Below are 54,577 nucleotides of genomic sequence, written 5' to 3' on the forward strand. Positions count from 1 at the left end.
GAGTTCTCAAGGAACGGACGCTTCCTTTGTACTCACCCTCTCGGGCTTTCCTCCGGTGCTTTTCCCTTCGGTCTTGCGTTTCCGACTCTATCAGATCCTTTCGGTCCTGATTCCCTGTCGGCGGGGCCTTTCGACATTCACTACGTTAGCCCATTCCCTCGGCAACTCATAATCGAGCTCCGCGAGTTCGAATTCGAGCATGCAGGCACGCCGAAATCGCCCCCGCTGAGGGGATGTTGTAGGTAGTGGTTTGGCCGCTCTCGGCTGCTGGCGATTGCCGTAACCGGGTCAAGCGGCTCGGGCCACGTTACGCATCTTCCAAGAGCGAGTCAACTTGAGCGCCGCCTCGGGACGTGGGCCCGATAGGGGCTCACTGTCGGGTCGTTGGCGACCCAGAACCGCCAGGGGTGCACGCCCCCGTCGCCGGCGACTCCGGTCCGGGGACCGTTGAGTACCTGGTCGGGGGCGACCGGGGTGCCCGTGAGCATCCTCAGTGGGGTCTCGCTCGACTCGCAGGCGTCCGTGCCGTCCAGGGCCCGGTCCACGTCCAGGGCCGTGGCCAGGCGGGCGGGCCCTTTGGCCAGTTCCTTGTCATTTCGGGCCGAGAGTCGACGTTTGCGCGCCAGATCTGCGCCTTCGAGGATCTCCCCGGCCCGCAGCAGGACCGCACTCGCGCTGCCCTCCGGTCCGCAGACCAGGTTCATGCAGAACCACATGCCGTAGGTGAAGTAGACGTACACATGCCCGGGAGGACCGAACATCACGCCGTTGCGGGCCGTGCGGCCGCGATAGGCGTGGGAGCCGGGGTCGTTCGGGCCGTCGTATGCCTCGACCTCCGTGAGGCGCAGCACGATCGGACCGTCCGGGGTCGTACGGACGAGAGTGCGGCCGAGAAGGTCGGGGGCGACTTCCAGTACGGGGCGGTCGAAGAACTCTCGGGGCAGTGGCGTACGGTCCGGGGGCGTGATCATGGCCTCCGAGCGTAGTCCAGACGGGTGGGTACCAAGGGGTGGTCAAGGGTTCGTCCGCTTGCCAGGGTGAAGGCGCGGAACCGACCACGGCCGGATCGCGTTTGTAGGGATCAGGAATCCGCGCGTTGTAGGGAGAGACATGGCGTTCAAGAAGCTGCTCGCGAGCCTGGGTGCCGGTGGGGCTTCGGTGGAGACGGTGCTGACCGAGGTCAACGTCGTTCCGGGTGGTGTCGTCCAGGGCGAGGTGCGGATCCAGGGCGGGTCCGTGGACCAGGAGATCGAGGGGCTGTCGGTCGGGCTCCAGGCCAAGGTCGAGGTCGAGAGCGGCGACCAGGAGTACAAGCAGGACGTCGAGTTCACGAAGGTCCCGCTCGGCGGTGCCTTCACGCTTCAGGCCAACGCGGTGCACGCGGTGCCGTTCGGTCTGGAGATCCCCTGGGAGACGCCGATCACGGTGATCGACGGCCAGGCGTTGCGCGGCATGAACGTCGGTGTGACGACGGAGCTGGCGATCGCGCGTGCCGTGGACTCCGGTGACCTGGACCCGGTCAAGGTGCACCCGCTGCCGGCGCAGAAGGCGATCCTGGACGCGTTCATGCAGCTGGGCTTCCGCTTCAAGAACGCGGACCTGGAGCGCGGTCACATCCGCGGGACGCGACAGCAGCTGCCGTTCTACCAGGAGATCGAGTTCTTCCCGCCGCAGCAGTACCGCGGGCTCAACCAGGTCGAGTTGAGCTTCGTCGCGGATGGCAACGCGATGGACGTCATCCTGGAGATGGACAAGAAGCCGGGGCTGTTCAGCGAGGGCAGTGACACCTTCCGGTCCTTCCAGGTGGGGCTGCACGACTACCAGAGCACCGACTGGGCCGGGTACATCAACCAGTGGCTGTCCGAGGTCGGCAGCAAGCGCAACTGGTTCTAGGCTCGGGAACTGCTGATTCCGGTAATCGATCAGGAGGTACCGAGGTGACCGAGCTCAAGCGGCGGCCGCTCCCCCATGACTTCCATCCGCCCGTCCCGTCGTTCACGGTGACGAGCGAGGACGTGCAGGAGGGCGGCACGCTCAAGGACGCTCAGGTCTACGCGGCCGGCAACACCTCTCCGCAGCTGCGCTGGGAGGGCTTCCCGCCGGAGACCAAGAGCTTCGCCGTGACCTGCTACGACCCCGACGCCCCGACGGGCAGTGGGTTCTGGCACTGGGTCGTGTTCGACATCCCTGCCTCGGTGACCGAGCTGCCGGTGGGTGCGGGCAGCGGGAAGTTCGAGGGGCTGCCGGAGGGTGCCGTACAGGCGCGGAACGACTACGGGTCGAAGGACTTCGGTGGGGCCGCTCCGCCGGCCGGGGACGGGCCGCATCGGTACGTCTTCACCGTGTACGCCGTGGACCAGGAGAAGCTCGGGCCGGATTCCGATGCCTCTCCCGCCTTTGTGGGCTTCAACCTGCGCTTCCACGCAATCGCGCGTGCTCGGTTGGTCGGTGAGTACGAGGTGCCCGCCGAAGACTGACGTTCATTGAGCGTTTGCCCGCCTCTGGTCTTGGAATTGATCAGAGGCGGGCACTTTTTATTGCGTTGTCCATCTCGGCGTGCCCGGCCAGAGTTGATCCAAGCCCAAGCCCGCCAGGGGGTGGGACGGTGCACATGGGAGGTGGGCTGAGATGCGGGACACGCTGGTACTGAACGCGAGCTTCGAGCCGCTGTCGACGGTGACGTTGAACCGGGCCGTCGTTCTGGTGCTGCAGGACAAGGCCGTCGTCGAGCAGTCCCACCCCGAACTGCGCATGCGCGGAGCCGCGGTCGACATACCGGCGCCCCGGGTGATCAGGTTGTGCAGGTATGTACGGGTGCCCTTCCGAAGACAAGCCCCGTGGTCTCGGCGGGGTGTTCTGGTGCGTGACCGGCACAGGTGCGCGTACTGCGGGCGGCGGGCGACGACCGTGGACCACGTGGTGCCGCGGTCGCAGGGTGGTCAGGACACCTGGCTGAACACGGTGGCGTCCTGCGCTGAGGACAACCACCGTAAGGCGAACCGGACTCCGGCGGAGGCGGGGATGCCGTTGCTGCGGGAGCCGTTCGAGCCGACTCCGGCGGACGCGATGTTGCTTTCCCTGGGCCACGAGGACTTCTCGGCTCTGCCGGACTGGCTGGCCGGAGAGGCCGCCTGAGCAGTAGCCGTAAGCAGAACTGGGGCTCACCTCCGACGAGGTGAGCCCCAGTGCCGTATGCACGTCAGTCGATCTTCGGGGTCTCCCGGCGTTCCGCACCCGCGTTGCCGCCGTTCGAGCCGCCGCCTACGCCGAAGTTGCCCATGGCTCCGGAGAGGCCCTTGAGGGCGTCGCCGATTTCGCTGGGGACGATCCAGAGCTTGTTGGCGTCGCCCTCGGCGATCTTGGGGAGCATCTGGAGGTACTGGTAGGAGAGGAGCTTCTGGTCGGGGTCGCCGGCGTGGATGGCCTCGAAGACCGTGCGGACCGCCTGGGCCTCGCCCTCCGCGCGCAGGGCGGCCGCCTTGGCCTCACCCTCGGCGCGCAGGATCTGGGACTGCTTCTCGCCCTCGGCGGTGAGGATCGCGGCCTGGCGGGTACCTTCGGCTGTCAGGATCGCGGCGCGCTTGTCACGGTCGGCGCGCATCTGCTTCTCCATCGAGTCCTGGATGGAGGTCGGAGGCTCGATCGCCTTCAGCTCGACGCGGTTGACACGGATGCCCCACTTGCCGGTGGCCTCGTCGAGGACTCCGCGCAGGGCCGCGTTGATCTCCTCGCGGGAGGTCAGGGTCCGCTCCAGGTCCATGCCACCGATGATGTTGCGGAGGGTGGTGACGGTGAGCTGCTCGATGGCCTGGATGTAGCTGGCGACCTCGTAGGTCGCGGCCCGCGCGTCGGTCACCTGGTAGTAGATGACCGTGTCGATGTTGACGACCAGGTTGTCCTGGGTGATCACTGGCTGCGGCGGGAACGGCACGACCTGTTCACGCAGGTCGATGCGGTTGCGGATGGTGTCTATGAACGGGACGACGATGTTGAGTCCCGCGTTGAGCGTCCGCGTGTAGCGGCCGAAGCGCTCCACGATGGCCGCACTGGCCTGTGGGATGACCTGGATCGTCTTGATCAGGGCGATGAAGACCAACACCACCAGGATGATCAAGACGATGATGACCGGTTCCATCGTGCTCCCCGTGCCCTTCTCCGCCTCGGCGTTTTCGGAAGATCTTATGCCTGTTGAAGATCTTGCTGGTCGAGTGTGACAGACCGTCGAGTAACTCGTGGTGCGTTCGGTTCAGTTGCATCCTGCGAGGTCACATGACGATCGCCGTGGCTCCCTCGATGTCCACGACGTCGACTTCCCGGCCTGGTTCGTAGACCTGTCCGGCGTCGAGAGAGCGTGCCGACCAGACCTCTCCGGCGAGCTTGATCCGGCCGCCCGCGCTGTCGACGCGCTCCAGGACGACGGCCTGTTTGCCCTTCAACGCGTCGACACCCGTGACGAGTTGGGGGCGCTGGACTCGATGCCGGGTCGCGATGGGCCGTACGACGGCGATGAGGGCCACCGAGACGACGACGAAGACGAGCACCTGGACGACGACGTCGCCGCCGAGTCCGGCAGCGGCCGCCGCGGCGACGGCGCCGACCGCGAGCATGCCGAACTCCGGCATCGCGGTCACCACGAGCGGGATTCCGAGAGCTGCCGCGCCGACGAGCCACCACACCCATGCGTCGATGTCGTTCACGGGCTCATGGTAGGTCCGGGGGTACCGCCTCCGACAGGGCGCGATGGGGCGGGCAGAGGCTTCTTACCCGTGTTTTTGCGGGTACTTCACTTGATCACGACAGCGGGAGGCCCTGCGCGGTCCAGCGTTCGCCGACCTGCTCGACGACGAGGGGCAGGCCGAAGCACATGGAGAGGTTGCGGGAGGTGAGTTCGAGCTCCAGGGGGCCCGCGGCGAGGACCTTGCCCTGGCGGATCATGAGGACGTGGGTGAAGCCGGGGGCGATCTCCTCGACATGGTGGGTGACCATGAGCATCGAGGGGGCGATCGGGTCGCGCGCGAGCCGACCGAGGCGGCGGACCAGGTCCTCACGGCCGCCGAGGTCGAGACCGGCGGCGGGCTCGTCGAGGAGGAGCAGCTCGGGGTCGGTCATCAGGGCGCGGGCGATGAGGGTGCGCTTGCGCTCGCCCTCGGAGAGGGTGCCGAACTTCCGCTCCAGGTAGTCGCTCATGCCGAGGCGGTCGAGGAAGGCACGCGCGCGCTGCTCGTCGATGTCCTCGTACTCCTCCTGCCAGCCCGCGGTCATGCCGTACGCCGCTGTCAGCACGGTTTCCAGGACGGTCTGGCGCTTGGGGAGCTTGTCGGCCATGGCGATGCCGGCCATGCCGATGCGCGGGCGCAGTTCGAAGACGTCGGTGCCGGGCTTGCCGAGGGTCTCGCCGAGGATGGTGGCGGTGCCCTTGCTGGGGTAGAGGTAGCTGGACGCGAGGTTCAGGAGCGTGGTCTTGCCGGCGCCGTTGGGGCCGAGGATGACCCAGCGCTCGCCCTCCTTGACCGACCAGGAGACCTGGTCCACCAGAGCCCGGTCCTCACGGACCACGGATACGTCCTGAAGCTCCAGAACATCGCTCATGAGCGCGTTGTCTCCCCTTGCAGTGTGACGGTGTCGACGTCTCGGCTGTCGCGTGCGCGCTTTTGGGCGCAGCCCTCGATGAAATCTACGCCACCGGTCGGCCGCTCCCATCCATCGGTCCGGTCCTTAGGGTGGGGGCATGCTCTCGGAACCGCGCTCTGGACGCCTTGCCGCTTGGGGAAACGGCCTTTTGGCCGGACTTGTCTCGCCGGACGACGCCGTGCTGGCGATCGTCGGTGACGATGCCGTGCACCGGGTCGAGGGGCTGCCGGGCGAGACGGCGGCCGTCGGTCTCACGCTGGCGCTCGGGCGGCTGCGCTCGCTCGGGGTCACCGGTCTTCGGGTCGCGCTGCCCGCCCCCGGGCATCCGCTCGGGCTGAGCGGACCGCCGGAGTTCAACGCGCGGGCGTTGGAGGCGGAGGAGGCGGTGATCTGTCACGGCGCCGCGCTGGGGCTGGTGCCGGAGGTGTACGAGGCGGGCCCCTCGGGTGATGTGCATGTCGAGGTGGTGTGGCACGTGCTCCCGGTGCGGGAGGCTCCGCCGGCGGATGTCCCTTCGCTGGGTGAGGCCGAGCGGGAACTCGCGGAGGCCCTGCGGGAGGCGACGGAGGTGTTGTCGCGGCTGGACGTGGCCGGGTCGGGGCCGGTGGCGGAGGCGGCGATCTCGGCGTACCGGGCTCGGGCGGAGCGCGGGCGGGAGGTTCTGGCGCCGGGGTATCCGCCGCGGGCGGTGCGGGTGCTGGAGCTGGCGCAGCGGGTGGGGTTCTTGGTGTCGCTGGCCTATGAGAACGGGCACGGGGCGGCCGTGACCGCCGGGGAGATGGGAGCGCGGTCCGAGGCGCTGAGGCCGGTGGAGCGGACGGCCCGTAGAGCCCTGGTGGCTGCGTACAACGCGTATGTGGAGGAGCGGGAGCGGGGGGTGCGGTGAGCTGTGCAGGTGCGGGTGCGTCGTGGCTGGTCGCGCAGTTCCCCGCGCCCCTGGGTGGATACAGCTGGGGCACGCACACCAAGGGCCCCTCAAGTCGCCGTTGACTTGAGAGGCCCCGTCCGCCTGGATCCGACGTCAGTCGTTCACGCCGGTGTTGCCGAAGGCCGGGTTCAGCACGCCGATGACGTTCACGCTGTTGCCCACGGCGTTCACCGGGACGTGCACCGGGACCTGGACGAGGTTGCCCGAGACGACGCCCGGCGACTTCACGGCCGCGCCGTCGGCACCCGCGCTGGCGGCAGCGGCACCGGCAGCGGCACCCGTGGCGATACCGGCGACGGTGATGGCCGCGGCGGCCTTCTTGGCAATGTTCATGAGAAGCGTTCCTCCTGCGATTGCGTATCCAACCCGGCCGCGGGTCGTGCGCTGATCAACGCGGGAGACACATCGAACGGTACGGAGATTCGACCAGGACCGACCGTTCGGATCATTCGGCCGACAAACGGACCGGCCTCCCGGGCGCGCGAGGCACCCGGGAGGCCGAAGTCACTGCCGGTTCGGCGAGGAAGGTCAGCGGTTGATGCCGAGGTTGCCGAAGGCCGGGTTCAGCACGCCGATGACGTTCACGCTGTTGCCCACGGCGTTCACCGGGACGTGCACCGGGGCCTGGACGAGGTTGCCCGAGACGACGCCGGGCGAGCCCACGGCCTTGCCGTCGGCGTGCGACCCGTCGGTTGCGGAGGCCATACCGGCACCGGCGGCGACCAGCCCGCCGGCCACCATCGTCACGGCCGCTACCTTCTTCAGGTTCTTCACTTCTAAGCCCTCCTAGCGATTGCTCCGGCAGTCGCCGCAGCACGCACTGGAGAACGGCGGAGATCCACGGAGGATGCGCCATCCGGGGGACATTCCCACGACAGTATGAAGTCCTATCCGGCCACACCATGACGAACCGCCCAGAGCGCCGCCTGTGTCCGGTCCGCCAGGTCGAGCTTCATCAGGATGTTCGAGACGTGTGTCTTGACAGTCTTCTCGGAGAGGACCAGCGCCCGGGCGATCTCCCGGTTGGAGCGGCCATCCGCGATCAGACCGAGCACCTCGCGCTCCCGCTCGGTGAGCGAACCACCTCTTCCCTGGCCGGAGTTGTTCTCCTCCTGGGACAACAGGACGCCCGCGACCTCGGGTTGGAGCAGGATGTGCCCGGCGTGGACGGAGCGGATGGCGCCGGCCAGGGCGTCGGGGTCGACGTCCTTGTAGACGTACCCGGCGGCGCCCGCGCGCAGCGCCGGGACCACGGTGCGCTGTTCGGTGAAGCTGGTGACGATCAGCACACGCGCGGGGTTGTCCAGTTCGCGGAGCCTGCGCAGGGCGTCGATGCCGTCCATGCCCGGCATCTTCACGTCCATGAGGACGATGTCGGGCTTCAGTTCCTCCGCGCGCTCGACGCCCTCGGCGCCGTCGGCGGCCTCGCCCACGACCTCGATGTCGTCCTGCACTTCTAGGAAGGTGCGCAGGCCCCGGCGGACCACCTGGTGGTCGTCGACGAGCAGGACCTTGATCGTGTCAGCCACCCGGGACCTCCATCTCGATGGTGGTGCCCTTGCCGGGCTCCGATTCCACGGTCAGTGTGCCGCCGACCCCGCTGGTGCGGTCCCGCATGGAGACCAGACCCAGGTGGCGTCCCGCCCGGCGTATCGACTTCGGGTCGAAGCCGGTGCCGTCGTCGGTGACGCGCAGGACGGCGCCGCCGGCGCGCCGGTCCAGGGTCACGTCGACGTGTTCGGCGCCCGAGTGCCGCAGCGCGTTGTGCAGGGCTTCCTGGGCGACGCGGAGCACGGCCTCCTCCTGGGCGGCGGGCAGCGCGCGGAAGCTGCGGGCGGCGAAGGTCACGCGCGCGGAGTGGGCGCGGTCCAGGACCTGGACGTGGGTGCGGAGGGTGGCGGTCAGGCCGTCCTCGTCCAGGGCCGCGGGGCGCAACTCGACCACTGCGGCGCGCAGTTCGTCGGCGGCCTCGGCGGCGAGCACGGCCACCTGCTGCAGTTCGCCCTTGGCGCGGGACGGGTCGCGGTCGACGAGGGCGGCAGCGGCCTGGGCGGTCAGCCGCAGGGAGAAGAGTTTCTGGCTGACCGCGTCGTGCAGTTCGTGGGCCAGGCGGGAGCGCTCCTCGGCGATGGTCAGCTCGCGGCTGCGTTCGTACAGGCGGGCGTTGGTGAGGGCGATCGCGGCGTGCTGGGCGAGGATCGAGAGCAGGTCCTCGTCCTCCTGGGTGAAGCCGCAACTGCCATCAGGCTTGGGGCAGTTCTTGTTCGCCAGGAAGAGCGCGCCGATCACCTCGTCGCCGTCGCGGATCGGCAGGCCCAGGAAGTCGACCAGGTCGGGGTGGGCGGAGGGCCAGCCCTCGAAGCGGGGGTCCTTGCGGACGTCGGCCAGGCGCTCGGGGGTTGCCTCGTGGAGCATCGCGGCGAGGATGCCGTGCTGGCGCGGGAGTGGGCCGATGGCCTTCCACTGCTCGTCGCTGACCCCGTCGACCACGAACTGGGCGAAGCCGCCGTGGTCGTCCGGGACGCCGAGGGCGGCGTACTGCGCGCCGAGCAGCTCGCGGGCCGAGGCGACGATCGTCTTGAGGACGTCGCGCACCTCGAGGTGCCTGCTCATGGCCAGCAGCGCGGAGCTCACCGCGGCGAGGCCGGACCGGGGGCCTTGACTCATGCCCTCAGGGTACGGGCGGGGTGTGACAGCGCGGATCGGACCTGTGACCGCCCTCGACTAGGGCAGGGGACCTAGGGCGAAGGGCCGCGTCGCTCTGCGGCCCGCGTCCGAGGCGGCCGGGGCGGTCCCGTTCCTAGGTTGGGAGTACGCCGATCAGGAGGCGGGGACGACGAAGGGGACGTGTGTCATGCCGGTAGCGATCATCACGGGGGCCTCGAAGGGGCTGGGACGGGCGCTCGCCGAGGCGCTGGCGGCGCGGAGCTGGGACCTGGTGCTGGACGCCAGAGGCGCCGAGGCCCTCCAGGAGACAGCGGCGTGGCTTCAGACGCACGGAACACGGGTGACGGCGCTGCCCGGAGACGTCACGGACCCGGCGCACCGCTCGGAGCTGGTCGCCGCGGCCTGGAGGCTCGGCGGCGTCGATCTGCTGGTGAACAACGCGAGCGCGCTGGGCGTCGAGCCGCTGGCGCGCCTTGAGGAGCTGCCACTGGACGGGCTGCGCCGCGCGCTGGAGGTGAACGTGGTGGCCGCGCTGGGGCTGGTCCAGGAGGCGCTGCCGCTGCTGCGGGCGTCCGGGGCCGGCACGGTGATCGCGATCAGTTCCGACGCCGCGGCCGAGGCCTACGAGACATGGGGCGGCTACGGGGCTTCAAAGGCCGCCCTGGACCACCTCACGGCGGTGCTGGGGGAAGAGGAGCCCGGGCTGCGGGTGTGGGCCGTCGATCCCGGAGACATGGCGACGGACCTGTATGCGGCGGCCGTACCGGACGACCCGGGTCCGCGGCCGAAGCCGGCCAGTGTGGTGCCGGCCTTTCTGCGGTTGCTGGAGGAGCGGCCGGCGAGTGGGCGGTACGGGGCTCCGTCGCTGCTGGAAGGGCAGCGATGACGCTGAGCGTGCGGGTGCCGCAGGAGCTGTCGGCGCGGGTGCCGGCGGAGCAGCGCGGGCCGGGGCTGGACCGGGATGCCGTACGGCTGCTGGTGTCGCGCGGGACCCAGGTGTCGCACCACGCGTTCCGGGAGCTGCCGTGTCTGCTGAGGGCCGGGGACCTGCTCGTCGTGAACACCTCCCCTGTGCTGGGCGCCGCCGTCGACGGGTGGGTGGGGCACGCGCGCGTGGTGGTGCACTTCTCGACGCTCGGGGACGACGGGCGGTGGGCCGTCGAGCTGCGGGAGCCGGACGGAAGGGGCACCACGCGCGCGCGTGCGGGTGGGCCCGCGGGGACAGAGGTGCGGTTGACCGGGGGTGTTCGGCTGGTCTTGGAGGAGGCGCTGGGCGGGGCGCGCGAGCGGTTGTGGTGGGCGCGGGTGGCGGGGGCCGGCTCGGGCGGCGGTGCGGGCGCTGTCGTCCACCGTCTGCTGCGGGAGCACGGGCGGCCGATTCGGTACTCCTACACGGAGCGGGATCAGCCGTTGTCCGTGTATCAGACGGTGTTCGCGCTGCCGTCGGCCGACGGGGCGGGTAGTGCGGAGATGCCCAGTGCGGCGCGGCCCTTCACCGCGCGGCTGGTGGCGGAGCTGGTGAGCCGGGGTGTGCAGTTCGCGCCGGTCACGCTGCACACGGGGGTGGCCTCGGCGGAGGTGCACGAGCCGCCGTATCCGGAGCGGTTCTCGGTGCCGGAGGCGTCGGCGCGGCTGATCAACGCGGTGAAGGCCGGGGACGGGCGGGTCGTGGCGGTCGGGACGACGGCTGTGCGGGCCGTGGAGTCGGCGGCCGGCGCCGACGGGGTCGTACGCGCGCGTGAAGGGTGGACGGATCTCGTCGTGACCCCGGAGCGCGGGGTGGGGGTGGTGGACGGGCTGCTGACCGGGCTGCACGAGCCGGAGGCCTCGCATCTGCTGATGCTGGAGGCGGTCGCGGGGCGGGCGGCGGTCGACCGCGGCTACGAGGAGGCGGTGCGCGGGCGCTATCTGTGGCACGAGTTCGGGGACGTGCATCTCCTCCTTCCGGCGGAGGAGCCTCACGCTGAGCATTGCGCCAGCAACTACCGGTGAGAACGCTGTGCGGGCGATGTGAGCCCGCACATAGGGCCCAGATCACGTACGAAGCGAAATAGGAGACAAAGGCTCCCCCGATGAACGGGACAGACGTTCCTGTCTGTCCCGTTTTGCCCTCCCCTGGTCCACTACCCAGCATCGTACGTCACACCTTTGCCCGGGTGTTTTGCGGCAGCTAAGAATGGCCAACGTCGCTCCGCGCCGCGGGTTCCCCCCGCGGCGTTTGTGCCGGAAGCACCCGTGTCCCCCGACGGACAGCGAGCGACCTCCGCGCTATCCGAAGAGGTCATTTCCGCATGCCCAAGAACCCTTTCACCCGTGGTCATAGTCGCGCGCTGACCAAGCGCCACAAGATCGCCGTCGCCGGTGTCGCCACGCTCGGCGCTGCCGCCGTAGTCCTCAGCGCGGTTCCAGGCAACGCGGAGACCACCACGTCCGAGGCGGCCAGCTACTCGGCCCCCGTGAAGTACCGCTCCGAAGAGCTCAAGGGCCTCCAGGCGGACGTCAAGGAGCAGCTCGCCGCCAAGGCCCTGCAGAGCAAGGCCGCCGAGGCGAAGGCCAAGGCGCAGGCCGAAGCGAAGGCCAAGGCCGCCGCCGCGAAGAAGAAGGCCGCCGCCGCGAAGAAGAAGGCCGCCGCGGCCGCCGCCGCCAAGAAGGCCGCGCAGGCGCGCAAGGCCAAGGAGGCCGCGAGCCGTGCCGCCCAGCGCGCCAAGCTCAAGGCCGCCGCGCCGAAGAAGAGCTACGCCAACAACCTGGACGGCTGGATCAAGGAGTCCCTGGCCATCATGAAGGCCAAGGGCATCCCGGGCAGCTACAACGGTCTGTACCGCAACATCATGCGGGAGTCCTCGGGCAACCCGAACGCGATCAACAACTGGGACATCAACGCCATCAACGGCATCCCGTCGAAGGGGCTGCTCCAGGTCATCCCGCCGACGTTCCAGGCGTACCACGTCGCGGGCACGTCCTGGAACATCTACGACCCGGTCGCCAACATCACCGCCGCCGCGAACTACGCGGCCGACAGGTACGGCTCGATGGACAACGTCAACGGCGCGTACTGAGGTCGCGCGGACCTCTCGTACGCGAAAGGGCGGCACCCTGTCGGGGTGCCGCCCTTCACCGTCGTACGACAGTGATCACTTGCGCATGACCTCGGGCTCGTGGCGGCGCAGGAAGCGGGCCACCAGGAAGCCGCAGACCACGCCGAGGGCTACCAGGGCGAGCATGTCGAGGCCCCAGGTGCTGACTGTGTGGTCCCACAGCGGGTCGGTCGAGTCGCCCGGTTTGACGGGCGGGTTGACCTTGTTGAAGTCCAGCGTGGCGCCCGCGGCGGCGACCGCCCAACGGGACGGCATCAGATACGAGAGCTCGTTGACGCCGATCGTGCCGTGCAGGGTGAACAGACAGCCGGTGAAGACGACCTGGACGATCGCGAACATGACCAGCAGCGGCATGGTCTTCTCGGAGGTCTTCACCAGTGCGGAGATGATCAGGCCGAACATCATCGAGGTGAACCCGAGGCCCATGATCGGCAGGCAGAGCTCCGCGAGGGTGGCGTTGCCGAGGACCAGGCCCTCCTGGGGGAGGGCTCGGCTGGCGAAGCCGATGAGGCCGACCATCAGTCCCTGCAGGATGGTGATCACACCGAGCACGAACACCTTGGACATCAGGTACGCCGAGCGGGACAGGCCGGTGGCACGCTCCCGCTCGTAGATGACCCGTTCCTTGATCAGCTCACGGACGGAGTTGGCGGCGCCGGCGAAGCAGGCGCCGACCGCCAGGATGAGCAGGACGGTGGTGGCCGTGCTGTTCGGCTCGGGGAGCTTGGTCCTGGGGTCGATCGGCTTGGGCAGCAGACCGTCGCCGAAGTCGATGAGCAGGCTGACCGCGCCGAGGACGAGCGGCAGGATCACCGTCAGCGCCAGGAAGCCCTTGTCGGACGCGATCACCGAGACATAGCGGCGCACCAGTGTCCCGAACTGGCCCAGCCAGCCCTGTGGCTTCGGCGGCTTCATGCCCTGCATCGGAGGCGTCTGTACGGACTGCGGGGCAACCGCGTCTATGTCCGCGGCGTACATCTGGTAGTGCTGCGAGCCCTTCCAGCGTCCGGCCCAGTCGTAGTCGCGGTAGTTCTCGAAGGCGGAGAAGACGTCGGCCCAGGTGTCGTAGCCGAAGAAGTTCAGTGCCTCCTCGGGCGGGCCGAAGTAGGCGACGGAGCCGCCGGGGGCCATCACCAGGAGCTTGTCGCACAGCGCCAGCTCGGCCACCGAGTGGGTGACGACGAGGACGGTGCGACCGTCGTCGGCGAGGCCGCGCAGCAGCTGCATGACATCGCGGTCCATGCCCGGGTCGAGGCCCGAGGTGGGCTCGTCCAGGAAGATCAGGGACGGCTTGGTGAGCAGTTCCAGGGCCACCGAGACGCGCTTGCGCTGGCCGCCGGAGAGGGCCGTGACCTTCTTCTCCTTGTGCACGTCGAGCTTCAGTTCGCGCAGCACCTCGTTTATGCGGTTCTCGCGCTCCTCGCCGGTGGTGTCGGCGGGGAAGCGGAGTTTGGCCGCGTACTTGAGGGCCTTCTTGACGGTCAGCTCCTTGTGCAGGATGTCGTCCTGCGGGACCAGGCCGATGCGCTGGCGCAGCTCGGCGAACTGCTTGTAGAGATTGCGGTTGTCGTAGAGGACGTCGCCCTGGTTGGCGGGCCGGTAGCCGGTCAGCGCCTTGAGCAGCGTCGACTTGCCGGAACCGGACGGTCCGATCACCGCGATGACGGACTTCTCCGGAACGCCGAAGGAGACGTCCTTGAGGATCTGCTTACCGCCGTCCACCGTGACGGTGAGATGGCGGGCGGAGAAGGAAACCTCACCGGTGTCGACGAACTCCTCGAGGCGGTCCCCGACGATCCGGAACGTGGAGTGGCCGACGCCGACGATGTCGCTCGGACCGAGCATCGTCGAGCCGCCCTTGGGAATGGGCTGGCCGTTGACGTACGTGCCGTTGTGCGAGCCCAGGTCGCGGATCTCCATCCGGCCGTTGGGCATCGAGTGGAACTCGGCGTGGTTGCGGGAGACCTGCAGGTCGGAGACGACCAGGTCGTTCTCCAGGGCACGGCCGATGCGCATGATGCGGCCGATGGTGAACTGGTGGAACGTGGTCGGGCTGCGGTCGCCGTAGACCGGCGGTGCGTCCGTGCCCGCGCCAGCGCCAGCGCCCGCGCCGGGTCCCTGCTGCTGGGGGATCTTCTGTGGCGGCTGGTGCGACTGTTGGGGCTGGTGTGCTTGCTGGGGCTGTTGAGGTTGCGGCCAGGCGGACTGCGGTGCCTGCGGCTGTGGTGCCTGCTGCGGTGTCTGCTGGCCCCAGCCGGGGTTCGCGCTCTGCGCTGCGTACGGCTGCTGCCTGGGCTGGGGCTGCGCGACCGGGGCCGCGGTGCCGGTGAGGCTCAGCAGCGGGCCGTCGCTCGCGTTGCCGAGGTGGACGGCCGAGCCGGGGCCGAGGTCCGACCGGTGGATCCGCTGCCCCTGCATGAACGTGCCGTTGGTGCTGCCGTGGTCCTCGATGACCCAACCGCGCCCGCTCCAGCTGATCGTGGCGTGACGCCAGGACACCCTGGCGTCGTCGAACACGATGTCCCCCTGCGGATCGCGTCCGAGGCTGTACGGCCTGGACGGATCGAGCGTCCAGGTACGTCCATTCGCTTCCAGTACGAGTTCCGGCACTCCAAGCCCCACTGAGTAGTCCCCCGAATTGCCCCCGTCACAGGGAGTGTAGGGATGTCGAACATCGTCGGGAACTATTTCAGGATCCGCCTCCTGACCGAAAGTTGAGCCCCCAGAACACCACGTTCGCGCGCTTCGGCCGGTTCCGTTGACGGGGTTGAAACCGACCCGGAGAGTGGGTAATCCACGCGAGGGGGACAAGCGCGGTCTCGGCCGCGCCGCGGATCGGGGGGTCTGCCATGAGTGCGTCCAGGAGTGTCGAGACCGCGGAGCGGGGCGGGCGGCTGCCGTGGGGAGACATCCTGCTGTCCTCGATCGCCGCCGTGAGCTGGGCGTTGATCGGGATGACGGGGACGGCCGCGCTCGGTCTGCATCTGCTGGAGGCCGATTCCGCCGCCTCGCTGGGCCCGATGACCGCGGCTGTGGTGGCCCTTGCGGCGGGTGGTTCGGTGACGCCTGCCGGTGATGTGTCCGCGTTCGGGTTGACGGGGGCGGAGGCGGCGACCGCCATCGAGATCACGCCATTGGGCGTCAGCCTGGTCGGCGCGCTGCTTTTGTCATGGTTCTTCCTAGGGTCCCTGCGGGCGGCCGGTGCGGTGATCGCGCCGTCCGAACTGCTCGCGCGCGCGGGCTCGGTGGTCGTGCTGTTCACGGCGATGATGGGCGGGCTGGCCTGGGCCGGGCACGACGTCATCACGATCGACGGGGGCGCGCTCGGGCTCGACGAAGTGCCCGGCGCGGGAGGGGGCGGCGGTCTCGACATCCCCGGCCTCGGTGACGTCGGGGACATCGGCGGGCTGCTGCCCGACCAGATCGGCGACCTCATCGACGCGAAGGCCGCGGTCGGCTTCACGGTGGACACCGCGCCGACCCTGCTCGGCGGGCTCGGCTGGTCGGCCGGGATCCTGCTGGTCGCGCTGCTGGCGTCCCGCCGTACGCCGCTGCCGCGTGGCTGGGAGGCGGTGCACCGGGTCGTACGGCCGGCCGCGTCCGCCCTCGTGACGGTGCTGCTGGTCGCGGTGGCCGCGGGGCTCTCGGCGGCGGCGTACGCGACGATCGGCGACGACCACCCCAAGCGGATCGCCGGCGCGGCGCTGCTCGGGGCGCCGAACGGGGTGTGGCTGGGCATCCCAGTCGGCCTGTTCGTTCCCTTCGACGGCCGCGCGACGGGGGTCCTGACGAACTTCCTGCCGGACCCGCTGGACCGACTGCTCGCCTCGGACTCCGACCAGTCGGTGACGCTGGGGAGGCTGGCGGATCTTGACGGACGGGTGTGGCTGCTGGGGGTGGGGGCCGCGCTGATGATGCTGCTGGCGGGGGTGTTCACGGCTGTGCGGACGCCGGTGGGGGTGGTTGGCGGGGCGGCTGGGGCAGACGCCGGGCAAGGGGCGACTGGGGTGGGGGACGGCGTCGTACGGGATCCGGGGGCCCTTCGTTTCGCGGGGCGGTGTGCGGTGCGGCTGGGGGTCGCGACGGCTTTGGCGTTGCCCTTGCTCGCCTGGCTGACGGAGGTGTCGGTGGACGCGTCGCTGTCGGTACTGGGGTTCGACGCGTTCGGCGCGGGGGTCCGGCTGCGGGGAGAGTTCGGCATGGCGCTGCTTCTCGGTGCGGTGTGGGGCGCGGCGGCGGGAGCGGCGGGGGCGCTGCTGGCCCGGGCGACGGGGGCGGCGGGGTCGCGTGCTTCGGCGCTGGCACTGCGTGACTTGGTGGGGGCGGGGGCGGCGACGGGGTCGGTGGGGGTTGCGGGCGATCCTCGGTATGCGGGTGGGGGCGGGGGTGTGGCGTACGAGCCGTATCGGGGTGAGGGGCAGGGTGCGCCCAGGGGTGGTCCGGGCGGGGCTGGTCCGTACGACGACGGTACGGCGGGGTTTCACGAAGGCGGGGCGGGGCTGTACGGAGGTGGGGCCGGGGGGTACGGCGGGGGCTCCGAGCCGTATGAGGGCGGATCCGGGCCGTACGCGGGGCAAACCGAGGCACCCGGCGGCGGGCCGCACTCCGGGACCCCCGAAGCGCGGGCGGGTGGCTCCGGGGCGTATGCCGGGAACGCCGAGGCGCAGGGCCGTGGTGCCGGGCCGTACGAGGGGGCGTCCGGGCTCTTGGCCGGGCGAACCGAGGCACAAGGTGGGCCGGCTGCCGCGAACCCCGAGGCGCAGGGCGGTGGATCCGGGGCGTACCGTCGCGAGGCTGAGGCGGGTGACGGTGGAGCGGGGCCCTACGTGCCCGGTACGCCGTATCGGCCTCCGAACCCGGCGACGAACCCGTATCTGCGGGTGCCGGAGGAGTTGCGGGGGCCGGAGGACGCGCGGCCCGGTGGGGAGCCTGGACGGGCGCCGGGGCCCGAGGGTGGTGGCCAGGAGCCGCGCCGCGGGGACCGTCGGGGAGAGCCGGGGCCTGGGGGGCCGGGAGCGGCGGGTGGGGTGCCGCCCGGCCGAGGCTCGCGATCGTCCGGTGGGGACTGGCAGGGCGAGGACTCGGGGTCCTCGGCGGGTAGCGGCCCGCCGCAGGATGCCGTGCGGCCCCCTGAGGACAGCTCTCAGCCCTCATACGAGCCGGGGTCGCCGCCCGAGAACGTCTACGGCGCCCCCACCGTGGCCCGCCCGATCGACCCGCCTCCTCGTTCCCCGCAACGGCCCCCCAGGCAGCGGCCCGGTGGCCGACGCCCGTCTTCCGGCGACGAGGGACGGCACTCGCCGCCGCCCCCGCCGCCTCCTCCTCCCCCACCACCCCCACCGCCGGGGAAGCCGAAGGGGCGGCGCTGATTCGGCGCGGGTCACAGGCGTCCGGTCACAGACGTCCGGTCACAGGCGTCCGGTCGGCGGCGACCAGGCACCGCCCCCTCGGGCACACACGGCTGGGTAAGTCACCGTGAGTGCGCAATGATGCAAGGATCTGGCCACCCGCCCGTCACCGAGTGTTCCGTGTCCGTCAGACGGACCTCGGGAGCAGGAGGCACTGGGTGCCGGATACGGTGGGAACACCATGAGCGCTGAGCAGACCTCGTCCTCCGACGTCCCCACCCTTCTCGTCAAGATCTTCGGGAAGGACAGGCCGGGCATCACGGCCGGCCTCTTCGACACCCTCGCCGCCTACTCGGTCGACGTGGTCGACATCGAGCAGGTCGTCACGCGTGGCCGCATGGTGCTGTGCGCGCTCGTGACCGCGCCGCCCCGGGCGCTGGAGGGTGATCTGCGGGCGACCGTCCACAGCTGGGCGGAGTCGATCAAGATGCAGGCCGAGATCATCTCGGGCCTCGGCGACAACCGTCCGCGCGGGCTGGGACGTTCCCTGGTCACCGTGCTCGGTCACCCGCTCACCGCGGAGGCCACCGCCGCGATCGCCGCCAAGATCGCCAAGGCGGGCGGCAACATCGACCGTATCTTCCGGCTCGCCAAGTACCCGGTCACGGCGGTCGAGTTCGCGGTGTCCGGCGTGGAGACCGAGCCGCTGCGCACCGCCCTGGTGACGGACGCGGCCAAGCTCGGCGTGGACGTGGCCGTCGTCGCCGCCGGTCTGCACCGCCGGGCCCAGCGGCTCGTGGTCATGGACGTGGACTCGACGCTGATCCAGGACGAGGTGATCGAGCTCTTCGCCGCGCACGCCGGATGCGAGGACGAGGTCGCCGAGGTGACGGCGGCCGCGATGCGCGGCGAGCTGGACTTCGAGCAGTCGCTGCACGCGCGCGTGGCGCTCCTTGAGGGGCTGGACGCCTCGGTCGTCGACAAGGTGCGCTCCGAAGTACGGCTGACTCCGGGCGCGCGCACCCTCATCCGTACGCTCAAGCGGCTCGGCTTCCAAGTCGGTGTCGTCTCGGGCGGATTCACCCAGGTCACGGACGATCTGAAGGAGCGGCTCGGGCTGGACTTCGCCCAGGCCAACACGCTGGAGATCGTCGACGGGAAGCTCACCGGCAAGGTCACCGGGGAGATCGTGGACCGTGCGGGCAAGGCGCGGCTGCTGCGCCGGTTCGCCGCCGAGGCGGGAGTGCCGCTGTCCCAGACGGTGGCGATCGGCGACGGCGCCAACGACCTGGACATGCTGAACGCGGCCGGTCTCGGGGTGGCCTTCAACGCCAAGCCGGTGGTGCGGGAGGCCGCGCACACCGCGGTGAACGTGCCCTTCCTGGACACGGTGCTGTACCTGCTGGGCGTCACCCGCGAAGAGGTCGAGGCGGCGGACGCGCACGAGGAGGACTGACCCGGGGACCAGACGGTCACCACGGACGCGACAGCGAATCGGCAGGAGCCCGGCACCATGATGGTGCCGGGCCCCTGCTGTGTCTCGCGCCGGTCGGCGTCGCCGTCAGTCGGACGGTGCCCAGTAGTCGACGAGGGTGGCCACACCTGGCTCCAGGGTCTTCCAGGGGCCGCTGAAGGTCAGGACGGCGAAGGCCGCGGCTGGGAAGCCGCGGCCGTCCATCCGCTGGCGGGCATCACCCTCGGCGGCGCCCGCGAGGATGTCGGCGAGGCCCTGCACACCCGGGTTGTGGCCGATCAGGACGGCGTTCTGGACGTCGTCCGGGGTTTCGTTGAGCACGGCGATCAGCTCGCCGGGAGAGGCCTCGTAGACCCGCTCCTCGTAGACGGTTTTCGGCCGGTGCGGGAACTCCTGCACGGCGAGTTTCCAGGTCTCACGGGTCCGGGTCGCGGTGGAGCAGAGGGCCAGGTCGAAGGAGATGCCGGAGTCGACCAGCCTCCGTCCGGCTTCCGCTGCATCTTTTCGGCCCCGGTCGGCGAGCGGCCGCTCATGGTCGGTGACCTGTGGCCAGTCGGCTTTCGCATGCCGGAAAAGGACAATCCTGCGGGGTTCTGCGACGCTCATGGGATCCAGCTTCGCATGAAACAGGCCATGGGGCGCAGGGAGTTGACGGGCGGCTTTGTGGGTGTTCAGCGCGCTGTCAGCTGCTGCACGTGCTCCAGGAACCGGGTGACGGCGGGGTCGCCGGAGGCGGCGTGCGCGTCGGAGGGGTTGAGGATGAGCGTCAGGAGCACGACGAAGGCAAGCGTCGGCAGGACGAGGGCCCACCAGGGGAGCCGGATGTCGACGCCGCCCCTCGACGCCGGGTGGGGCGGGGTGTGCGTAGGGGCCGCCATGAGTGCCTCCGCTGGTCTTCGAGTCCGCCGTGGTCCGCTTCTCGCGGTCACATCTCGAAGGTACGGAAGCGCCGGCCCTCAACCCATCCGGTGATCCACCCAGTTGACCCTGACACTCGCCCCCTAGGGGATCGGGGGGTTATCCCCACCCCCTCAGGGCGAGGCGATCGTCGCGATGATCGCGATGACGACGAAGATGGCGAGGAACGAGCCGAAGACCAGCAGCATCTTCTTCTGGCCGTTCTGGGGGTTCGGGTCGAGCACTGGCATGCGGCCAGTCTCGCACCCCGCTCTCTTACCGAGACTGCCGGGGTGACCTCACCGGGCCGCCTCGTCCTCCACCGTGCGGTCGCGGCCCGCGAGCACCCCGACCGCCATCTGCGGGAGCATCAGGCCGACCATGAGCGCGATCGGCAGGCCCCAGCCGCCGCTGTGCTGGTAGAGCACGCCGACCAGGAGCGGCCCCGGGATGGAGATCAGATAGCCGGTGCTCTGCGCGAAGCCGGACAGCTGGGCGACGCCCGCGCCGGTCCTGGCCCGCATGCCGACCATGGTGAGCGCCAGCGGGAAGGCGCAGTTGGCGATGCCCAGCAGGACGGCCCAGGCCCAGGCGCCGGCGGCGGGGGCGAAGTAGAGGCCCGCGTAGCCGGCGAGACCGCAGACGCCGAGGACGATCACGATCGGGCCCTGGTGCGGCAGCCGGGTGGCCACGCGCGGGATGACGAAGGCCAGCGGGACCCCCATCACCATCGTGACGGCCAGCAGCAGCCCGGCGGTGCCCGCGGACACGCCCGCGTCCCGGAAGATCTGCGCCATCCAGCCCATGGTGATGTAGGCGGCGGTGGCCTGGAGCCCGAAGAAGACGGCGAGTGCCCAGGCGGTCCGGCTCCGGGTGATCCGCAGCGCGGGCTGCTCCACGCGTGCGTGCACGTGCCGGACCTCTCCCGCACCGTCCACGCGCGCGTGCACGTGCCGGGACACGCCCTTCGCGGCGGGCGCCGGCCCCCGGTCCCGTACGAGCGGAATCCACGGCAGTACGGCCGCCGCGGCCAGCCCCGCCCACACCGCGAGCCCGGACTGCCAGCTCCCGCCCAGCGTGTCGGCCACCGGCACGGTCACGGCGGCCGCGGCCGCGGTGCCGAGCGCGAGGGCCATCGAGTACAGGCCGGTCATGGAGCCGACCCGGTCCGGGAACCAGCGCTTGACGATGACCGGCATCAGCACGTTGCTGACGGCGATGCCCATGAGGGCGAGGGCGCTGGCGGCCAGGAAGCCCGGCGTGGAGCCCATGTACGGCCGTATGAGCAGGCCAGCGGTGATGGCGACCATGCCCGCGCACACCACCGCGCCCGGGCCGAAGCGGCGGGCCAGGCGGGGTGCCATGACGCCGAAGACGGCGAAGCACAGCGGGGGCACCGAGGTGAGCAGACCGGCCAGGGTGCCGCTCATGCCTAGTCCGTCGCGCACCTCTTCGAGGAGGGCACCGAGGCTGGTGATGGCGGGGCGGAGGTTGAGCGCGGACAGGACGATGCCGACGACGACCAGGCGCACCGCCCACGCGCGCGGGGCGGGCACCACGGCTCCCTTCTCCGGTGTGGTCGCGGAAGGGTGGGCGGTCGTGGACTTCAGTGTCCGGGTTTCCTCGCGTGCCATGACACCCATCATAGAATCATGGGATGATTGGTTGTCCATCCCCGGGGCGTCCTCGTCCGCCCCGCCCGTGCGAAGGTGTGCCATGCCCCTGAGCCATCCCCGCCGTTCGGCGTTGTCCGAGCAGGTCATCGCCGCGCTGCGCAACCAGATCACCTCGGGCGAGTGGCCGGTCGGCTCCCGGATCCCGACCGAGCCCGAGCTGGTCGAGCAGCTGGGGGTCGCCCGCAACACCGTCCGTGAGGCCGTCCGCGCGCTCGCGCACAACGGTCTGCTGGACATCCGCCAGGGCTCGGGGACGTACGTCGTGGCGACCAGTGAGCTGGCCGGTGTGATGCACCGCCGGTTCGCCGACGCGGACCCCCGGCACATCGCCGAGCTGCGCTCCACGCTGGAGTCGTCCGCGGCGCGGCTGGCCGCCGAGCGGCGCACCGAGAAGGACCTCAAGCAGCTCGACACGCTGCTGGTGCGGCGCGAGGAGGCCTGGGAGTCGGGCGACGCGGAGGCCTTCGTGACCGCGGACGCCACCTTCCACCTGGCCGTGGTGGCCGCCTCGCACAACGACGTGATGACCGAGATGTACGCGGACCTCGGCGAGGTGCTGCGGGACTGGCTGCGCGAGGACGTCGGCGAGGAGCTGACGCCGGAGACGTACATGGACCACACCCGGCTCGTCGACGCGATCCGCGCGGGCGACGCACCGGCCGCAGCCGAGGAGGCGGGCGGCTATCCCTTCCTGTGCCGTCCGGGGAGGTTCACAGCGCCAGCTTCCGGTGACTGACCCACACCGACGCGACCTCTTTCCAGCACCGGCCGGTCAGCCGCACGGTCTGCGCGGGCCCGGCCTCGACCTCGGCGCCGTCGCTGTCGAGGTCCCACCAGCGGTCGCACTCGATGTGCAGGCGGACGCCGTCGGTGCGGGGATAGGGGTTGTGGCAGTAGGCGGTCACCCGGGATCCGGTGACCCGGCTGTAGCAGGAGGCGCCGAACGGCTCCGGCGCGGCGGCTTCGCGCACCTCCACGCGTGCGTGCGGCTTCGCGTCGTAGGGCATCGCGTTGTACGGCAGGGACATCACGAGACAGACGGCTGCGGTCACTGAGGCCGGACTGCGGGACAGGCGCACAAGGGGACCTCCTCGGCCGTGCTGGGGAGGAAAGCGCGGGTGAACGCGTAATCCACAGTGCCCAGTTGTGGCCGTGCCGCGCCCGGCCTGATACGCCGAACGGGTGAGGGCCCGCACCCATGACAGGTGCGGGCCCTCAGCAGGAGTGTCAGGCGCCGATGGCGTGCAGCCCGCCGTCCACGTGGATGATCTCGCCGGTGGTCTTCGGGAACCAGTCGCTCAGCAGGGCGACGATGCCCTTGCCGGCCGGCTCCGGGTCCTTGAGGTCCCACTCCAGCGGGGAGCGGTTGTCCCACACGGAGGCCAGGTCGGCGAAGCCCGGGATGGACTTGGCGGCCATCGAGGCGAGCGGGCCGGCGGAGATGAGGTTGCAGCGGATGTTCTGCTTGCCCAGGTCGCGCGCGACGTAGCGGCTGGTGGCCTCCAGGGCGGCCTTGGCCGGGCCCATCCAGTCGTACTGCGGCCAGGCGTACTGCGCGTCGAAGGTGAGGCCGACGACCGAGCCGCCGTTCTGCATCAGCGGCAGGCAGGCCATGGTGAGCGACTTCAGGGAGTACGCCGAGACGTGCATGGCGGTGGCCACGGACTCGAACGGGGTGTTCAGGAAGTTGCCGCCGAGCGCGTCCTGCGGCGCGAAGCCGATGGAGTGCACGACGCCGTCGAGGCCGCCGAGCTCCTCGCCGACGACGTCGGCCAGGCGGCCCATGTGCTCGTCGTTGGTGACGTCGAGCTCGATGACCTTGGTGGGCTTGGGGAGCTTCTTGGCGATGCGCTCGGTCAGCGTGGGCCGCGGGAACGCGGTCAGGATGATCTCCGCGCCCTGCTCCTGGGCCAGCTTCGCGGCGTGGAAGGCGATGGAGGACTCCATCAGCACACCGGTGATCAGGACGCGCTTGCCCTCGAGAATTCCGCTCATGGTGTTCAGTGACCCATTCCCAGTCCGCCGTCAACGGGGATGACGGCTCCAGTGATGTACGAGGCGTCGTCCGAGGCGAGGAACCGCACCGTCGCGGCAACCTCCTCGGGCTGCGCGTAACGACCGAGCGGCACCTGCTTCACGATGCTCTCGCGCTGCTCGTCGGTGAGCACCTTGGTCATGTCGGTGTCGACGAAGCCGGGCGCGACGACGTTGAAGGTGATGTTGCGCGAGCCCAGCTCACGGGCGAGCGAGCGCGCGAAGCCGACCAGCGCGGCCTTGGAGGCGGCGTAGTTGGCTTGGCCGGGGCCGCCGTAGAGGCCGACGACCGAGGAGATCAGGACGACCCGGCCCTTCTTGGCACGCAGCATGCCGCGGTTGGCGCGCTTGACCACGCGGAAGGTGCCGGTGAGGTTGGTGTCGACGACCGAGGTGAAGTCCTCCTCGGACATCCGCATCAGAAGCTGGTCCTTGGTGATGCCGGCGTTGGCGATCAGGACCTCGACCGGGCCCTGCTCGGCCTCGATCTCCTTGTAGGCCTGCTCCACCTGCTCGGAGTCGGTGATGTCGCACTTGACCGCAAGGAAGCCGGCCGGCGGCTCACCCGAGCGGTACGTGATGGCGACCTTGTCGCCGGCGTCGGCGAAAGCGCGGGCGATGGCGAGGCCGATGCCCCGGTTGCCTCCGGTGACGAGAACCGAGCGGCTCAACGGATCACCCTTTCCATAGGGGTATGACACATCCGCCCGAACACCTGGAGGACAGGCGGCTTCTCCGAAAACCTATCGGGCCGCTCCCGCCGGAGGACATTCGGGCACCGACAGTGGCTTACGGGACTCACTGTCGGGTCCCTACAGAAAGTTGCCGACGGCGGTCGGAAACGTGTGGTCCGCGGACCGTTCGCCGCGACATGATCGGGGCAACCGTCGCCCACCCTCATCCCGACAGGAAGAGACCCAGGTGCCTCATACCATCGACGAAGCCTTCACAGCGCTTCCCCTACGTGCCCTCGCCGACGCCGCGCTGGCACGCGCGCGTGCGCTCGGGGCCGAGCACGCGGACTTCCGGTTCGAGCGGGTGCGCAGCGCGTCCTGGCGGCTGCGGGACGCCAAGCCCGCGGGTTCCTCGGACACCACCGACCTCGGGTACGCGGTGCGGGTCGTGCACGGCGGCACCTGGGGCTTCGCGTCGGGCGTGGACCTGACGCTGGACGCCGCCGCCAAGGTCGCCTCGCAGGCCGTGGCCATGGCGAAGCTCTCCGCCCAGGTGATCCGCGCGGCCGGGTCCGACGAGCGGGTGGAGCTCGCCGACGAGCCCGTGCACGCGGACCGTACGTGGATCTCGTCGTACGAGATCGATCCCTTCACCGTGCCCGACGAGGAGAAGGCGGCGTTGCTCGCGGACTGGAGCGCGCGGCTGCTGGGGGCGAACGCGGTCAACCATGTCGACGCCTCGCTGCTCACCGTGCACGAGAACAAGTTCTACGCCGATACGGCGGGGACCGTGACCACGCAGCAGCGCGTGCGCCTGCACCCGCAGCTGACCGCCGTCTCGGTCGACGAGTCCAGCGGCGAGTTCGACTCCATGCGCACCATCGCGCCGCCGGTCGGACGCGGCTGGGAGTACCTCACGGGCACCGGCTGGGACTGGGAGAGCGAACTGGAGCAGATCCCCGAGCTCCTCGCCGAGAAGATGCGGGCACCCAGTGTCGAGGCGGGCCTGTACGACCTGGTCGTCGACCCGTCGAACCTGTGGCTGACCATCCACGAGTCCATCGGCCACGCCACCGAGTTGGACCGCGCGCTCGGCTACGAGGCGGCCTACGCCGGCACCTCCTTCGCCACCTTCGACCAGCTCGGCAAGCTGCGCTACGGCTCCGATTTGATGAACGTCACCGGGGACCGCACCGCCGAGCACGGCCTCGCGACCATCGGCTACGACGACGAGGGCGTCGCGGGTCAGTCCTGGGACCTGGTGAAGGACGGCACGCTCGTCGGCTATCAACTGGACCGGCGGATCGCGAAACTGACCGGGTTCGAGCGCTCCAACGGGTGCGCCTACGCCGACTCCCCCGGGCACGTCCCGGTGCAGCGCATGGCCAACGTGTCGCTCCAGCCCGATCCCGCCGGGATGTCCACGGAGGACCTCATCGGGAGCGTGGACCGCGGGATCTACGTCGTCGGCGACCGGTCCTGGTCGATCGACATGCAGCGCTACAACTTCCAGTTCACCGGCCAGCGGTTCTTCAGGATCGAGAACGGGCGGATCACCGGGCAGCTGCGGGACGTCGCCTACCAGGCGACCACGACCGACTTCTGGGGCTCGATGGCCGCGGTGGGCGGCCCGCAGACCTACGTCCTCGGCGGCGCCTTCAACTGCGGCAAGGCCCAGCCGGGCCAGGTCGCGGCCGTGTCGCACGGCTGCCCGTCGGCCCTGTTCAAGGGCGTCAACATTCTGAACACCACGCAGGAGGCCGGTCGATGAGCCCGCGTACCAACAAGCCGCACGAGATCGTCGAGCGGGCCCTCGCGCTGTCCCGGGCCGACGGCTGTGTCGTGATCGCCGACGAGCACTCGACCGCCAACCTGCGCTGGGCGGGCAACGCGCTCACCACGAACGGCGTCACGCGCGGGCGCACGCTCACCGTCGTCGCGACCGTCGACGGCAAGGAGGGCACCGCCTCCGGGGTCGTCTCCCGGTCCGCGGTGACCGCGGACGAGCTGGAGCCGCTGGTGCGGGCCGCCGAGGCCGCCGCGCGCGGTGCCGGGCCCGCCGAGGACGCCCAGCCCCTGGTCACCGGTGTACCGGAGTCCCCGGACTTCACGGACGCGCCCGCCGAGACCTCCTCCGCCGTCTTCGCCGACTTCGCTCCGGCGCTCGGTGAGTCCTTCGCACGCGCGCGTGCGGGCGGCCGTGAGCTCTACGGCTTCGCCAACCACGAGCTCGTCTCGACGTACCTGGGCACGTCCACGGGGCTGCGGCTGCGCCACGACCAGCCCAACGGCACGCTGGAGCTGAACGCCAAGTCGCCGGACCGTACCCGCTCGGCCTGGGCCGGTCGCTCCACGCGGGACTTCAAGGACGTCGACCCGGCGGCGCTGGACGCCGAGCTCGCCGTACGCCTCGGATGGGCCGAGCGGCGTGTCCCGCTGCCCGCCGGGCGGTACGAGACGCTGCTGCCACCGACCGCGGTCGCGGACCTGCTGATCTACCAGCTCTGGTCGGCGTCCGGCCGGGACGCGGTCGAGGGACGGACGGTGTTCTCCAAGCCCGGCGGCGGCACCCGGGTCGGAGAGTCGCTCACCGACCTGCCGCTGACCCTGCGCAGCGACCCGAACGAGCCGGGCCTGGAGACCGCGCCGTTCGTCGTCGCGCACTCCTCCGGAGGCGACCAGTCGGTGTTCGACAACGGCCTTCCGGTCGGGTCGACCGAGTGGGTACGGCAGGGCACGCTGGCGCATCTGACCACCACCCGGCACAGCGCGGGCCTGACCGGGCTCGCCGTCGCCCCGGCGATCGGCAACCTGATCCTGGACGGCGGCCAGGACCGCTCCCTGGAGGAGATGGTCGCGAACACCACGCGCGGGCTGCTGCTGACCTGCCTGTGGTACATCCGCGAGGTCGACCCGGCCACGCTGCTGCTGACCGGGCTGACCCGGGACGGGGTGTACCTCGTCGAGAACGGCGAGGTGACCGGCGAGGTCAACAACTTCCGCTTCAACGAGTCGCCGGTCGGCCTGCTGGGGCGGGCGACCGAAGCCGGGCGCACCGAAAAGACGCTGCCGAGGGAGTGGAGCGACTGGTTCACTAGGGCTGCGATGCCCGCGCTGCGGGTGCCCGACTTCAATATGAGCTCTGTCAGTCAGGGCGTATAACCTCGTAGCCGGTAGTCGTTCGGCTGCCCGAGGATCTTTTCAAGGAGATACGAGAACCGTGACGGACATCGTCGACGAGCTGAAGTGGCGCGGGCTGATCGCCCTCTCCACTGACGAGGACGCATTGCGCAAGGCGTTCGCGGACGGTCCCGTCACGTTCTATTGCGGCTTCGACCCGACCGCGCCCAGCCTGCACCTCGGCAACCTCGTGCAGATCCTGACGATGCGCCGGATCCAGCAGGCGGGCAACCGTCCGCTGGGCCTGGTCGGGGGCGCCACGGGTCTGATCGGCGACCCGAAGCCGAACGCGGAGCGCACGCTGAACGCGCCCGAGGTCGTCGCCCAGTGGGTCGAGCGGCTGCGCGCGCAGATCGCTCCGCTGCTGGGCTTCGAGGGCCCGAACGCCGCGGTCATGGTCAACAACCTGGACTGGACACAGGGCCTGTCGGCCATCGAGTTCCTGCGGGACATCGGCAAGCACTTCCGCGTGAACAAGATGATCGCGAAGGAGGCCGTGGCCCGGCGCCTGGAGTCCCAGGAGGGCATCAGCTACACCGAGTTCAGCTACCAGATCCTGCAGGGCATGGACTTCCTGGAGCTGTACCGGCGGCACGGCTGCACGCTGCAGACCGGCGGCAGCGACCAGTGGGGCAACCTCACCTCGGGCACCGACCTGATCCACAAGGTCGAGCCCGACGCCGTGGTGCACGCGCTGGGCACGCCGCTGATCACCAAGGCCGACGGCACCAAGTTCGGCAAGACGGAGTCCGGCACGGTCTGGCTCGACCCCGAGATGACCACGCCGTACGCCTTCTACCAGTTCTGGCTGAACGCGGACGACCGGGACGTCTCCAAGTTCCTGCGCATCTTCAGCTTCAGGTCCCATGAGGAGATCGAGGAGCTGGAGAAGCAGACCGTGGAGCGTCCGCAGGCGCGCGCGGCGCAGCGGGCGCTGGCGGAGGAGCTGACGACTCTGGTGCACGGGGCCGACCAGACGGCCGCCGTGATCGCCGCGTCCCGTGCTCTCTTCGGGCAGGGCGAGCTGGCGGAGCTGGACGACGCGACGCTGGCGGCCGCGCTGTCCGAGGTGCCGCACATCCAGGTCGCCGAGCTCGGGCCGGTCGTCGACCTGTTCGCCGAGGTCGGTCTCGTGGCCAGCAAGTCGGCCGCGCGGCGGACGGTGAAGGAGGGCGGGGCCTACGTGAACAACGTGAAGGTCACGGCCGAGGACGCCGTCGCCGCCGAGGCGGACCTGCTGCACGGGCGGTGGCTGGTGCTACGCCGGGGCAAGAAGAACCTGGCGGCGGTCGAGGTCACGTCCGCGTAGCTCTCGTACGTCGATGGGGGCGCCCTCCGCGCGGAGGGCGCCCCCATCGACGTACCGCACTCAGGTGCGTCGTTTCCTCTTGCCCAGCGTCGCCATGTAGAGCATGTCGCCGACGGCGACGATGATGATCGCGGCGATGAGCTGGAAGACGTGGCGGCTCCAGTCGATGCCGGAGGTCTCGTCCACGCCGAACCCGCGTGCCATGGCGTTGCCGGCGACGGCGCCCAGCATGCCGAAGATGGTGGTCAGCCAGAGGGGACTGTGCTGCTTCCCGGGGATGATCGCCTTCGCGATCAGACCCAGCACGAATCCCACGATGATCGCCCACAACCAGCCCATGGCTGCCTCCTCGTACGGCTCTACGTGAGCATTACGGCCAGTGTCGGTCCGTTCGCGCTACGGCGCATGTCGGGTAGGGCCGTACGCGCTGCGAGTGAGGTCGTCCGCCCAGGCGGGAGGTGCCCCGGTCTCGTAGGCGGCGCAGGCGCGGCGTAACGTGGAAGGTGTCCTGGCCCGGTATCTCCACCGGGCGGGGAGCGGATGCGGGGCGGGGAGAGTCCGATGCGGGCGGATGGTGGAATGTGATGCGGAAGCAGCATGCCGGTGGCAGCGCCCAGGTGTTCCGGATCACCGGCGCCCGGACCGGTCTGCAGGAGGACGTGCGCGGGCGTCAGCGCCGGTACGTCATCTCGATGACGGTTCGTACGCTGTCCGTGGTGCTCGCGGCCACGCTCTGGAACGTCGAACGGCACGTGGCGATCGTTGCGCTGGTGCTCGGGGCGGTTCTGCCCTATATCGCCGTCGTCATCGCCAACGCGGGGCGGGAGAACGCGCCGTCGCTGCCCTCGACGTTCGTGACCGCTCCGACCCGGCCGATGATCATGCCGCCGCGGGCGGACGGGGACTTCGCGGAACCGGTGCCGGAAGACGGCGCGGCCGGGTCGGCCTCGGGTGTACGGGGCGGGCCGCACGAACGGACGTGAGAGGTTTACTCAGTACCAAGCTCAAGAAAAGCTCAGATCAATCATGTTGTTCCAGTGCCGGGCCAAGGGTTACCCGTGACATACTTCGTACGCGCTCCGCATCCCCCGTCGGAGCGACAGACCGACGCCGGGCAGCTCCCCCCGTGGCTGCTCGGCGTCGCCTTTTCCCCCTGCTTTTTCCCCGCTTGTGAGACACCGCTGTGAGTGACGAGACCCCGATCTGCTCCGCGAAGGGCTGCCGCGTCGACGCCGAGTGGGTGCTCGCTTGGAACAACCCGAAGATCCACACGCCGGAGCGGCGGAAGACCTGGCTGGCCTGTGAGGAGCACCGGGAGCATCTGTCGCAGTTCCTCGGGGTGCGGGGCTTCCTCAAGGACGTAGTGAAGTTCGAGGACTGGCGGGCGCCCGAGGGGGCCTAGCTAGCCGCCGATCGCCGACATCGGGCGGTCCGGCTGAACGAAAGACGGGTCGTCCAGGCCCGCGCCGGCCTTCTTGCCCCACATCGCCTCGCGCCAGATACGGGCGACCTCCTCGTCACCGGCGTCGGAGCGCAGTGCCGCTCGCAGGTCGGTCTCCTCGCGGGCGAACAGGCAGGTGCGTATCTGGCCGTCGGCCGTGAGGCGGGTGCGGTCGCAGGCGGCGCAGAACGGGCGGGTGACCGAGGCGATAACGCCGACCACATGCGGGCCGCCGTCGACCAGCCAGCGCTCCGCGGGGGCCGAGCCGCGCTTGTCCGCGCCCTCCTCCGTCAGCTCGAAGCGGGTGCGCAGGGAGGTCAGGATGTCCCCGGCGGTGATCATGCCGTCTCGCTTCCAGCCGTGCTGGGCGTCCAGGGGCATCTGCTCAATGAAGCGCAGTTCGTAGTCGTGCTCCACGGCCCAGGCCAGGAGGTCCGGGGCCTCGTCGTCGTTGAGCCCCGGCATCAGGACGGAGTTCACCTTGACCGGGGTCAGACCCGCCTCGCGGGCGGCGTCCAAACCTTCCAGGACGTCCTTGTGCCGGTCCCTGCGGGTGAGTGTCTTGAAGACGTCCGGGCGCAGGGTGTCGAGGGAGACATTGACCCGGTCCAGGCCCGCCGCCTTGAGGGCGGTCGCGGTGCGCTTGAGGCCGATGCCGTTGGTGGTGAGGGACATCTGGGGGCGGGGCCGGAGAGCCGCGACGCGCTCGACGATGCCGACCAGACCGGGGCGCAGCAGGGGCTCGCCGCCGGTGAACCGGACCTCCTCGATGCCAAGGGAGGTGACGGCGATGTCGATCAGGCGGACGATCTCGTCGTCGGTCAGCAGGTCCGGCTTGGCCAGCCACTGCAGGCCCTCTTCCGGCATGCAGTACGTGCACCGCAGATTGCACCGGTCGGTCAGCGAGACTCTCAGGTCGGTGGCGACCCGGCCATAGGTGTCGATGAGCACGTGGGCCCCCTCCCTCGTCGCGGATCAGTGCCGGATCCATCGTTTTCCGTCACTTGCGAGCCTACGTGACGTCGCTGACAACGACAGTGCCCGATCCCACGACGTACGAAGCGGCCGTGTCGTAGAGATCTACGACACGGCCGCTCAGTGGACGGGTCAGTGGGCGCCGGTGCCGGTCAGGGACCGGACCTCCAGCTCCGCGTACTTGCCCTTGTCCGGCTCCTCCTTGGAGAGGTAGGTGCCGATGATGCCGAGCAGGAAGCCGACCGGGATCGAGATGATGCCCGGGTTCTCCAGCGGGAACCAGTGGAAGTCGACGTCCGGGAACATCGAGGTGGGCTTGCCGGAGACGACCGGCGAGAACAGCACCAGGCCGACCGCCGCGACGAGGCCGCCGTAGATCGACCACAGGGCGCCGGAGGTGGTGAACCGCTTCCAGAAGAGGCTGTAGATGATCGTGGGCAGGTTTGCCGAGGCGGCGACCGCGAAGGCGAGGGCGACGAGGCCCGCGACGTTCAGATCACGGGCGAGGGCGCCCAGCAGGATGGAGACGGCGCCGATGCCGACGGTCGCCCAGCGGGCCGCGCTCATCTCCTGCTTCTCGGTGGCCTGACCTCGTTTGATGACGTTGGCGTAGATGTCGTGCGCAAAGGACGAGGACGAGGCCAGGGTGAGACCGGCGACGACCGCGAGGATGGTGGCGAAGGCGACCGCCGAGATGGTGGCCAGCAGGATCGCGCCCCAGTTGGAGTCGACGCCGCCCAGATGCAGTGCAAGCAGTGGCGCAGCCGTGTTGCCCGCCTTGTTGGAGGCGATGATCTCGTCCGGCTTGATGAGGGCCGCGGCGCCGAAGCCGAGGGCGAGGGTCATCAGGTAGAAGGCGCCGATGAGGCCGATGGCCCAGATGACCGACTTACGGGCGGCCTTGGCGGTGGGCACCGTGTAGAAGCGGATCAGGATGTGCGGCAGACCGGCGGTGCCGAGGACCAGGGCGATGCCGAGCGAGATGAAGTCCAGCTTGGTGGTGCCCGTGGCGCCGTACTTCAGGCCCGGCTCCAGGAAGGCCGCGCCCTTGCCGCTGTTGTCGGCGGCGGAGCCGAGCAGGTCGGAGACGTTGAAGTCGAACTTCAGCAGCACCAGGAAGGTCAGCAGCAGGGCGCCCGCGATCAGCAGGACGGCCTTGACCATCTGGACCCAGGTGGTGCCCTTCATGCCGCCGATGGTGACGTACACGATCATCAGGACGCCGACCAGGGCGACGATGCCGATCTTGCCGGCGTCGCTGGTGATGCCGAGCAGCAGGGAGACCAGGACGCCCGCGCCCGCCATCTGGGCCAGCAGGTAGAAGATCGAGACCACGATGGTGGAGGTGCCGGCCGCGGTACGGACGGGCCTCTGGCGCATGCGGTACGCCAGCACGTCACCCATCGTGTAGCGGCCGGAGTTGCGCAGCGGTTCGGCGACCAGGAGCAGGGCGACGAGCCAGGCGACCAGGAAGCCGATGGAGTAGAGGAAGCCGTCGTAGCCGAAGAGGGCGATGGCGCCCGCGATGCCGAGGAAGGACGCGGCGGACATGTAGTCGCCGGAGACGGCGAGGCCGTTCTGGAAACCGGTGAACTGACGTCCGCCCGCGTAGAAGTCGGAGGCGTCCTTGGTCTGGCGTCCGGCCCAGACCGTGATGACGAGGGTCGCGACGACGAAGACCGCGAACAGGCTGATGATCAGCGGCCGGTGCTCGCTGGCCTCGCCTGCGGCAAGGGTGATCGCGGGGCTCATGCTCCGCCCTCCATCCGGGACTTGATGGCCTCGGCCTTCGGGTCGAACTTCGCGGCGGCGACGCGCGAGTACCACCAGGCGATGAGGAACGTGGTGAGGAACTGGGCGAGGCCCAGGACCAGAGCGATGTTGATGTTGCCGAAGACCTTGGTGCCCATGAAGTCGCCCGCGTAGTTGGACAGCAGGACGTACAGCAGGTACCAGGCGATGAAGCCGACGGTCAGCGGAAAGGCGAAGGAGCGGTAGGAGCGGCGCAGTTCACCGAACTCCGCGCTCTCCTGCACCTCGGTGAACTCCGCGGTGGTGGGGAGTTTGTGCTGCTCTTTCGAGGGGGGCGGTGCGTCGGTGGACACGAAGTCTCCTCGCGTTGCGGGTGCGGTTGTGACGGGGACCGGGCGCGAGTGTCCTCGCGTTCCCTGTCCAAGGTCACGGCGCCGCGCTGGGACCGGTTCAACTCGCTTTGCTTCTTTCCGAACTCACCTTGGGGAAGTCATTGCTGGCCAGCGACTTCGGGAGATAGCTTCGGCCTGCACCACCCGTCATGTACCTGCCCGAGCGACACCTGCGTCTCGGGCCGGTTTCGTTTCCGGATGATGTGGAGACCCCATGTCCCAGCCGCGCTCCAGGCGTTCGACCCGTTCCAGACGCCGTATCGCGCTCGCCGTGCCCGTCGTGCTGTCCCTCACGGCCTCGCTCGGCTTCCTGCCCGCTGCGGCCTCGGCCGCCCCCTTCGCGGGCACCACGGCCCAGGCCTCGGACGCGCCGAGCCTGTCGTACGTCGTCAACACCAAGGTGGACCACCGCACGATCGCGTCGGTGCAGAAGGCGATACCGGCGGCCGGTGGCACCGTCGTGATCACGTACGAGAAGATCGGCGTGATCGTCGCCCACTCCTCCGCCCCGGACTTCGCCCAGAAGATCCGCAAGCTGCGCGGGGTGCAGTCCGCCGGCGCCACCCGCACCTCGCCGCTCACCCCGGCCGGTACGACGGACGAGGGCGCGGTCCAGGTCCTGTCGGACGCTCAGGCAGCCAAGGTCGCGAAGGCCTCGGCGGCGACGCCGGACAGCGAGCCGCTCGAGGCCGACCAGTGGGACCTGCGCGCGATAGGCGCCGACAAGGCGGCCAAGATCAACCCGGGCAGCCGCAAGGTGACCGTCGCCGTGATCGACACCGGCGTCGACGACACCCACCCCGACATCGCGCCGAACTTCTCGGCCTCCCAGTCCGCCAACTGCGACGGCGGTGTCCCGAACACCAGCCCGGGCGCCTGGCGGCCATACACCGCGGACGACTACCACGGCACCCACGTGGCCGGTGAGATCGCCGCCGCGCGCAACGGCATCGGCGTGGCCGGGGTCGCGCCCGGCGTGAAGGTCTCCGCCATCAATGTGACCGACCCGAGCGACGGCCTCTTCTACCCGGAGAGCGTCGTGTGCGCCTTCGTGTTCGCGGCCGACCACGGCGTCGAGATCACGAACAACAGCTACTACGTTGATCCATGGCTGTACAACTGCATGGACGATCCAGATCAGCGGGCCATTGTCGACGCGGTCAACAGGGCGCAGTTGTACGCCCAGAAGAAGGGCACCCTCAGCCTGGCCTCGGCCGGCAACTCCAACCACGACCTGGACTCCGACGCGATCGTCGACACCACGAGCCCGGACGACTCCACGCCGGTGGAGCGGACCGTCGACCCTCACGAGTGCTTCGACGTGCCGACGCAGCTTCCGGGGGTCGTCACGGTGAGCGCGACGGGCGTCAAGAACCTCAAGTCGTACTACTCCTCGTACGGCAAGGGCGTCATCGATGTCGCGGCGCCCGGCGGCGACCGGCTCTACCAGATCCCGGACACGCCGTCGAAGAACGGCCGCATCCTGTCCACCATGCCGAACGGCGAGTACGGCTTCCTGCAGGGCACCTCGATGGCCTCGCCGCACGCCGCGGGCGTCGCCGCGCTGCTGAAGTCGACGCATCCCAAGGCGAGCCCGGCCCAGCTGCAGGCGCTGCTCAAGGCTCAGGCGGACGCGACGGCCTGCCCGGCGTCGTACGACCAGAACGGCGACGGCACCCAGGACGCGGTGTGCGAGGGCGGCACCAGGGTCAACGGCTTCTACGGCTTCGGCATTGTCGACGCGCTGCGCGCCGTCAAGTGACCCGCCGGACAGAAGCCCCCACACCACCCGCACGGACCGCTTGTTCCGCGAACGAACTGGAGACACTTTCATCATGACAGGGCCCCATCCGCGCTTCCGGCGCGCGATCGCGATCCCGCTCGGTATGACCCTGGCCACGGCTGTGGCGTTCCTGCCGGGCGCCACGGCGTCCGCGGCCGACCTGCCCGGCACAGTGGCCGGTGTCACCGGCACCGCGAACGACATCCTCGCCGCCGTCGACGCGGACGGTACCGCGCTCAGCTACGTCGTCAATGTCCGTCCCGGGCACGGCCCTTCGGCCCAGGTGAGGAAGGCCATCGCCCAGGCCGGCGGCACGATCGTGACGTCGTACGACCAGATCGGCGTGATCGTCGTCCACTCGTCGAACCCCGACTTCGCCAAGACGATCCGGGGGGTCCGCGGGGTCGAGTCGGCGGGCAACACCCGCAACGCGCCGCTGCCCGCGCAGTCGACGACCGACGAGGGGACGCCGAAGGCGCTCAGCTCGGCCCAGATGGCCGCCGCGCAGGCCGCCGCCGACGCCGGCCAGGACCCCCTGGAGTCGTTGCAGTGGGACCTGCCGGCCATCAAGGCGGACAAGGCGCACGAGAAGTCGCTCGGCAGCAGCAAGGTGACCGTCGCGGTGATCGACACCGGCGTGGACGACACCCACCCGGACCTCGCGCCGAACTTCGACCGGGCCGCGTCCGTCAACTGTGTGACGGGGAAGCCGGACACCGCCGACGGGGCGTGGCGGCCGAGCGCGGCGGAGAGCCCGCACGGCACACACGTGGCCGGTGAGATCGCGGCCGCCAAGAACGGCGTCGGCATGACGGGCGTGGCGCCCGGTGTGAAGGTGGCGGGCATCAAGGTGTCGACCACCGCCGGCTACTTCTACACGGAGGCCGTGGTCTGCGGCTTCATGTGGGCGGCCACCCATGGGGTCGACGTCACCAACAACAGCTATTACACCGACCCGTGGTACTTCAACTGCACCGACGACCCGGACCAGAAGGCCCTCGTGGACGCGATCACCCGGGCCTCGCGGTACGCGGAGAAGCGGGGTGTGGTCAACGTGGCCGCGGCCGGCAACGAGAACTACGACCTGGCGGCCGACGAGATCACCGATCCGGTCTCGCCGAACGACGCCACGCCCTCGGACCGGGTGATCGACCCGTCGGAGTGCTTCGACATACCGACGCAGCTGCCGGGTGTGGTGACGGTCGCGGCGACCGGCGCGAAGGGCATCAAGTCGTCGTTCTCCAACTACGGCCTGGGCGTCATCGACGTGGCCGCGCCCGGCGGTGACTCGACGGCCTACCAGACGCCGGCGCCGCCCGCGACCAGCGGTCTGATCCTGGGCACGCTGCCCGGCGGCAAGTGGGGCTACATGGCCGGTACGTCGATGGCGTCGCCGCACGTCGCGGCCGTGGCGGCCCTGATCAAGTCGACGCACCCGTACGCCCCGCCGGCCCTGGTGAAGGCGCTGCTGTACGCGGAGGCCGACGCCACGCCGTGCACGGACCCGTACGACATCAACGGCGACGGCAAGGTCGACGCGGTGTGCGAGGGGTCCAAGAACCGCAACGGGTTCTACGGCTGGGGCACGGTGGACGCGCTGGACGCGGTGACGAAGTAGCGATGCAGGAATGTAGCGATGCAGCGATGCAGGGCGATCAAGGCCCGTCCATATGTTGATTCGGTCAATACTGCATAGTGCAGTTATGACTGGAATCAAGTTTGCGGTGCGGGAAGGCGCTCTTCAGGGGCGCCTTCCCGTGCGAGAGCTCGCACGGGCGTGTGTGGGTGCGTGCGCGCAGGCCGCCGCGGAGCTGGGGGCGCGGCGGGCCGGGCTCGCCGAAGTGCCCGCGGTGCGGGTGGACGACGGTGCGGTCGCCGCGGCTTTCCTGAGCGAGCGTCATCTGTTGATCGACGGCCGTGCGCCCGTCAACTTCGCACCGCTGTCCCGGTTCTGGCGAACGGCCGACGGATGGGTGCGGACGCACGCCAACTATCCCCACCACCGGGCGCGGCTCCTGGACGCGCTCGGAGTACCCGACGACGTGCCGACCGTCGAGGCGGCACTCGCCGAGAGGTCCGCCCTGGAGGTGGAGGACGCGGTGTACGCGGCCGGGGGACTCGCCGTGGCCCTGCGCTCTCCCGAGGAGTGGGCCGCGCATCCGCAGGCGGCCGAGGTGGCGCAGCGGCCACTGGTCGAGCAAGGGCGGTTGGACACGGCACGCGCGCGTGTCCTCGCCCCCGTCGGCACCTCTCCCCTGCTGCCGGCCGCCGGACTGCGGGTCCTGGACCTGACGCGGGTTCTCGCGGGCCCGGTCGCCACCCGCACGCTCGCGCTGCTCGGCGCGGACGTCCTGCGCCTGGACGCCCCCCGACTGCCCGAACTGCCGGACCAGCACGCCGACACCGGCTTCGGCAAGCGGTCGGCGACGCTCGACCTGACGACCGACCGGCAGACCTTCGAGGAACTGCTCGCGGCGGCGGACGTGGTCGTCACCGGCTACCGGCCGGGCGCGCTGGACCGGTTCGGGCTGTCGCCGGAGGCGTTGGCGGAACGGCGGCCCGGGCTGGTCGTGGCGCAGCTGTCGGCGTGGGGCGGGTACGGGCCGTGGCGTGAACGCCGGGGCTTCGACAGCCTGGTGCAAGTGGCCACCGGGATCGCCGTGCTGGAGGGCTCGATGGAACGTCCGGGCGCGCTGCCCGCGCAGGCCCTCGACCACGGGACGGGCTATCTCCTGGCGGCGGCCGTGCTGCGGGCGCTGGCCGAGCAGTCGGAGGAGGGCGGCAGCAGGTTCGTGCGGCTGGCGCTGGCGCGGACGGCCCTGTGGCTGACCGACGGCATGGACGGGACCGCGCCGGGTGACGTAGGGAGCGGGCCGTACGACGGGCCCGAGCCCTGGCTGTCGGAGACGGACAGCGCGCTCGGGCGGCTGCGGTACGCCCTGTCGCCGGTCTCCTTCGAAGGCGGTCCGGTGAACTGGGCGCGCCCGCCGGTGCCGTGGGGAACGGATGCCGCGCACTGGGACTGAGCGGGCCTGAACCAACGGCAAGGCCGGAGACGTACCTATGGGCGGAATGCCGTACCACCATTTGTTTCCCATAACTTGCCCGGTTCTGTCCGTTCTGGTCACCATCATGAGGTGACTCTGATAAGACCCACCGCCGGAGTGGCCGACGCGAGCGGGCCCGCGCGCCGCGGCGGCGCCGGTCGGGCGGTCGCCGTCCTCGTCCTGGTGGTCCTGGCCTCGCTGATACCTCTGTTCGGCCCGTCCGCCGCGCTGCACGGCACCGGAGAGGCCGCCGCGCCCGGAACCGGCGGGGTGGCCCTGCTGCGGACCGTGCTGTTCGCGGCGCTGTGCGTGCCGCTGGGCGAACTGTTCGTGGGCCGGCTGGCCCGAGCCCTGCCCGGCGCCCACCCGCTCCCACCCCTGCCCCGTTCCTGGGCGCCGTACGCCGCTGCAGTCGGTTTCGTCGCCGCGCTGGGTCTCGCGTCGGTCGTGGCGACCGGCAACCTGGTGCCGCACAGCCTCTCCGAGATCGACCTCGGCGGCCTGTACGCCTCCCGGGAAGGCCAGTTGGCGCTTCTGGAGGTCAACGCGTTCCTCGTGGCCGGCCTGTGCGCGCGCTCGGATCGTCCGGCGGTCCAGGTGTGGCCGCTGGCCGCCGTGATCGTGGCGGAGGCCCTGCGCGCCCACCCCACGACGGAACACAGTCCGCTGATCGGCTCCTGGCTGACGCTGGTTCACCTGACCTGCGCCGCGCTGTGGACGGGCGGGCTGCTGTATGTGCTGCGGACGCTGCGCCGCTGGCGCCCCGCGGAGCCGGGCGGGGCGTTGCTCGGGCTCTACGCGCGCGTGGCGGCCGTTCTGTTCGCCGCCATCACCGTCACCGGTGTTTGGAGTTCACTGCGCCGGATGCCGCCCGGCACGGTCCTGGACCAGGTGACGGACACGGCCTACGGGCGCACGCTGCTCGCCAAGGTGCTCCTCGTGGCCGCGGTCGCCGCGCTCGCCCTGTGGGCCCGGTTCCGGCTGCGCCGCGCATCCGACCCGCTGGCCGCCTGCGTCCCCGCGCGGGCGGAGGTCGTCGCCCTGGGGCTCGTGGTCGTGGTGTCGGGGCTGCTGACGGCGCTGCCGCTGCCGATCCGTTGGTGAGGGCGCCCGCTAGTTGGTGACGAGCACCTTCAGGGCGGTGCGTTCGTCCATCGCCTTGTAGCCCGCGGGGACGCCCTCCAGGTCGACGGTCATGTCGAAGACCGGTGAGGCGTCGACGGTGCCGTCCAGGACGTCGGGCAGCAGTTCGGGGATGTAGGCGCGGACCGGCGCGACCCCGCCGCGCAGGGCGATGTTGCGGTCGAACATGACGCCGAGGTCGACGCCGGTGTCACTGCCGTGCGGCACTCCGACGAAGCCGATGGCGCCGCCGTCGCGGGTGATGTTGACCGCCGTACGCATGGACTGTTCGGTACCGACGGCCTCGACGACGGCGTGCGCGCCCTGGCCGCGGGTGAGTTCGCGGACCGCCTCCACGGCCGCCTCCCCGCGCTCGGCGACGACGTCGGTGGCGCCGAAGCGGCGCGCGAGGTCGGTACGGACCTGGTGCCGGCCCAGCGCGATGATCCGCTCGGCGCCGAGTCGCCTCGCGGCGAGCACCGCGCACAGGCCGACCGCTCCGTCGCCGACGACGGCGACCGTGACACCCGGGCGGGCTCCCGCGCCCAGAGCGGCGTGGTGACCGGTGCCCAGGACGTCGGAGAGGGTCAGCAGCGAGGACAGCAGCCGGGCGTCGGAGGCCGCCTCCTTGGGCAGTCGTACGAGGGTGCCGTCGGCGTAGGGGACGCGCACGGCCTCGCCCTGGCCGCCGTCGTGGCCGACGGAGCCCCAGAAGCCGCCGTGCTCGCAGGAAGTGGTCAGCCCCTCGCGGCAGTAGTCGCAGACACCGTCGGACCACATGAAGGGCGCCACGACGAGGTCACCGCGCTTGACGCTGCTCACCTCGGAGCCGGTCTCCTCCACAACGCCGAGGAACTCGTGCCCAATCCTCTGCCCCGGCTGCCTCGCCGCGTCGCCGCGGTAGGCCCACAGGTCGCTGCCGCAGATACAGGCCCGGAGCACCCTGAGGACGGCGTCGGTGGGCAGCTGCACGACGGGCTCGGGTACGTCCTCCACGCGCATGTCGAACGGGGCGTGGATGGTGGTGGCGCGCATGTCGAGGATCCTTCTCGTGCGGGGTCGTGACGGCGCTCAGGGGGTGGTCGAGCGCACTTCACCGTACGTCGCCATCGGCCCCGGGCGCGCTTCGAGGGCTCGTAGTGTGCCGGCGGCCAGCAGGAACTGCGCGGTGATGTACGTGAGCATGATCCACAGTTCGGGGCGCGGGAGCTGGGGCCAGTCGGCGACGCCGGTGGCGATGAGGGTGTCCGAGAGCAGGAAGAGCGCGCCGCCGGTGCCGACGACGGGGCCGAGCCGGGTGGCGGCCGTGTACGCCATGGCCGTGAGCAGGGTGCTGTATCCGGCGACCGAGATGCGGAGGTCCGCCGGAAGGTCCGGCCACAGCAGGGTGACCGTGGTGACGAGGGCGACGGTGTAGGTGGGGGCGGGGAGGAGGGCACGCACGCGTGAAGCGCCGTACCTGCCGTAACCGCCTCGTCGGCTGTTGCGCAGGAAGAGGGCGACGTAGCAGACATGTCCCGCCGCGAAGGAGGCCATCCCGGCGAGGAACGCCGGGTCCGCGTCCGACAGCAGCAAGGTGTCGCCGCCCCAGCCGAACAGGAGGGCGAGGACCAGGAGTCGGGGTGCGCCGCGGACGCCCGCGCAGGCGGCGAGGAGCGGCATGAGGAGGGGCTTGGCGACGGTGTGGCCGGGGTCGAAGCCGACGGCGAGCGAGACCAGGTCCACGAGGGCGGCCAGGGCGAAGGCCGCGACAAGCCTGTCGGAGTGTGGTCGGGACTCCTTCCGCGCGGTCACGCGGCCGCGGTTCCCTCGACCGAGGCGGACCCGGAGGTCGGCTCCTCCGCCGCCTGAGGTCTCGACGGCTGCCAGCCCGGCCCCCGGAACACCCGTCCGGCCCGCTCGCGCCAGGTGTTCGCCGTCTTGATGTCCTTGACGATCGAGACGTACTCGTGGGTGGCCACCTTGATCGGGTTGAACGTGTTGATGTTCTTGGTCAACCCGTAGACGGGCCGTACGGTCTCGGCGACGAACGAGCCGAAGAGCCGGTCCCAGACGATGAGGATCCCGCCGAAGTTGCGGTCCAGATAGCCGCCTTGGGAGGCGTGATGGACGCGATGGTGGGAGGGGGTGTTGAAGGTGAACTCGAACCAACGGGGCATCTTGTCGATGCGTTCGGTGTGGATCCAGAACTGGTAGACGAGGTTCGCGGAGGAGCAGAAGGCGAGCGCGGCCGGGTGGACACCGGCGGCGACGAGGGGGACGTAGAACGGCCAGACCGTCAGGGACGTCCAGGGCTGGCGCAGCGCGGTGGTGAGGTTGAACTTCCGGCTGGAGTGGTGCACGACGTGGCAGGCCCACAGGATGCGGATGACGTGATGGCCGCGGTGGGACCAGTAGTAGAAGAAGTCCTGCGCGAGCAGCATGAGCGGGACCGTCCACCACAGGACGGGGACGCGGAGGGGGGTGAGTTGGTGGATCGCCGTGTAGATCGCGACGATCGGGATCTTCCAGAGGAAGTCGAAGACGAGGCTGCCGAGTCCCATGCCGAGGCTGGTCGCGGAGTCCTTCGTCTCGTAGCCGGCCGCCGCACCTTCGTCGTCAGGATGCATCCGGACGCTGATCATCTCGATGACGGTGAGCAGCACGAAGGCGGGTATGGACCAGAGCACGACGTCGGGCAGGTTCGGCATGTGTGCACCGTAGGACCGCCGGTCAGGCGCGGCTAGACGTTGTTACCCACAAGTATTACCGGTGGTACGCGCTTGCTTCTTGGTGATCTCCGCCAAGAGAGGGGCGAGCCGAACGGCCCCCGATTGCCCGCTAATTGACTGAGCCCAACAACACCCCCACGCCATAGGTGACGCCCATGGCCAGCAACCCACCCCCCACATTCCGCACCATTGCCCGCCCGGGCGCCGCCGCCCCCAACCGCGCGCTGCTCCACCCGGTGACCACCAACGCCCCGACCACCGACACCACCGTCACCGGCACCCGCCACGACGCGCCCGGCAGCACGATCGCCAGCAGCGGCAGCAACGCGCCCGCTGTGAACGCCAGGAAGCTCGCCCAGGCCGCGTGCCACGGGTTCGTCAGTTCGTCCGGGTCGATGCCGAGTTCCACACGCGCGTGTGCTCGCAACGCGTCACGAGCCGTCAGCTGCTGCGCCGCCTCCCGCGCCACGTCCCGCGACAGCCCCCGGTCCTCCAGAAGCTCCGTCAGCTCCTCGAGCTCCTCCTCGGGCTGTTCACGAAGCTCCCGTTTCTCCAGGGCCAACGCGGCCTTCTCGGAGTCCCGCTGGGTCGACACCGAGACGTACTCCCCCGCCGCCATGGACATCGAGCCGGCCAGCAGGCCTGCCAGACCCGCCGTCAGCAAGGCCGAGCGGTCACTCGTCGCGCCGGCCACGCCGACCACCAGTCCCGCCGTGGAGACGATGCCGTCGTTCGCGCCCAGGACGGCCGCCCGCAGCCAGTTGAGGCGGGCGCCGAGCGCTCCGCCGCGCGCCTCGTCGTGCGCCTCGTCGTGCGCCGGTTCACTCACATCCTCGTCGGTCATCCCCGGAGGATCGCACCCGGGCCACCGCGGGCCCGGTACCGGCGCCGCCGTGAGGGACTGTCAGTCGCGGCCCGTATCCTCAGGGACCATGCTCGAAGACCAGACGACCGCAGCGTCCTCCCCCACAACGTGGCCGATCACAACGTGGCCGATCGCATATCCCCAGGGATACGCGGTCGTTGACGTGGAGACCACCGGCCTGGCCCGGGACGACCGGATAATCTCCGCGGCCGTGTACCGGCTGGACGCGCGCGGTGAGGTCGAGGACCACTGGTACACGCTGGTCAATCCGGAGCGCGACCCGGGCCCGGTGTGGATCCACGGTCTGACGAGCGAAACCCTCGAGGGCGCACCGCTCTTCCAGGACATCGCCGACGAGTTCTCGGCACGCCTCGACGGCCGGGTGCTCGTCGCGCACAACGCCGTCTTCGACTGGCAGATGATCGCCCGCGAGTACGCGCGCGCGAAGCGTGAGGCACCGGTACGTCAACGGCTGTGCACCATCGCCCTGTCCAAGGAGCTCGGCCTGCCGCTGCCCAACCACAAGCTGGAGTCGCTGGCGGCCCACTTCGGCGTCGTACAGCAGCGGGCGCACCATGCTCTCGACGACGCGCGCGTGCTCGCGGAGGCGTTCCGGCCGAGCCTGCGGGCCGCGGCCGCGCGCAGCGTACGACTGCCGCTGCACGAGTGCCGGCCGCTGACCGAGTGGACGGACCATGCGGTGCCCAGGCAGCCGTCGAGCTACGGCAGCTACCGGCCGACCAGTTGGCGGCCCGCCCGTAAGCGGCCCGCCTGTCCGTACCCCAACCCCGGGCGGTACGAAGACGGCAAACCACTCAAGCAGGGCATGCGGATCGCCTTCTCCGGGGACACCTCGATCGAGCGCGACCTCCTGGAGGACCGTGCGGTCGAGGCCGGGCTGCATGTCGCCACCAGCATCTCCCGGCTGACCAGCCTGCTCGTCACCAACGACCCCGACTCGGGCACGTCCAAGGTGGTCAAGGCCCGGCAGTTCGGCACCCCGGTCGTCGACGAGGCGGCGTTCGGACAGCTCCTCAGGGATGTGGAACCGGCGTCGGAGGGATGACCGTACGGAAGGGGTGGCCGCCGACGGACGGCGGGTTGCCGACGGACGGGTGATTGTCGTACGACTCGCCCGGCGCCGTCTCGCCCGGGCGGCGGCGACGGCTCACCCTGTGGCGCATGGCGACTTGCGAAGTTTGCGGCAATAACTACGGCATGTCCTTCGAGGTGCACGCGCAGGGCGCGGTGCATGTCTTCGACTGCTTCTCCTGTGCGATCCACCGGATGGCGCCGATCTGCGAGCACTGCCGTGTCCAGATCATCGGGCAGGGTGTGGAGGTCGAGGGTCACTGGTTCTGCGGTGCGCACTGTGCCCGCGCGGAGGGGAAGGTGGGCATCGTCGACCGCGTCTGACCCACCCCTGCCCAGGGCACCCCACGACCCGGGAGGTACCGTCGTGGGGTGTACCGCTTCCTGTTGTCCCGGCAGTGGGTGATCCTCACGCTGGTCGCCCTGCTTCTCATCCCGACGATGATCAGGCTGGGCATCTGGCAGATGCACCGCTACGAGGAGCGCACCGCACGCAACCAGCTGGTGACCGACGCACTGAACGCGAAGCCGGTGCCCGTGGAGGAGATGACCTCACCGGGGCACACGGTCACCACGCACGACCGGTACCGCAAGGTGACCGCCAAGGGGCACTTCGACACCGACGACGAGGTCGTCGTCCGGCGCCGCACCAACTCGGACGACGAGGTCGGCTACCACGTGCTGACCCCCTTCGTCCTCGACGACGGCAAGGTGCTGCTGGTCAACCGGGGGTGGATCCCCTCGGACGGTCCGAGCCAGACCGCGTTCCCGAAGATCCCCGCCCCCCCGAAGGGTGAGATCACCGTCACCGGGCGCCTGATGCCCGACGAGACCACCGCGGCGAGCGGCATCAAGAACCTCAAGGGGCTGCCGGACCGGCAGGTCATGCTGATCAACAGCGAGCAGGAGGCGCGGCGGCTGGGCGCCACGGTGCTCGGCGGCTACATCGCGCAGACGGCGCCCGAACCGAAGGGCGACAGCCCGGAGCTGATCGGCGGCGACCCCGGCAAGGAGGACGCCGCGCTGAACTACGCCTACGCCATCCAGTGGTGGCTGTTCTCGGCCGGTGTGCCGATCGGCTGGGTGGTCCTGGTGCGGCGCGAGCTGCGCGACCGCCGGGAGCAGGCGGAGAAGGAAGCCGCGACGGAGGCGGAACCGGCCACCGTGTGACCCTCAGCCTTCCGGACGGTCCCGCCAGTAGAGAAACGTGCGCTCCGGTTCGGGCAGCAGCTCCCACGGGTGCGGGGTCATATGGCGGCCGATACGCCGGAACACCGAGGTCGCGTCGGCCGGGCGGTGGGTGCGGACCAGTGCGAAGGCGAGGAGGTTGAGGTCGGTGACGGCCTCGGCGTGCGGGGCGGCGGCGGTGTGGAACCAGCCCGTCAGGGCCGCGTCGATCTCCTCGTCGGCCCTCGGTTCGTGCCAGTGGCTGTCGGCCCCGAGGGGCATCTGCCGCTGTCGGTGGGCGACGAGTTCGATGCGGGCCGCCACGGGGAGCAGGGCGAGCGGTGATCCGTACGGGGCGCGGGCCGCGGCCTGCCGGGCGAAGTCCGTCATGTCGGTGACCGTGCCGTGTCCGCGCGGCGAGAGATAGCTCAGCAGCCGGTGGTAGGCGCCCCGGTGCCACGGGGCCCGGGTGACGGCCTCGGTCCACACGGGCACGGCGTCCCGGGGCGGCACGGCGTGGGAGTACATCAGGTCCAGGTAGGCCAGCCATGGCGTCGGATCCTCGGGGCAGACCTCGGCGGCCCGCAGACAGGCCCGCTCAGCTTCCCGGGCGGTGACCCGGGCCTCAGCCGGAGCCCGGCGGACACAGGCCCTCAGCACCAACGCGTCACCGTCACCCGGCCGGTCCGCGATCCACCGTTCGGACACCGCGGCCGGCAACCTGTCCGCCAGCACGGACATCCGGTGCCACCTGCGGTCCCAGTCCCGCCCCGTGTCCCGCAGCAGCTCGGCGACCGGCTGCCAGTGCGGGCGGCTGGAACCCGCGCCGAGGCCGTGCGACTGAAGCGTGGGCCGGAGTTCGGTCAGGGTCGTGTGCAGCGCGTCGTCGTCGAGGGCGGGGCGGAGCAGCAGGGTGGGGCGGCGTCTGAGCATCTCGTTCCCGAAGTCCCAAAGTCTCGAAGTCCCGAAGGTGGCGAGGGATCGCGGACCGGGCCCGCGATCCCCCATGGACGGCGTCAGCAGCACCGGCCCTGCGGATGGGCCTCCCGGTGCCGTGTGCGCAGCACCTGGTACTCCCGCCGGGTCGGCACCGGCGCGAGCGGATGGTGGCGCTGATGCCGCTCGCAGTAGCGGTCGTACTCCGCCTCCCCGGTCAGCTCCCGCAGGTACCAGCGGACTGCCCGCCCCCACCGCCGTACGGTCACGGTCACGGTCACGGTCACGAGCGGACTCCGACGAGCTCCTCACCGGCCTGCTCGGGCGCGTCGATCCGCGACTCCACATACGGCGCCTCCGTCGTCGGCAGCGCCCCCGGTGTCCGTATAGCCCGCGCGCACACCACCCCGGCGTTGACGATCACCACCGCGACCAGCACCAGGAAGAGGGCGATCAGCACGCCGTCGACGGTCGAGTTGGTGACCACCGTGTGCATGTCGGCCGGCGTCTTGGCGGGTGCGATCACCTGGCCCGCGTCGATGCCGTCCGCGTACTTGGTCCGCTGGGCGAAGAACCCGACGCGCGGGTCGTCGGAGAAGATCTTCTGCCAGCCCGCGGTGAAGGTGATCGCGACCACCCAGGCCAGCGGTACCCCGGTCACCCAGGCCCACCGCAGCCGCCCCGACTTGACGAGCACCGTCGTGCACACCGCCAGCGCGATCGCGGCCAGCAGCTGGTTCGCGATGCCGAAGAGCGGGAAGAGCTGGTTGATTCCGCCGAGCGGGTCGGTCGCGCCGGAGTGGAGGAAGTAACCCCAGGCCGCGACCACGAGTCCGCTGCACAGCCAGATGCCCGGCTTCCAGTTGACCCGGCCGACCGGCTTCCACACGTTGCCGAGCATGTCCTGGAGCATGAAGCGGCCGACCCGCGTACCCGCGTCCACCGTGGTCAGGATGAACAGCGCCTCGAACATGATCGCGAAGTGGTACCAGAAGGCCTTCATGGCCGTACCGCCGAACACCCCGGAGAAGATCTCGGACATGCCGACCGCGAGGGTCGGGGCGCCTCCGGAGCGGGCGATCAGGGTCTGCTCCTCGACCGCTTTGGCGGCCTGGGTCAGCTGGTCGGGGGTGATGGTGAAGCCGAGACCGGCCACCGCGTGCGACGCCGACTCGGCCGTCGCACCCAGCAGTCCCGCCGGTGCGTTCATCGCGTAGTACAGACCCGGCTCCAGGGTCGCCGCCGCGATCAGCGCCATGATCGCGACGAACGACTCCATCAGCATCGCGCCGTAACCGATGAGACGGACCTGCGACTCCTTCTGGATCAGCTTCGGCGTCGTACCGGAGGAGACCAGGGCGTGGAAGCCGGACAGCGCGCCACACGCGATGGTGATGAACAGGAAGGGGAACAGGGACCCCGCGAACACCGGCCCGGCGCCCGAGGTGGCGAAGTCGCTCACCGCGTCCGCGCGCAGCACCGGCGCGGCGACCACGACCCCCACCGCGAGCAGCGCGATGGTGCCGATCTTCATGAAGGTGGAGAGGTAGTCGCGGGGAGCGAGAAGCATCCAGACCGGGAGGACGGAAGCCACGAAGCCGTAGCCGATCAGGCAGAAGACGAGGGTCGTGGGGCTGAGGGTGAACGTGGACGCCAGTGAGGAGTTCTGCACCCAGCTGCCGCCCACGATCGCGAGCAGCAGCAGCGCCACGCCGATGAAGCTGGTCTCCACGACCCGCCCCGGGCGGATGCGATGCAGCCAGAAGCCCATGAACAGGGCGATCGGGATGGTCATGGCGACGGAGAAGGTGCCCCACGGGGAGTGCGCGAGGGCGTTGACCACGACCAGGGCGAGCACGCCCAGCAGGATGATCATGATGGCGAAGACCGCGACCAGCGCGGCCGCTCCGCCCGCCCGGCCGATCTCGTCCCGGGCCATCTGCCCGAGCGACTTGCCGTCCCGCCGCATCGACAGGAACAGCACGACCATGTCCTGCACCGCGCCCGCGAAGATCACTCCGGCGACGATCCACAGTGTGCCGGGGAGATAGCCCATCTGGGCCGCGAGGACCGGGCCCACCAGCGGTCCGGCGCCCGCGATCGCCGCGAAGTGGTGGCCGAGGAGCACCCGCTTGTCGGTGGGGTGGAAGTCGACGCCGTCTTCGAGGCGTTCGGCCGGGGTGGCCCGGCGGTCGTCGGGCTTCAGGACGCGGCGGGCGATGAAGCGGGAGTAGAAGCGGTAGGCGATCGCGTACGACCCGAGCGCGGCGACGACCAGCCAGACCGCGGAGATCTTCTCGCCCCGGGCCAGCGCGAGGACGCCCCAGCCGACCGCGCCGAGCAGGGCGACGACGGCCCACAACAGGATCAACCGAGGTGACATTCGTGATTTTTCAGGCGCCTCTAGGGCAGGCTGAAGGACGTTTTCGGGCATGGCGGCTCCTCACCGGAAACGGTGGAACAACGATGGTTCAGCGGCGATGTCGGTCCGACAGCGCATACGCGGCGAGCAGGCACAGACCGCACCCCGGCACCCAGGCGAGCTGGTACCAGTAGAAGAACGGCGTGCCCGCGAGGCGCGGCTCCGCACCGGCGTACATCGGGACCCACAGCAGTCCCGCGGCGGGTGCGAGAAGCAGTACGGCGATCGCGACGCGCCGTAGCCGGTGATGACCGGTCCGTGCCATGACCTGCGCTCCTCTCCCCATCGCTGTCGGTCTGTGCAAGAGTTGCCCTCCTCCCGCGGACGGTTGACAGCGAATTCCAGGGAGATTTCCCGCCGATGTCCGTCATCCGAACCGGCGGCCCGCGCAACTTATGCGCGAGGGCACAGACACACCTTCGGGTACACCAAGGACGGTGACCATGGCCGACAGCGCCATGACCGCGACGTTCCTCGCCGTGATCGGCGGGGCGTCGCTGCTCGCCGTGACCGCGCGCCGGCTGCGCCCGAGCGACCGGCTGCCGTCCCTGGAGGGCTGGGCGCTGGCCGACCGCAGCCTCGGTCCGGTGTGGACCTGGCTGCTGCTCGGCGGCACGATCTTCACCGCGTACACCTTCACCGCCGTACCGGGCCTTGCGTACGGCAACGGCGCCGCCGCCTTCTTCGCGGTGCCGTACACGGTGATCGTGTGCCCGATCGCCTTCGTGCTGCTCAGCCGCCTGGGCGAGGTGGCCCGCCGGCACGGCTACATCACCGCCGCCGACTTCGTGCGGGGCCGTTACGGTTCGCCGCCGCTGGCCCTGGTGGTCGCGCTGACCGGGATCCTGGCGACGATGCCGTACCTCGCGCTCCAGCTGCTCGGGATACGGGCGGTGCTGACCGCGGGGGGTGTCTATCCGCGGGGCGCGAGCGGTGACCTGGTGATGGTGGCGCTGTTCGCGGGGCTGGCGGTGGCCACCTACCGGCACGGGCTGCGGGCGCCCACCGTGATCTCCGCGCTCAAGGCGGTCGCCGTCTTCGTCTCGCTCACCGCCGTCACCTGGCTGGTCCTGGAACGCCTCGGCGGCCCGGGCGCGATCTTCGACGGAGCCGCCGAGCGGCTCGGGGGCCCGGCGCTCCTCCTCTCCCCCGGGCAGCAGCCCGCCTACGCCACCCTCGCCCTCGGTTCCGCCCTCGCGCTGCTGATGTACCCGCACGTCCTGACCGCCGGTTTCGCCGCCGACAGCCCGCGCACCCTGCGCAAGGTCGCCGTGGCCCTGCCCGCCTGGACGGGGCTGCTCGCGCTCTTCGGGTTCCTCGGGATCGCGGCGCTCGCTCAGGGGGTGCGGGCTCCGGAGGGCGGCGCCGAGACGGCCGTACCGATGCTGGTGGACCGGTTGATGCCGGGGCCGCTGGCGGGGCTGGTGTTCGGCGCGATCACCGTGGGGGCGCTGGTCCCGGCGGCGGTGATGTCGATCGCGGCCGCCACGAGCTTCGTACGCAATGTGTACGTCGAGTACGTGCACCCGACGGCCACGCCCAAGCGGCAGGTGCGCATCGCCAAGGCGGTGTCGCTGACGGCGAAGGTGGGCGCGGTCGCGTTCGTGTTCGGGCTGCGCGACCAGGACGCCGTCAACCTCCAGCTCCTCGGCGGGGTCTGGATCCTGCAGATCTTCCCGGCCGTCGCCGTGGGCCTGTTCACCGGGCGGCTGCATCCGCGGGCGCTGCTCGCCGGCTGGGGTGTGGGCATGCTGGCCGGCACCTTCCTCGTCGTACACGAGGGGTTCTCGTCGATCGGCGGGGGGCCTTTCCAGATCTACGCCGGTCTCGTCGCCCTCCTGCTCAACCTGACCGTCGCCCTGGCCACCACCGCGGCCCTCGAACGGCTCGGTGTCCCGCGCGGCGCCGACCTGACCGACCTACCGTCGCGCCTGACCGTCAGGCGGCGCCCCGAGACGGGAGCGAACCACCCGTGAGACAGCATGTGAGACACGGCAGTGCCGTACCCGTCCCGCTCGCACCCCCGGCGACCGACCCGGCCGAACTGGAGCGCGAGGCCGGTGTGGCCCGCCTGTTCGAGCTGCACTACGCCTCGATGCTGCGCCTCGCCGTGCTGCTCGGCGCCGACGACCCGGAGAACGTGGTCGCCGAGGCCTACTACCAGATCTACCGGAAGTGGCGGCGCCTGCGGGACTCCGAGGCGGCGGAGGCCTATCTGCGCTCCACGGTCTGCAATCTGACGCGGATGCGGATACGGCACCTCCAGGTGGCCCGCAAGCACGTCGAGGCGCCGCCCACCGAGCTGGTGGCCTCCGCGGAGAGCACCGCGCTCCTCCACGACGACCAGCGCGTGCTCATCGATGCGCTCCAGCAGCTGCCCGCACGGCAGCGCGAGGCGCTGGTGCTCAGGCACTGGCTCGGGCTGAAGGAGAGCCAGATCGCCTCGGCGATGGGCATCTCCTGCGGCTCCGTCAAGACCCACACCTCACGCGGCCTCGCCGCCCTGACCCAGGCGATGGAGGCCCGGCGATGACGCACCGAGACACGACTCCCTCGCGTGACACCGAGCGGGAACTCCAGGAGGCCCTCGCCACGCTGGCGGGCGGGGTGCACGCGGCCCCCGACGCCTATCGCACGGCACGCGGCGAGTGGCTGCGCCGGGAACGCCGCCGCCGGCTCGTCCTCGCCGTCCTCATCGCCGTCGTGTTCGCGCTGGCGACGCTGATCGGCCTGTGGGTGCTGAACCAGACTCCCGCGCACCCGGGGGTGATCTTCTCCGGCACGGCCGCGTCACTCCCCCGGCCCCACCCCTGATTGCCGCCGCGACCGGCCGGGAACCCGCACTCCGTGCACCCCCGTATCGAGGACTACGCCCTCATCGGCGACGAACAGACCGCCGCCCTGGTCGGTATGGACGGCTCAGTGGACTGGCTGTGCCTGCCCCGCTTCGACTCGGCGGCCTGCTTCGCCAGGCTGCTCGGCGACGAGGAGAACGGCCACTGGCGGATCGCTCCCAAGGACGCGGACCGATGTACCAGGCGCGGCTACCGCCCCGGCACCCTCGTCCTGGACACCGAGTGGGAGACCGACGAGGGCGCGGTGCGGGTCACCGACCTGATGCCGCAGCGCGACATCGCCCCCGACCTGGTACGTGTCGTGGAAGGGCTCCGCGGCCGGGTCACCGTGCGCAGCACGCTGAGGCTGCGCTTCGAGTACGGCTCGGTCGTGCCGTGGGTGCGCAGGTCGGACGGGCATCGGGTGGCCGTCGCCGGCCCCGACTCGACGTGGCTGCGCAGCGAGCCCCCGGTGCACACCTGGGGCGAACACCTCGGGACGCACTCGGAGTTCACCGTCGAGGAGGGCGAGAAGGTCGCGTTCGTCCTCACCTGGCACCCCTCGCACGAGCCGCGCCCACCGCTGACCGACCCGTTCGAGACGCTGGAGAGCAGCGTGGCCGACTGGCAGGCGTGGTCGGCGCGCTGCCGCTACGACGGGCCGTACCGGGACGCCGTGGTCCGTTCCCTGATCACCCTCAAGGCGCTCACCTACCGCCCCACCGGCGGCATCGTGGCCGCGGCGACGACCTCCCTGCCCGAGGAGATGGGCGGGGTGCGCAACTGGGACTACCGCTACTGCTGGCTGCGCGACTCCACCCTCACCCTGGCCGCCCTGGTGCAGTGCGGCTATCTGGAGGAGGCCGAGGCCTGGCGGAACTGGCTGCTGCGCGCGGTCGCCGGCGACCCGGCGGACCTCCAGATCATGTACGGCGTCGCGGGCGAGCGGCGGCTGCCCGAGTTCGAGCTGCCGTGGCTGTCGGGCTTCGGCGGCTCCAGGCCGGTGCGCATCGGCAACGAGGCCGTGAAACAGATCCAGTTGGACGTGTACGGCGAGGTCATGGACTCGCTGTCGCTGGCCCGGCGCGCGGGCCTGCCCGCCAAACCGCACATGTGGTCCCTCCAGAGGGTCATCCTGGACTTCCTCAGGTCCTCCTGGCGGCAGCCGGACGAGGGGATCTGGGAGGTGCGCGGGGGCCGCAGGGACTTCGTCCACTCGAAGGTCATGGTGTGGGTCGCCGCCGACCGCGCCGTGCGCGCCCTGGAGGCCTTCCCGGATCTGAGCGGCGACCTGGACGGCTGGCGCGCGCTGCGGGACGAGGTGCACCGCGAGGTCTGCGCGAAGGGCTACGACCCCGAACGCAACACCTTCACCCAGTACTACGGCTCCCGCGGACTCGACGCGTCCCTGCTGCTGATCCCCCGCGTCGGCTTCCTGCCGCCCGACGATCCCCGGGTCGTCGGCACCATCGACGCGGTCCGCGCGGAGCTCGACCACGGCGGGTTCGTACGGCGGTACAGCGCCGAGGAGACGCCGGTGGACGGACTGCCGGGCGGCGAGGGCACGTTCCTGGTGTGCTCGTTCTGGCTCGCCGACGCGCTGCACATGACGGGCCGTACGAAGGAGGCGCGGGACCTCTTCGAACGGCTCCTGGGCCTGGCCAACGACGTGGGGCTGCTGTCCGAGGAGTACGACCCCGTGGCCGGCGCGCAGCTCGGCAACTTCCCTCAGGCGTTCAGCCACATCGGGCTGGTGAACACCGCCCTCACGCTGTTCGGGGGCTCGGGCGAGGAGGCAGGATAGGGGCCATGGATCTTGGACTGAAGGACCGTGTGTACGTCGTCACCGGGGCCACCCGTGGGCTGGGCAACGCGGCCGCGCGTTCGCTGGTCGCGGACGGGGCGAAGGTCGTGGTGACCGGGCGGGAGGAGAAGACGGCGGTCGCCGCGGCGGCGGAGCTGGGGCCGAACGCGGTGGGAGTGGCCGTCGACAACGCCGATCCGTCGGCGGCGGAGCGGTTGATCGGTGCCGCGCGGGAGAACTTCGGTGGCTTCGACGGCGTGCTGATCAGTGTGGGCGGGCCCGCGCCCGGGTTTGTCGCGGACAACACCGACGAGCAGTGGCAGTCCGCGTTCGAGTCCGTGTTCCTCGGGGCGGTTCGGCTGGCTCGGGCGGCTGCGGCGGAGTTGGAGGACGGGGGTGTCATCGGGTTCGTGCTGTCGGCGTCGGTGCATGAGCCGATTCCGGGGCTGACCATTTCGAACGGCCTGCGGCCCGGGCTTGCCGGGTTCGCGAAGTCGCTGTCCGACGAACTGGGGCCGCGGGGGGTTCGGGTGGTGGGACTTCTTCCGTCCCGTATCGACACGGATCGCGTGCGCGAGCTGGACGGGATGTCTGCGGATCCGGAGGCTACTCGGGCTGCGAACGAGTCTCGGATTCCGTTGCGGCGGTATGGGACGCCGGAGGAGTTCGGGCGAGTGGCGGCGTTTTTGTTGTCGCCGGCTGCTTCCTATTTGACCGGGGTCATGTTGCCTGTTGATGGGGGCATGCGGCATGGGTTCTGAGGCGCGGGCCGGTGGGGGTTGATCGCGCAGTTCCCCGCGCCCCTGGGTTTCTCAACTGACCCTTTCTGCCTTGTGCTTGACGCCGGTCATGCGCACCTCGGCCGGCAGTGACGCCAGGCCTGCTGAATTGCGGGCGTGGGTCAAGGCTTCTGTCGTCAGGTGGTTCAGGGCCGTTCCCGGGTCCACGTGGGGCTCCAGCAGGAGTCGCACGCGGGTCTCGGGAGCGTCCGGGCGCCCGGTCAGGTGGGCGTGGGCCCGGTGGACGCCGTCCAACTCGGCTGCCTCGCCTTCGAGTACGCCCTCCAGGGCCCTGCCCCTCAGCAGCGCGCCCTCCCCGTCGCCCGTGTCGACGCGGACCTCGGTGAGCCTGCGTCGGCGGAGGACCGCCGTCAGCCACCACAGGGTCAGGAGCACCACGAGGGCCAGCGCGGCGATGACCGCCGGCCACCACCAGCCCTCGCCGTCCCAGCGGGTGCGCTCGGCATCGCTGAGCAGGACGTCGTTCTTGCCGTCGTGGATCCACCAGGACGGCGGGTCCAGGCCGAGACCCACGGCGA

The 54,577-nt window shown here is 70.4% G+C and carries 56 protein-coding genes (1 of these 56 cut by a window edge); 27 read left to right on the plus strand and 29 right to left on the minus strand.

Annotation, left to right across the window (positions count from 1 at the left end; genetic code table 11):
- Positions 1 to 329: 329 nt before the first annotated feature.
- Complete coding sequence (locus AB0D34_RS26450) at positions 330 to 971, minus strand: DNA-3-methyladenine glycosylase (protein ID WP_362665459.1); 642 nt, start codon at positions 969 to 971, stop codon at positions 330 to 332.
- 139 nt (positions 972 to 1,110) lie between these two features.
- Here AB0D34_RS26450 and AB0D34_RS26455 point away from each other — a divergent pair, with 139 nt between their 5' ends.
- The 3 genes from AB0D34_RS26455 (at position 1,111) to AB0D34_RS26465 (ending at position 3,135) form a co-directional block, all read left to right on the plus strand.
- Complete coding sequence (locus AB0D34_RS26455; RefSeq protein WP_362665460.1) at positions 1,111 to 1,893, plus strand: sporulation protein; 783 nt, start codon at positions 1,111 to 1,113, stop codon at positions 1,891 to 1,893.
- Between the two features lie 44 nt (positions 1,894 to 1,937).
- Positions 1,938 to 2,477 carry a YbhB/YbcL family Raf kinase inhibitor-like protein gene (locus AB0D34_RS26460; RefSeq protein ID WP_362665461.1) on the plus strand — a complete coding sequence of 180 codons (540 nt, stop codon included), beginning with the start codon at positions 1,938 to 1,940 and terminating at the stop codon, positions 2,475 to 2,477.
- 151 nt (positions 2,478 to 2,628) lie between these two features.
- Entirely contained in the window at positions 2,629 to 3,135 is a 507-nt protein-coding gene (locus AB0D34_RS26465) for an HNH endonuclease (protein WP_007381071.1), read from the plus strand.
- Between the two features lie 64 nt (positions 3,136 to 3,199).
- On the opposite strand, the gene AB0D34_RS26470 is transcribed toward AB0D34_RS26465, so the two are convergent.
- From AB0D34_RS26470 to AB0D34_RS26480, 3 genes are all read right to left on the minus strand, one after another.
- A complete protein-coding gene (locus tag AB0D34_RS26470) occupies positions 3,200 to 4,135 on the minus strand; it encodes an SPFH domain-containing protein (protein ID WP_362665463.1) in 936 nt (311 codons plus the stop codon).
- Between the two features lie 130 nt (positions 4,136 to 4,265).
- A complete protein-coding gene (locus AB0D34_RS26475; RefSeq protein WP_362665465.1) occupies positions 4,266 to 4,697 on the minus strand; it encodes an NfeD family protein in 432 nt (143 codons plus the stop codon).
- A 94-nt stretch (positions 4,698 to 4,791) separates the two neighbouring features.
- Positions 4,792 to 5,589, minus strand: coding sequence for an ABC transporter ATP-binding protein (locus AB0D34_RS26480; protein ID WP_362665467.1), 798 nt, complete (start codon positions 5,587 to 5,589; stop codon positions 4,792 to 4,794).
- A gap of 139 nt (positions 5,590 to 5,728) precedes the next feature.
- Here AB0D34_RS26480 and AB0D34_RS26485 point away from each other — a divergent pair, with 139 nt between their 5' ends.
- Positions 5,729 to 6,517 carry a hypothetical protein gene (locus tag AB0D34_RS26485; RefSeq protein ID WP_362665468.1) on the plus strand — a complete coding sequence of 263 codons (789 nt, stop codon included), beginning with the start codon at positions 5,729 to 5,731 and terminating at the stop codon, positions 6,515 to 6,517.
- 135 nt (positions 6,518 to 6,652) lie between these two features.
- Here the strand turns inward: AB0D34_RS26485 and AB0D34_RS26490 are convergent, their stop codons facing one another.
- The 4 genes from AB0D34_RS26490 to AB0D34_RS26505 form a co-directional block, all read right to left on the minus strand.
- The gene (locus AB0D34_RS26490; protein WP_362665470.1) at positions 6,653 to 6,892 is read right to left on the minus strand and encodes a chaplin; all 240 of its coding nucleotides are present in this window, start codon (positions 6,890 to 6,892) and stop codon (positions 6,653 to 6,655) included.
- A gap of 195 nt (positions 6,893 to 7,087) precedes the next feature.
- Complete coding sequence (gene chpE, locus AB0D34_RS26495; protein WP_362665472.1) at positions 7,088 to 7,333, minus strand: chaplin ChpE; 246 nt, start codon at positions 7,331 to 7,333, stop codon at positions 7,088 to 7,090.
- 113 nt (positions 7,334 to 7,446) lie between these two features.
- Positions 7,447 to 8,088 carry a response regulator transcription factor gene (locus AB0D34_RS26500; RefSeq protein ID WP_362665474.1) on the minus strand — a complete coding sequence of 214 codons (642 nt, stop codon included), beginning with the start codon at positions 8,086 to 8,088 and terminating at the stop codon, positions 7,447 to 7,449.
- Positions 8,081 to 9,226: a GAF domain-containing sensor histidine kinase gene (locus AB0D34_RS26505; protein WP_362665476.1), complete on the minus strand. Its 1,146-nt coding sequence runs from the start codon at positions 9,224 to 9,226 to the stop codon at positions 8,081 to 8,083. The genes AB0D34_RS26500 and AB0D34_RS26505 overlap by 8 nt, the downstream gene beginning before the upstream one ends.
- A 187-nt stretch (positions 9,227 to 9,413) precedes the next feature.
- On the opposite strand from AB0D34_RS26505, the gene AB0D34_RS26510 reads away from it, so the two are divergent.
- The 3 genes from AB0D34_RS26510 to AB0D34_RS26520 all read left to right on the plus strand — a co-directional run bounded on the left by AB0D34_RS26510 (position 9,414) and on the right by AB0D34_RS26520 (position 12,285).
- Positions 9,414 to 10,112 carry an SDR family NAD(P)-dependent oxidoreductase gene (locus AB0D34_RS26510; RefSeq protein ID WP_362665478.1) on the plus strand — a complete coding sequence of 233 codons (699 nt, stop codon included), beginning with the start codon at positions 9,414 to 9,416 and terminating at the stop codon, positions 10,110 to 10,112.
- A complete protein-coding gene (locus AB0D34_RS26515; protein WP_362665480.1) occupies positions 10,109 to 11,218 on the plus strand; it encodes an S-adenosylmethionine:tRNA ribosyltransferase-isomerase in 1,110 nt (369 codons plus the stop codon). Before AB0D34_RS26510 ends, AB0D34_RS26515 begins: the two co-directional genes overlap by 4 nt.
- A gap of 299 nt (positions 11,219 to 11,517) precedes the next feature.
- Complete coding sequence (locus tag AB0D34_RS26520; protein ID WP_362665482.1) at positions 11,518 to 12,285, plus strand: transglycosylase SLT domain-containing protein; 768 nt, start codon at positions 11,518 to 11,520, stop codon at positions 12,283 to 12,285.
- A 75-nt stretch (positions 12,286 to 12,360) separates the two neighbouring features.
- Here the strand turns inward: AB0D34_RS26520 and AB0D34_RS26525 are convergent, their stop codons facing one another.
- Positions 12,361 to 14,934 (minus strand): FHA domain-containing protein, encoded by a 2,574-nt coding sequence (locus tag AB0D34_RS26525; protein WP_362665484.1) that lies wholly within the window; start codon positions 14,932 to 14,934, stop codon positions 12,361 to 12,363.
- A 239-nt stretch (positions 14,935 to 15,173) separates the two neighbouring features.
- On the opposite strand from AB0D34_RS26525, the gene AB0D34_RS26530 reads away from it, so the two are divergent.
- Both AB0D34_RS26530 and serB read left to right on the plus strand, forming a co-directional pair.
- Positions 15,174 to 17,693 (plus strand): streptophobe family protein, encoded by a 2,520-nt coding sequence (locus tag AB0D34_RS26530; protein ID WP_362665486.1) that lies wholly within the window; start codon positions 15,174 to 15,176, stop codon positions 17,691 to 17,693.
- 220 nt (positions 17,694 to 17,913) lie between these two features.
- The gene (gene serB, locus AB0D34_RS26535; protein ID WP_362665488.1) at positions 17,914 to 19,128 is read left to right on the plus strand and encodes a phosphoserine phosphatase SerB; all 1,215 of its coding nucleotides are present in this window, start codon (positions 17,914 to 17,916) and stop codon (positions 19,126 to 19,128) included.
- Between the two features lie 105 nt (positions 19,129 to 19,233).
- Here the strand turns inward: serB and AB0D34_RS26540 are convergent, their stop codons facing one another.
- The 4 genes from AB0D34_RS26540 to AB0D34_RS26555 all read right to left on the minus strand — a co-directional run bounded on the left by AB0D34_RS26540 (position 19,234) and on the right by AB0D34_RS26555 (position 21,689).
- Positions 19,234 to 19,752 (minus strand): histidine phosphatase family protein, encoded by a 519-nt coding sequence (locus AB0D34_RS26540; RefSeq protein ID WP_362665490.1) that lies wholly within the window; start codon positions 19,750 to 19,752, stop codon positions 19,234 to 19,236.
- A gap of 65 nt (positions 19,753 to 19,817) precedes the next feature.
- Entirely contained in the window at positions 19,818 to 20,024 is a 207-nt protein-coding gene (locus tag AB0D34_RS26545) for a hypothetical protein (protein WP_362665492.1), read from the minus strand.
- Between the two features lie 153 nt (positions 20,025 to 20,177).
- Positions 20,178 to 20,294, minus strand: a complete 117-nt coding sequence (locus tag AB0D34_RS26550) for an SGM_5486 family transporter-associated protein (RefSeq protein WP_123759839.1) — start codon at positions 20,292 to 20,294, stop codon at positions 20,178 to 20,180.
- A gap of 48 nt (positions 20,295 to 20,342) precedes the next feature.
- Positions 20,343 to 21,689 carry a CynX/NimT family MFS transporter gene (locus AB0D34_RS26555; protein WP_362665494.1) on the minus strand — a complete coding sequence of 449 codons (1,347 nt, stop codon included), beginning with the start codon at positions 21,687 to 21,689 and terminating at the stop codon, positions 20,343 to 20,345.
- Positions 21,690 to 21,759: 70 nt separating this feature from the next.
- Here AB0D34_RS26555 and AB0D34_RS26560 point away from each other — a divergent pair, with 70 nt between their 5' ends.
- Positions 21,760 to 22,455 (plus strand): FadR/GntR family transcriptional regulator, encoded by a 696-nt coding sequence (locus tag AB0D34_RS26560; RefSeq protein WP_362665496.1) that lies wholly within the window; start codon positions 21,760 to 21,762, stop codon positions 22,453 to 22,455.
- On the opposite strand, the gene AB0D34_RS26565 is transcribed toward AB0D34_RS26560, so the two are convergent.
- The 3 genes from AB0D34_RS26565 to fabG all read right to left on the minus strand — a co-directional run bounded on the left by AB0D34_RS26565 (position 22,430) and on the right by fabG (position 24,424).
- A complete protein-coding gene (locus AB0D34_RS26565) occupies positions 22,430 to 22,798 on the minus strand; it encodes a hypothetical protein (protein ID WP_362665498.1) in 369 nt (122 codons plus the stop codon). The genes AB0D34_RS26560 and AB0D34_RS26565 overlap by 26 nt on opposite strands.
- A gap of 148 nt (positions 22,799 to 22,946) precedes the next feature.
- Positions 22,947 to 23,714, minus strand: a complete 768-nt coding sequence (gene fabI, locus AB0D34_RS26570) for an enoyl-ACP reductase FabI (RefSeq protein ID WP_062024245.1) — start codon at positions 23,712 to 23,714, stop codon at positions 22,947 to 22,949.
- Between the two features lie 5 nt (positions 23,715 to 23,719).
- Positions 23,720 to 24,424, minus strand: coding sequence for a 3-oxoacyl-[acyl-carrier-protein] reductase (gene fabG, locus AB0D34_RS26575; RefSeq protein ID WP_362665500.1), 705 nt, complete (start codon positions 24,422 to 24,424; stop codon positions 23,720 to 23,722).
- 250 nt (positions 24,425 to 24,674) lie between these two features.
- On the opposite strand from fabG, the gene AB0D34_RS26580 reads away from it, so the two are divergent.
- Genes AB0D34_RS26580 through tyrS form a run of 3 tightly spaced genes read left to right on the plus strand, consistent with a single transcriptional unit; the run spans position 24,675 to position 28,916 of the window.
- Complete coding sequence (locus AB0D34_RS26580; protein WP_362665502.1) at positions 24,675 to 26,198, plus strand: TldD/PmbA family protein; 1,524 nt, start codon at positions 24,675 to 24,677, stop codon at positions 26,196 to 26,198.
- Positions 26,195 to 27,589, plus strand: a complete 1,395-nt coding sequence (locus tag AB0D34_RS26585; RefSeq protein ID WP_362665504.1) for a metallopeptidase TldD-related protein — start codon at positions 26,195 to 26,197, stop codon at positions 27,587 to 27,589. The genes AB0D34_RS26580 and AB0D34_RS26585 overlap by 4 nt, the downstream gene beginning before the upstream one ends.
- Positions 27,590 to 27,647: 58 nt before the next feature.
- Positions 27,648 to 28,916, plus strand: coding sequence for a tyrosine--tRNA ligase (gene tyrS, locus AB0D34_RS26590; RefSeq protein ID WP_362665506.1), 1,269 nt, complete (start codon positions 27,648 to 27,650; stop codon positions 28,914 to 28,916).
- Positions 28,917 to 28,976: 60 nt separating this feature from the next.
- Here tyrS and AB0D34_RS26595 read toward each other — a convergent pair whose 3' ends face one another.
- Positions 28,977 to 29,255, minus strand: coding sequence for a GlsB/YeaQ/YmgE family stress response membrane protein (locus tag AB0D34_RS26595; protein WP_362665508.1), 279 nt, complete (start codon positions 29,253 to 29,255; stop codon positions 28,977 to 28,979).
- Between the two features lie 245 nt (positions 29,256 to 29,500).
- Between AB0D34_RS26595 and AB0D34_RS26600 the strand changes: the two genes are divergently transcribed.
- Together AB0D34_RS26600 and AB0D34_RS26605 are read left to right on the plus strand one after the other, a co-directional pair.
- Positions 29,501 to 29,899: a DUF3099 domain-containing protein gene (locus tag AB0D34_RS26600; RefSeq protein ID WP_362665510.1), complete on the plus strand. Its 399-nt coding sequence runs from the start codon at positions 29,501 to 29,503 to the stop codon at positions 29,897 to 29,899.
- A 200-nt stretch (positions 29,900 to 30,099) separates the two neighbouring features.
- Positions 30,100 to 30,318: a hypothetical protein gene (locus AB0D34_RS26605; RefSeq protein WP_362665512.1), complete on the plus strand. Its 219-nt coding sequence runs from the start codon at positions 30,100 to 30,102 to the stop codon at positions 30,316 to 30,318.
- Here the strand turns inward: AB0D34_RS26605 and moaA are convergent, their stop codons facing one another.
- The 3 genes from moaA to AB0D34_RS26620 all read right to left on the minus strand — a co-directional run bounded on the left by moaA (position 30,319) and on the right by AB0D34_RS26620 (position 33,437).
- Complete coding sequence (moaA, locus tag AB0D34_RS26610; RefSeq protein ID WP_362665514.1) at positions 30,319 to 31,308, minus strand: GTP 3',8-cyclase MoaA; 990 nt, start codon at positions 31,306 to 31,308, stop codon at positions 30,319 to 30,321.
- Positions 31,309 to 31,464: 156 nt separating this feature from the next.
- Positions 31,465 to 33,084 (minus strand): cation acetate symporter, encoded by a 1,620-nt coding sequence (locus tag AB0D34_RS26615; RefSeq protein WP_362665516.1) that lies wholly within the window; start codon positions 33,082 to 33,084, stop codon positions 31,465 to 31,467.
- Positions 33,081 to 33,437 (minus strand): DUF485 domain-containing protein, encoded by a 357-nt coding sequence (locus tag AB0D34_RS26620; protein WP_362665518.1) that lies wholly within the window; start codon positions 33,435 to 33,437, stop codon positions 33,081 to 33,083. The genes AB0D34_RS26615 and AB0D34_RS26620 overlap by 4 nt, the downstream gene beginning before the upstream one ends.
- A 253-nt stretch (positions 33,438 to 33,690) precedes the next feature.
- On the opposite strand from AB0D34_RS26620, the gene AB0D34_RS26625 reads away from it, so the two are divergent.
- The 4 genes from AB0D34_RS26625 (at position 33,691) to AB0D34_RS26640 (ending at position 39,410) form a co-directional block, all read left to right on the plus strand.
- Entirely contained in the window at positions 33,691 to 35,238 is a 1,548-nt protein-coding gene (locus tag AB0D34_RS26625; protein ID WP_362665520.1) for a S8 family serine peptidase, read from the plus strand.
- A 73-nt stretch (positions 35,239 to 35,311) separates the two neighbouring features.
- Entirely contained in the window at positions 35,312 to 36,877 is a 1,566-nt protein-coding gene (locus tag AB0D34_RS26630) for a S8 family serine peptidase (RefSeq protein WP_362665522.1), read from the plus strand.
- Positions 36,878 to 36,962: 85 nt separating this feature from the next.
- Positions 36,963 to 38,285, plus strand: a complete 1,323-nt coding sequence (locus AB0D34_RS26635; RefSeq protein WP_362665524.1) for a CoA transferase — start codon at positions 36,963 to 36,965, stop codon at positions 38,283 to 38,285.
- A 111-nt stretch (positions 38,286 to 38,396) separates the two neighbouring features.
- Complete coding sequence (locus tag AB0D34_RS26640) at positions 38,397 to 39,410, plus strand: CopD family protein (RefSeq protein ID WP_362665526.1); 1,014 nt, start codon at positions 38,397 to 38,399, stop codon at positions 39,408 to 39,410.
- 9 nt (positions 39,411 to 39,419) lie between these two features.
- On the opposite strand, the gene AB0D34_RS26645 is transcribed toward AB0D34_RS26640, so the two are convergent.
- The 4 genes from AB0D34_RS26645 to AB0D34_RS26660 all read right to left on the minus strand — a co-directional run bounded on the left by AB0D34_RS26645 (position 39,420) and on the right by AB0D34_RS26660 (position 42,983).
- Positions 39,420 to 40,463 carry a zinc-dependent alcohol dehydrogenase family protein gene (locus AB0D34_RS26645; protein WP_362665528.1) on the minus strand — a complete coding sequence of 348 codons (1,044 nt, stop codon included), beginning with the start codon at positions 40,461 to 40,463 and terminating at the stop codon, positions 39,420 to 39,422.
- Positions 40,464 to 40,499: 36 nt separating this feature from the next.
- The gene (locus AB0D34_RS26650; protein WP_362665530.1) at positions 40,500 to 41,222 is read right to left on the minus strand and encodes a lysoplasmalogenase; all 723 of its coding nucleotides are present in this window, start codon (positions 41,220 to 41,222) and stop codon (positions 40,500 to 40,502) included.
- Positions 41,219 to 42,118: a sterol desaturase family protein gene (locus AB0D34_RS26655; RefSeq protein WP_362665532.1), complete on the minus strand. Its 900-nt coding sequence runs from the start codon at positions 42,116 to 42,118 to the stop codon at positions 41,219 to 41,221. Before AB0D34_RS26655 ends, AB0D34_RS26650 begins: the two co-directional genes overlap by 4 nt.
- A 130-nt stretch (positions 42,119 to 42,248) precedes the next feature.
- The gene (locus AB0D34_RS26660; protein ID WP_362665534.1) at positions 42,249 to 42,983 is read right to left on the minus strand and encodes a VIT family protein; all 735 of its coding nucleotides are present in this window, start codon (positions 42,981 to 42,983) and stop codon (positions 42,249 to 42,251) included.
- 88 nt (positions 42,984 to 43,071) lie between these two features.
- On the opposite strand from AB0D34_RS26660, the gene AB0D34_RS26665 reads away from it, so the two are divergent.
- From AB0D34_RS26665 to AB0D34_RS26675, 3 genes are all read left to right on the plus strand, one after another.
- Positions 43,072 to 44,070 (plus strand): DEDDh family exonuclease, encoded by a 999-nt coding sequence (locus tag AB0D34_RS26665; protein ID WP_362665536.1) that lies wholly within the window; start codon positions 43,072 to 43,074, stop codon positions 44,068 to 44,070.
- 116 nt (positions 44,071 to 44,186) lie between these two features.
- On the plus strand, positions 44,187 to 44,420 hold the full coding sequence (locus AB0D34_RS26670) for a hypothetical protein (protein WP_123988301.1): 234 nt from the start codon (positions 44,187 to 44,189) through the stop codon (positions 44,418 to 44,420).
- 48 nt (positions 44,421 to 44,468) lie between these two features.
- Positions 44,469 to 45,266 carry an SURF1 family protein gene (locus tag AB0D34_RS26675; protein WP_362665538.1) on the plus strand — a complete coding sequence of 266 codons (798 nt, stop codon included), beginning with the start codon at positions 44,469 to 44,471 and terminating at the stop codon, positions 45,264 to 45,266.
- Positions 45,267 to 45,269: 3 nt separating this feature from the next.
- Here AB0D34_RS26675 and AB0D34_RS26680 read toward each other — a convergent pair whose 3' ends face one another.
- From AB0D34_RS26680 to AB0D34_RS26695, 4 genes are all read right to left on the minus strand, one after another.
- Positions 45,270 to 46,196 carry a hypothetical protein gene (locus tag AB0D34_RS26680; RefSeq protein WP_362665540.1) on the minus strand — a complete coding sequence of 309 codons (927 nt, stop codon included), beginning with the start codon at positions 46,194 to 46,196 and terminating at the stop codon, positions 45,270 to 45,272.
- Between the two features lie 83 nt (positions 46,197 to 46,279).
- On the minus strand, positions 46,280 to 46,468 hold the full coding sequence (locus AB0D34_RS26685) for a YbdD/YjiX family protein (RefSeq protein WP_362665882.1): 189 nt from the start codon (positions 46,466 to 46,468) through the stop codon (positions 46,280 to 46,282).
- Between the two features lie 14 nt (positions 46,469 to 46,482).
- Complete coding sequence (locus AB0D34_RS26690; RefSeq protein WP_362665542.1) at positions 46,483 to 48,633, minus strand: carbon starvation CstA family protein; 2,151 nt, start codon at positions 48,631 to 48,633, stop codon at positions 46,483 to 46,485.
- Between the two features lie 37 nt (positions 48,634 to 48,670).
- The gene (locus AB0D34_RS26695; RefSeq protein ID WP_037708068.1) at positions 48,671 to 48,886 is read right to left on the minus strand and encodes a DUF3311 domain-containing protein; all 216 of its coding nucleotides are present in this window, start codon (positions 48,884 to 48,886) and stop codon (positions 48,671 to 48,673) included.
- 178 nt (positions 48,887 to 49,064) lie between these two features.
- Here AB0D34_RS26695 and AB0D34_RS26700 point away from each other — a divergent pair, with 178 nt between their 5' ends.
- The 5 genes from AB0D34_RS26700 to AB0D34_RS26720 are packed head-to-tail and all read left to right on the plus strand — an operon-like array spanning position 49,065 to position 54,020.
- Positions 49,065 to 50,597 carry a sodium:solute symporter gene (locus AB0D34_RS26700; protein WP_362665544.1) on the plus strand — a complete coding sequence of 511 codons (1,533 nt, stop codon included), beginning with the start codon at positions 49,065 to 49,067 and terminating at the stop codon, positions 50,595 to 50,597.
- Positions 50,594 to 51,154, plus strand: a complete 561-nt coding sequence (locus AB0D34_RS26705) for a SigE family RNA polymerase sigma factor (protein ID WP_362665546.1) — start codon at positions 50,594 to 50,596, stop codon at positions 51,152 to 51,154. Before AB0D34_RS26700 ends, AB0D34_RS26705 begins: the two co-directional genes overlap by 4 nt.
- The gene (locus AB0D34_RS26710; protein ID WP_362665548.1) at positions 51,151 to 51,435 is read left to right on the plus strand and encodes a hypothetical protein; all 285 of its coding nucleotides are present in this window, start codon (positions 51,151 to 51,153) and stop codon (positions 51,433 to 51,435) included. The genes AB0D34_RS26705 and AB0D34_RS26710 overlap by 4 nt, the downstream gene beginning before the upstream one ends.
- Positions 51,436 to 51,468: 33 nt before the next feature.
- Positions 51,469 to 53,259: a glycoside hydrolase family 15 protein gene (locus AB0D34_RS26715; protein WP_362665550.1), complete on the plus strand. Its 1,791-nt coding sequence runs from the start codon at positions 51,469 to 51,471 to the stop codon at positions 53,257 to 53,259.
- 5 nt (positions 53,260 to 53,264) lie between these two features.
- A complete protein-coding gene (locus AB0D34_RS26720; protein WP_362665552.1) occupies positions 53,265 to 54,020 on the plus strand; it encodes an SDR family oxidoreductase in 756 nt (251 codons plus the stop codon).
- Between the two features lie 51 nt (positions 54,021 to 54,071).
- Here AB0D34_RS26720 and amaP read toward each other — a convergent pair whose 3' ends face one another.
- A protein-coding gene (gene amaP, locus AB0D34_RS26725; RefSeq protein ID WP_362665554.1) for an alkaline shock response membrane anchor protein AmaP crosses the window boundary here: on the minus strand, positions 54,072 to 54,577 show its 3' portion. Its footprint extends 73 nt past the window's final position; 506 of the gene's 579 nt are visible here — the last part of the coding sequence; the start codon falls outside the window, past its right edge; its stop codon occupies positions 54,072 to 54,074.

Origin of the sequence: Streptomyces sp. NPDC048420, assembly GCF_040651535.1 — a bacterium.
In the GTDB taxonomy this organism is placed as follows: Bacteria; Actinomycetota; Actinomycetes; order Streptomycetales; family Streptomycetaceae; genus Streptomyces.

Excerpts from the sequence above, each read along its gene's own strand:
- AB0D34_RS26450 (WP_362665459.1), bottom strand. The coding sequence starts at position 971 with ATGATCACGCCCCCGGACCGTACGCCACTGCCCCGAGAGTTCTTCGAC.
- AB0D34_RS26455 (WP_362665460.1), top strand. The coding sequence starts at position 1,111 with ATGGCGTTCAAGAAGCTGCTCGCGAGCCTGGGTGCCGGTGGGGCTTCG.
- AB0D34_RS26465 (WP_007381071.1), top strand. The coding sequence starts at position 2,629 with ATGCGGGACACGCTGGTACTGAACGCGAGCTTCGAGCCGCTGTCGACG.
- AB0D34_RS26470 (WP_362665463.1), bottom strand. The coding sequence starts at position 4,135 with ATGGAACCGGTCATCATCGTCTTGATCATCCTGGTGGTGTTGGTCTTC.
- AB0D34_RS26480 (WP_362665467.1), bottom strand. The coding sequence starts at position 5,589 with ATGAGCGATGTTCTGGAGCTTCAGGACGTATCCGTGGTCCGTGAGGAC.
- AB0D34_RS26485 (WP_362665468.1), top strand. The coding sequence starts at position 5,729 with ATGCTCTCGGAACCGCGCTCTGGACGCCTTGCCGCTTGGGGAAACGGC.
- AB0D34_RS26490 (WP_362665470.1), bottom strand. The coding sequence starts at position 6,892 with ATGAACATTGCCAAGAAGGCCGCCGCGGCCATCACCGTCGCCGGTATC.
- AB0D34_RS26505 (WP_362665476.1), bottom strand. The coding sequence starts at position 9,226 with ATGAGTCAAGGCCCCCGGTCCGGCCTCGCCGCGGTGAGCTCCGCGCTG.
- AB0D34_RS26510 (WP_362665478.1), top strand. The coding sequence starts at position 9,414 with ATGCCGGTAGCGATCATCACGGGGGCCTCGAAGGGGCTGGGACGGGCG.
- AB0D34_RS26515 (WP_362665480.1), top strand. The coding sequence starts at position 10,109 with ATGACGCTGAGCGTGCGGGTGCCGCAGGAGCTGTCGGCGCGGGTGCCG.
- AB0D34_RS26520 (WP_362665482.1), top strand. The coding sequence starts at position 11,518 with ATGCCCAAGAACCCTTTCACCCGTGGTCATAGTCGCGCGCTGACCAAG.
- AB0D34_RS26530 (WP_362665486.1), top strand. The coding sequence starts at position 15,174 with ATGAGTGCGTCCAGGAGTGTCGAGACCGCGGAGCGGGGCGGGCGGCTG.
- serB (WP_362665488.1), top strand. The coding sequence starts at position 17,914 with ATGAGCGCTGAGCAGACCTCGTCCTCCGACGTCCCCACCCTTCTCGTC.
- AB0D34_RS26540 (WP_362665490.1), bottom strand. The coding sequence starts at position 19,752 with ATGAGCGTCGCAGAACCCCGCAGGATTGTCCTTTTCCGGCATGCGAAA.
- AB0D34_RS26545 (WP_362665492.1), bottom strand. The coding sequence starts at position 20,024 with ATGGCGGCCCCTACGCACACCCCGCCCCACCCGGCGTCGAGGGGCGGC.
- AB0D34_RS26550 (WP_123759839.1), bottom strand. The coding sequence starts at position 20,294 with ATGCCAGTGCTCGACCCGAACCCCCAGAACGGCCAGAAGAAGATGCTG.
- AB0D34_RS26555 (WP_362665494.1), bottom strand. The coding sequence starts at position 21,689 with ATGATGGGTGTCATGGCACGCGAGGAAACCCGGACACTGAAGTCCACG.
- AB0D34_RS26560 (WP_362665496.1), top strand. The coding sequence starts at position 21,760 with ATGCCCCTGAGCCATCCCCGCCGTTCGGCGTTGTCCGAGCAGGTCATC.
- fabI (WP_062024245.1), bottom strand. The coding sequence starts at position 23,714 with ATGAGCGGAATTCTCGAGGGCAAGCGCGTCCTGATCACCGGTGTGCTG.
- AB0D34_RS26585 (WP_362665504.1), top strand. The coding sequence starts at position 26,195 with ATGAGCCCGCGTACCAACAAGCCGCACGAGATCGTCGAGCGGGCCCTC.
- AB0D34_RS26595 (WP_362665508.1), bottom strand. The coding sequence starts at position 29,255 with ATGGGCTGGTTGTGGGCGATCATCGTGGGATTCGTGCTGGGTCTGATC.
- AB0D34_RS26600 (WP_362665510.1), top strand. The coding sequence starts at position 29,501 with ATGCGGAAGCAGCATGCCGGTGGCAGCGCCCAGGTGTTCCGGATCACC.
- AB0D34_RS26615 (WP_362665516.1), bottom strand. The coding sequence starts at position 33,084 with ATGAGCCCCGCGATCACCCTTGCCGCAGGCGAGGCCAGCGAGCACCGG.
- AB0D34_RS26625 (WP_362665520.1), top strand. The coding sequence starts at position 33,691 with ATGTCCCAGCCGCGCTCCAGGCGTTCGACCCGTTCCAGACGCCGTATC.
- AB0D34_RS26630 (WP_362665522.1), top strand. The coding sequence starts at position 35,312 with ATGACAGGGCCCCATCCGCGCTTCCGGCGCGCGATCGCGATCCCGCTC.
- AB0D34_RS26635 (WP_362665524.1), top strand. The coding sequence starts at position 36,963 with ATGACTGGAATCAAGTTTGCGGTGCGGGAAGGCGCTCTTCAGGGGCGC.
- AB0D34_RS26645 (WP_362665528.1), bottom strand. The coding sequence starts at position 40,463 with ATGCGCGCCACCACCATCCACGCCCCGTTCGACATGCGCGTGGAGGAC.
- AB0D34_RS26655 (WP_362665532.1), bottom strand. The coding sequence starts at position 42,118 with ATGCCGAACCTGCCCGACGTCGTGCTCTGGTCCATACCCGCCTTCGTG.
- AB0D34_RS26660 (WP_362665534.1), bottom strand. The coding sequence starts at position 42,983 with ATGACCGACGAGGATGTGAGTGAACCGGCGCACGACGAGGCGCACGAC.
- AB0D34_RS26665 (WP_362665536.1), top strand. The coding sequence starts at position 43,072 with ATGCTCGAAGACCAGACGACCGCAGCGTCCTCCCCCACAACGTGGCCG.
- AB0D34_RS26670 (WP_123988301.1), top strand. The coding sequence starts at position 44,187 with ATGGCGACTTGCGAAGTTTGCGGCAATAACTACGGCATGTCCTTCGAG.
- AB0D34_RS26680 (WP_362665540.1), bottom strand. The coding sequence starts at position 46,196 with ATGCTCAGACGCCGCCCCACCCTGCTGCTCCGCCCCGCCCTCGACGAC.
- AB0D34_RS26690 (WP_362665542.1), bottom strand. The coding sequence starts at position 48,633 with ATGCCCGAAAACGTCCTTCAGCCTGCCCTAGAGGCGCCTGAAAAATCA.
- AB0D34_RS26695 (WP_037708068.1), bottom strand. The coding sequence starts at position 48,886 with ATGGCACGGACCGGTCATCACCGGCTACGGCGCGTCGCGATCGCCGTA.
- AB0D34_RS26700 (WP_362665544.1), top strand. The coding sequence starts at position 49,065 with ATGGCCGACAGCGCCATGACCGCGACGTTCCTCGCCGTGATCGGCGGG.
- AB0D34_RS26710 (WP_362665548.1), top strand. The coding sequence starts at position 51,151 with ATGACGCACCGAGACACGACTCCCTCGCGTGACACCGAGCGGGAACTC.
- AB0D34_RS26720 (WP_362665552.1), top strand. The coding sequence starts at position 53,265 with ATGGATCTTGGACTGAAGGACCGTGTGTACGTCGTCACCGGGGCCACC.